The 57671-nt window shown below is 43.2% G+C and carries 42 protein-coding genes (2 of these 42 cut by a window edge); 28 read left to right on the top strand and 14 right to left on the bottom strand.

The features are described 5' to 3' along the window. The 3 genes in view from NSQ25_RS09525 to NSQ25_RS09515 are tightly spaced (each overlapping or abutting the next) and all read left to right on the top strand, a layout consistent with a single transcriptional unit that may run on beyond the window. Positions 1-651, top strand: partial view of an SRPBCC family protein gene (locus NSQ25_RS09525; RefSeq protein ID WP_061109242.1) — the 3' portion only. The gene continues 231 nt to the left of window position 1, outside the view; the window shows 651 of its 882 coding nt (coding positions 232-882); the start codon falls outside the window, past its left edge; its stop codon occupies positions 649-651. Beyond that, on the top strand, positions 614-1222 hold the full coding sequence (locus NSQ25_RS09520; protein ID WP_034280637.1) for a DUF4166 domain-containing protein: 609 nt from the start codon (positions 614-616) through the stop codon (positions 1220-1222). The genes NSQ25_RS09525 and NSQ25_RS09520 overlap by 38 nt, the downstream gene beginning before the upstream one ends. Then, positions 1215-2840, top strand: a complete 1626-nt coding sequence (locus NSQ25_RS09515; RefSeq protein WP_070326611.1) for a YndJ family protein — start codon at positions 1215-1217, stop codon at positions 2838-2840. Before NSQ25_RS09520 ends, NSQ25_RS09515 begins: the two co-directional genes overlap by 8 nt. Here NSQ25_RS09515 and NSQ25_RS09510 read toward each other — a convergent pair. Beyond that, entirely contained in the window at positions 2837-3316 is a 480-nt protein-coding gene (locus tag NSQ25_RS09510; protein WP_024422662.1) for a hypothetical protein, read from the bottom strand. The genes NSQ25_RS09515 and NSQ25_RS09510 overlap by 4 nt on opposite strands. 244 nt (positions 3317-3560) lie before the next feature. Between NSQ25_RS09510 and csaA the strand changes: the two genes are divergently transcribed. From csaA to NSQ25_RS09495, 3 genes are all read left to right on the top strand, one after another. Then, positions 3561-3893, top strand: coding sequence for a chaperone CsaA (gene csaA, locus NSQ25_RS09505; RefSeq protein WP_041109443.1), 333 nt, complete (start codon positions 3561-3563; stop codon positions 3891-3893). 513 nt (positions 3894-4406) lie between these two features. After that, positions 4407-5798: an MFS transporter gene (locus tag NSQ25_RS09500; protein WP_034280643.1), complete on the top strand. Its 1392-nt coding sequence runs from the start codon at positions 4407-4409 to the stop codon at positions 5796-5798. 24 nt (positions 5799-5822) lie between these two features. After that, on the top strand, positions 5823-7430 hold the full coding sequence (locus NSQ25_RS09495) for a glycoside hydrolase family 43 protein (RefSeq protein WP_070326578.1): 1608 nt from the start codon (positions 5823-5825) through the stop codon (positions 7428-7430). A 46-nt stretch (positions 7431-7476) separates the two neighbouring features. On the opposite strand, the gene NSQ25_RS09490 is transcribed toward NSQ25_RS09495, so the two are convergent. Next, positions 7477-8637 (bottom strand): ROK family transcriptional regulator, encoded by a 1161-nt coding sequence (locus NSQ25_RS09490; RefSeq protein WP_041117672.1) that lies wholly within the window; start codon positions 8635-8637, stop codon positions 7477-7479. A 210-nt stretch (positions 8638-8847) separates the two neighbouring features. On the opposite strand from NSQ25_RS09490, the gene xylA reads away from it, so the two are divergent. From xylA to NSQ25_RS09475, 3 genes are all read left to right on the top strand, one after another. Further along, positions 8848-10185 carry a xylose isomerase gene (xylA, locus tag NSQ25_RS09485; RefSeq protein ID WP_024428359.1) on the top strand — a complete coding sequence of 446 codons (1338 nt, stop codon included), beginning with the start codon at positions 8848-8850 and terminating at the stop codon, positions 10183-10185. A gap of 35 nt (positions 10186-10220) precedes the next feature. Then, on the top strand, positions 10221-11720 hold the full coding sequence (gene xylB / locus NSQ25_RS09480; RefSeq protein ID WP_326136291.1) for a xylulokinase: 1500 nt from the start codon (positions 10221-10223) through the stop codon (positions 11718-11720). Positions 11721-11807: 87 nt separating this feature from the next. After that, complete coding sequence (locus tag NSQ25_RS09475) at positions 11808-12491, top strand: glycoside hydrolase family 11 protein (RefSeq protein WP_034280656.1); 684 nt, start codon at positions 11808-11810, stop codon at positions 12489-12491. Positions 12492-12532: 41 nt separating this feature from the next. Here NSQ25_RS09475 and NSQ25_RS09470 read toward each other — a convergent pair whose 3' ends face one another. Together NSQ25_RS09470 and NSQ25_RS09465 are read right to left on the bottom strand one after the other, a co-directional pair. Then, positions 12533-14575, bottom strand: coding sequence for a molybdopterin oxidoreductase family protein (locus NSQ25_RS09470; protein ID WP_326136658.1), 2043 nt, complete (start codon positions 14573-14575; stop codon positions 12533-12535). 131 nt (positions 14576-14706) lie between these two features. Then, entirely contained in the window at positions 14707-15903 is a 1197-nt protein-coding gene (locus NSQ25_RS09465; RefSeq protein WP_326136292.1) for a cytochrome P450, read from the bottom strand. A gap of 422 nt (positions 15904-16325) precedes the next feature. Here NSQ25_RS09465 and proC point away from each other — a divergent pair, with 422 nt between their 5' ends. Genes proC through NSQ25_RS09450 form a run of 3 tightly spaced genes read left to right on the top strand, consistent with a single transcriptional unit; the run spans position 16326 to position 19604 of the window. Beyond that, positions 16326-17171, top strand: a complete 846-nt coding sequence (gene proC, locus NSQ25_RS09460; RefSeq protein ID WP_080943455.1) for a pyrroline-5-carboxylate reductase — start codon at positions 16326-16328, stop codon at positions 17169-17171. Positions 17172-17198: 27 nt separating this feature from the next. Then, positions 17199-18317: a glutamate 5-kinase gene (gene proB / locus NSQ25_RS09455; RefSeq protein WP_034280664.1), complete on the top strand. Its 1119-nt coding sequence runs from the start codon at positions 17199-17201 to the stop codon at positions 18315-18317. An 18-nt stretch (positions 18318-18335) separates the two neighbouring features. After that, positions 18336-19604 carry a glutamate-5-semialdehyde dehydrogenase gene (locus NSQ25_RS09450; protein WP_326136293.1) on the top strand — a complete coding sequence of 423 codons (1269 nt, stop codon included), beginning with the start codon at positions 18336-18338 and terminating at the stop codon, positions 19602-19604. 66 nt (positions 19605-19670) lie between these two features. On the opposite strand, the gene NSQ25_RS09445 is transcribed toward NSQ25_RS09450, so the two are convergent. Beyond that, positions 19671-20243, bottom strand: coding sequence for a GNAT family N-acetyltransferase (locus NSQ25_RS09445; RefSeq protein ID WP_326134786.1), 573 nt, complete (start codon positions 20241-20243; stop codon positions 19671-19673). Positions 20244-20330: 87 nt separating this feature from the next. Here NSQ25_RS09445 and NSQ25_RS09440 point away from each other — a divergent pair, with 87 nt between their 5' ends. Continuing rightward, positions 20331-21158: a MerR family transcriptional regulator gene (locus NSQ25_RS09440; protein WP_144496148.1), complete on the top strand. Its 828-nt coding sequence runs from the start codon at positions 20331-20333 to the stop codon at positions 21156-21158. A gap of 49 nt (positions 21159-21207) precedes the next feature. On the opposite strand, the gene NSQ25_RS09435 is transcribed toward NSQ25_RS09440, so the two are convergent. From NSQ25_RS09435 to NSQ25_RS09425, 3 genes are all read right to left on the bottom strand, one after another. Then, positions 21208-23037: an ABC transporter ATP-binding protein gene (locus NSQ25_RS09435; RefSeq protein WP_326134785.1), complete on the bottom strand. Its 1830-nt coding sequence runs from the start codon at positions 23035-23037 to the stop codon at positions 21208-21210. Beyond that, entirely contained in the window at positions 23030-24766 is a 1737-nt protein-coding gene (locus tag NSQ25_RS09430) for an ABC transporter ATP-binding protein (RefSeq protein ID WP_326136294.1), read from the bottom strand. Before NSQ25_RS09430 ends, NSQ25_RS09435 begins: the two co-directional genes overlap by 8 nt. A 94-nt stretch (positions 24767-24860) precedes the next feature. Then, positions 24861-25763, bottom strand: a complete 903-nt coding sequence (locus tag NSQ25_RS09425) for a LysR family transcriptional regulator (RefSeq protein ID WP_034280677.1) — start codon at positions 25761-25763, stop codon at positions 24861-24863. Between the two features lie 153 nt (positions 25764-25916). Here NSQ25_RS09425 and gltB point away from each other — a divergent pair, with 153 nt between their 5' ends. Beyond that, entirely contained in the window at positions 25917-30488 is a 4572-nt protein-coding gene (gene gltB, locus NSQ25_RS09420; RefSeq protein ID WP_326136295.1) for a glutamate synthase large subunit, read from the top strand. A 16-nt stretch (positions 30489-30504) separates the two neighbouring features. Further along, the gene (gene gltD / locus NSQ25_RS09415) at positions 30505-31989 is read left to right on the top strand and encodes a glutamate synthase small subunit (RefSeq protein WP_326136296.1); all 1485 of its coding nucleotides are present in this window, start codon (positions 30505-30507) and stop codon (positions 31987-31989) included. 60 nt (positions 31990-32049) lie between these two features. Here the strand turns inward: gltD and NSQ25_RS09410 are convergent, their stop codons facing one another. Then, on the bottom strand, positions 32050-33252 hold the full coding sequence (locus tag NSQ25_RS09410; protein ID WP_034280687.1) for a nitrate/nitrite transporter: 1203 nt from the start codon (positions 33250-33252) through the stop codon (positions 32050-32052). 168 nt (positions 33253-33420) lie between these two features. Here NSQ25_RS09410 and NSQ25_RS09405 point away from each other — a divergent pair, with 168 nt between their 5' ends. The 9 genes from NSQ25_RS09405 (at position 33421) to NSQ25_RS09365 (ending at position 46114) form a co-directional block, all read left to right on the top strand. Beyond that, a complete protein-coding gene (locus NSQ25_RS09405) occupies positions 33421-35670 on the top strand; it encodes an FAD-dependent oxidoreductase (protein ID WP_326136297.1) in 2250 nt (749 codons plus the stop codon). Beyond that, positions 35667-37826 (top strand): molybdopterin oxidoreductase family protein, encoded by a 2160-nt coding sequence (locus tag NSQ25_RS09400; protein WP_326136298.1) that lies wholly within the window; start codon positions 35667-35669, stop codon positions 37824-37826. The genes NSQ25_RS09405 and NSQ25_RS09400 overlap by 4 nt, the downstream gene beginning before the upstream one ends. A 69-nt stretch (positions 37827-37895) precedes the next feature. Continuing rightward, positions 37896-40307, top strand: a complete 2412-nt coding sequence (nirB, locus tag NSQ25_RS09395) for a nitrite reductase large subunit NirB (protein ID WP_326136299.1) — start codon at positions 37896-37898, stop codon at positions 40305-40307. Between the two features lie 23 nt (positions 40308-40330). After that, positions 40331-40654, top strand: a complete 324-nt coding sequence (gene nirD, locus NSQ25_RS09390) for a nitrite reductase small subunit NirD (RefSeq protein ID WP_024422642.1) — start codon at positions 40331-40333, stop codon at positions 40652-40654. 66 nt (positions 40655-40720) lie between these two features. Further along, positions 40721-41422 (top strand): DUF421 domain-containing protein, encoded by a 702-nt coding sequence (locus tag NSQ25_RS09385; RefSeq protein ID WP_326136300.1) that lies wholly within the window; start codon positions 40721-40723, stop codon positions 41420-41422. An 88-nt stretch (positions 41423-41510) separates the two neighbouring features. Then, positions 41511-42485 (top strand): pectinesterase family protein, encoded by a 975-nt coding sequence (locus NSQ25_RS09380; protein WP_326136301.1) that lies wholly within the window; start codon positions 41511-41513, stop codon positions 42483-42485. A gap of 126 nt (positions 42486-42611) precedes the next feature. Next, on the top strand, positions 42612-44096 hold the full coding sequence (gene dacB, locus NSQ25_RS09375; protein WP_081124486.1) for a D-alanyl-D-alanine carboxypeptidase/D-alanyl-D-alanine-endopeptidase: 1485 nt from the start codon (positions 42612-42614) through the stop codon (positions 44094-44096). Between the two features lie 25 nt (positions 44097-44121). Beyond that, positions 44122-45489, top strand: coding sequence for an MATE family efflux transporter (locus NSQ25_RS09370; protein ID WP_029708164.1), 1368 nt, complete (start codon positions 44122-44124; stop codon positions 45487-45489). Positions 45490-45553: 64 nt separating this feature from the next. After that, on the top strand, positions 45554-46114 hold the full coding sequence (locus NSQ25_RS09365) for a CatB-related O-acetyltransferase (RefSeq protein WP_326136302.1): 561 nt from the start codon (positions 45554-45556) through the stop codon (positions 46112-46114). Between the two features lie 21 nt (positions 46115-46135). Here the strand turns inward: NSQ25_RS09365 and NSQ25_RS09360 are convergent, their stop codons facing one another. Further along, positions 46136-50461: a hypothetical protein gene (locus NSQ25_RS09360; protein ID WP_342497909.1), complete on the bottom strand. Its 4326-nt coding sequence runs from the start codon at positions 50459-50461 to the stop codon at positions 46136-46138. A gap of 173 nt (positions 50462-50634) precedes the next feature. Here NSQ25_RS09360 and NSQ25_RS09355 point away from each other — a divergent pair, with 173 nt between their 5' ends. Then, on the top strand, positions 50635-51654 hold the full coding sequence (locus tag NSQ25_RS09355) for an LLM class flavin-dependent oxidoreductase (RefSeq protein ID WP_252049474.1): 1020 nt from the start codon (positions 50635-50637) through the stop codon (positions 51652-51654). 38 nt (positions 51655-51692) lie between these two features. Here NSQ25_RS09355 and NSQ25_RS09350 read toward each other — a convergent pair whose 3' ends face one another. Continuing rightward, the gene (locus tag NSQ25_RS09350) at positions 51693-52313 is read right to left on the bottom strand and encodes a GPR1/FUN34/YaaH family transporter (protein ID WP_024425703.1); all 621 of its coding nucleotides are present in this window, start codon (positions 52311-52313) and stop codon (positions 51693-51695) included. A 142-nt stretch (positions 52314-52455) separates the two neighbouring features. Between NSQ25_RS09350 and NSQ25_RS09345 the strand changes: the two genes are divergently transcribed. Then, the gene (locus tag NSQ25_RS09345) at positions 52456-53277 is read left to right on the top strand and encodes a uroporphyrinogen-III synthase (protein ID WP_046311372.1); all 822 of its coding nucleotides are present in this window, start codon (positions 52456-52458) and stop codon (positions 53275-53277) included. A gap of 38 nt (positions 53278-53315) precedes the next feature. Here the strand turns inward: NSQ25_RS09345 and NSQ25_RS09340 are convergent, their stop codons facing one another. Further along, entirely contained in the window at positions 53316-53918 is a 603-nt protein-coding gene (locus NSQ25_RS09340) for a DedA family protein (RefSeq protein ID WP_034284052.1), read from the bottom strand. Positions 53919-54241: 323 nt separating this feature from the next. Between NSQ25_RS09340 and NSQ25_RS09335 the strand changes: the two genes are divergently transcribed. Together NSQ25_RS09335 and NSQ25_RS09330 are read left to right on the top strand one after the other, a co-directional pair. Next, the gene (locus NSQ25_RS09335) at positions 54242-54472 is read left to right on the top strand and encodes an excisionase family DNA-binding protein (RefSeq protein WP_034284049.1); all 231 of its coding nucleotides are present in this window, start codon (positions 54242-54244) and stop codon (positions 54470-54472) included. Positions 54473-54596: 124 nt separating this feature from the next. Further along, a complete protein-coding gene (locus NSQ25_RS09330) occupies positions 54597-55451 on the top strand; it encodes a hypothetical protein (RefSeq protein WP_326136305.1) in 855 nt (284 codons plus the stop codon). Between the two features lie 78 nt (positions 55452-55529). Here the strand turns inward: NSQ25_RS09330 and NSQ25_RS09325 are convergent, their stop codons facing one another. Further along, positions 55530-56630 (bottom strand): Ger(x)C family spore germination protein, encoded by a 1101-nt coding sequence (locus NSQ25_RS09325; protein ID WP_326136307.1) that lies wholly within the window; start codon positions 56628-56630, stop codon positions 55530-55532. Beyond that, on the bottom strand, positions 56627-57671 hold the 3' portion of the coding sequence (locus tag NSQ25_RS09320; RefSeq protein ID WP_326136308.1) for a GerAB/ArcD/ProY family transporter. Its footprint extends 56 nt past the window's final position; 1045 of the gene's 1101 nt are visible here — the last part of the coding sequence; its start codon lies beyond the right edge, outside the window — the gene reads right to left on this strand; the stop codon is at positions 56627-56629. The genes NSQ25_RS09325 and NSQ25_RS09320 overlap by 4 nt, the downstream gene beginning before the upstream one ends.

Raw genomic sequence — 57671 nt, 5'->3', positions numbered from 1 at the left:
CGAAATGAAAGGTCATCCTCACTTAAATTCAAATCGTCACACCCGTTGTCTTTTATCAAAGAAGGCGGCGGCTATTGGAAATATGTGAAAACGAATGATCATATTGTGTTTCAAACGCAATTTGATTATGAACCGAAAGAAGGAAAAGGATGGGCGTGGGCAGATCGATTACTTTTTCGCCCGATGATGGGGCTTATGACGGCCTTTAGTTTTGGCGCACTAAAGACGTGGCTTGAAAAGGGTACGCACCCTCGGTTGTTACTGGAGAGAACACTTGCCCATTATGGAATTTGTTTGCTGTTTGCCATCGTCTGGCTATGCCAAGCGGTTATCCCTTTTTCACATTCTGCTTTTGATCATAGCACCGGATTTCGGTTGTTTTATGCCCTTATAGGCGTATCATGGCTGATACCTAAGCTATCAAAGAAATATTTGTTCATTCTTCAAAGTGTGTTTCTGCTGCTGATGCTTTGTATCGGGATCCTATCCCCCCAAACGACACTCCATGAGCCGCTTGTGATGAGTGCATTTTTGATCCTATCCATTGCAGGAATGATTAATTTAAAAGATTGTATAGACGTATTCTCGATCAAACGAAAAAGGGGAGGTAGACATGGTCGTTCATCGTCATCAAGTAAAGGATTACGATAAGCTTCATCCAAAATTAAAAGAGAGATACAACCGTGCGTTTACCGCTGAAGGCACTATGGAGGAAATAGGCGGCGGAACGAGGCTCATTCGATTTTTCTTCAAAATTGGTCCACTCTTTCGCTGTTTTTTCCCTGAGAGAGGAAAAAACATTCCCTTCCGAATTGTCAATAAACCCTTTATGACAAATAAGGGAGAGGAAGGCATGCACTGGTTCCGTACGTTTTATTTCCCAAAGAAGGAACGTCACTTTGATGCAGATATGATCATTGATCAGAAGAGTCATAAAGTACTAGACTATTTTGGAAAGCCTAGACTTCTTATGTCAGAGCTTCATTTTACAGTAACAAAGCATGGGTTCCTTCACATTCAATCCGGCCGGCAGAAGCTGTTGATGTTAGGACGTGAGTGGCCGCTGCCTTCATGGCTTTACGGTGTGTCAGATGTCACAGAAGGCTACGACGAGCACGCGGGTGAGTATACCATTGATGTGCATGTGAAAAATCGACTGTTTGGGACCCTTTTTACATATAAAGGCCGGTTTACTGAAAGGGTGATGTCTCATGATGAATAAATGGCATTTGATATCAAGCTTCCTCTTTATGTGCTGGTTTATCGCCACCCGTTTAATGACAGGTCCGTTAGCAGAGTTGTTTGTACTGATAGCGATTCTGTTTTTCCTTCCTGCAGTTTTAGCCTTTTTTGTGAAGGAAGAGAGGGAGAGTAAGCCGTGGATACTGCTCGGCTTTTTAATGAAAGCCTTTCCATTAGCTGCTCTTTGTGCAACGGCTGCATTCATCTATCATTCTGCCTTGTTTGCATCGGGATGGTTTTTGTATACGATTCTTTTGGCGTTATATGGCTGTACTCGTTTGCTGAAAAGGGGAATCTTTCCACTTCATGAATTGATGACGGGTGGTGCATGGATGTATCTCGCTTTAGGAGGGCTTTGGTTTTGGCTGTACACGGCAGATATACAGGTAATGACCTTTTCACCAATCATCGTGCTTTTGACCGCTATTCATTTTCATTACTCGGCTTTTTTTATCCCGCTTTTCTATGGATTATTAGGGAGAAATCGAGAAAAAGAGACAGCTTTATACAAAGCGGCAGGATGGGTGATTTTGCTGTCGCCTGTGATGATCGCTGTTGGGATTAGCTTCTCCCGTCTATTTGATACGTTCAACGTCACGCTATATGTCATTGCACTCTACTTGTACGGTATTCTTTGTATGAAAACAAGGTTTCGATCGACTGTGGCAAAAGTGCTGATTGTGTTTTCTAGCTGCGTCTTAATGGGAACAATCGTGCTATCTCTTCTTTATTCCGCTGGCATGCTCATGCGCGTGACCTACATCAGCATTGATCAGATGATTTGGTTTCATGGCAGTATTAATGCCTTTTTTGTGATTTTACCAGGTTTGATTGGATGGCTGATCGAAGGGCCAAAGGATCAATTGAAGCAGAAGGACTTTCCGATATCAAAAGTGCATGGCCGTTTTCATTTAATCTCTTTTCAAAAGGAAAGAATGGGTGATCGAGAGAACCTCGGTTTAGTCGATTCACTTGATGATTTAAATGGAACGACATTTTCAGCTGAAAGGGTGTCACCTGTGATTCGAAGGTTTTATGAGAATCCGATGGCCTTTACGTTAAAAGCAGCAGTCCGTTTTCATTGGTGGGTGAGGCCGTTTGTTTTTTTACTTCAGCCCATGTTTAAGAAACTAGGGCAGCTCTATTTGGGAACATCTCGTAAGCCGTATGAAATGAAGGGACGTCTGACTGCATTTCAACATCCTAAAGAAGAGCGAAAGGATGTCAGGGCGTGGATTCGTCACAACGAAAAAGGGGAGCAGGTCTTTTTTGCACTTTATGCTCATCATCACGATGCAGCTGCGGGCTATATGAATATTGCGCTGCCGCTTCCATATTCTCAGCTGACCGCCATTTTAAAACCTTTTAATGAAAAGGAAGACTTTCTATTAAAAAGTGCATGTCCAAAAGGCAGTACCGGTGACGAAGGGTTGTATTTGCATACACCTTTTATCACCATGAAACTGCCAATGGAAGAAAGCTTTCATATGAAGCCGGAGACAGATAAAAGTCTCACAGCGGTTCATCAAATGAAGCTATTCGGCATTCCCTTTTTAACGATTCATTATCAAATTAACAGCGGGAAGCCATCCTGTTAATCAATGATGTCACATGGTTCACCGTGCCGAATGATGTTCACAATTGCTTGCCCATCACTCGGATGATGATCTGCATACTGGACTGGCAGCAGTGCAAAAAATACATAGTAGACTGAGAAGTAAGCAAATTGATAGAAAAATTGATGTTCTGGCAGGATATCATTGGCGATCATTGTATTCAGTATGAGAACACTGAGCAGGTTGCATAATGATCCGCCTAGGTAGACAAGAATGTGCGAGAATCGGTTATTTTTCCTCATTTCTTCATAATGGCAAAATGCATCTAGAAAATAGATTCGTCTAATTTCAACAACGCCTATTTTCAATACTTTTTTGCCTCTGCCAAGAGCAAAAGAAACCTTTGCGCCAAACATCCATGCGACCATAATATGGCCAAGCTGATGCAAGATGGCAACGATAGGAAGTATGACGAAAAACGACCAGCAAAATGTCCACATATCTGATAATGTAAACAAGTGTTAACCCCTCCCCAATATAGTTGGGAGGAAGCAGTAGGATTATTTGCCATTTTACTGAATTCATTTTCAGGATGCAAACATTTAATACACGACGATAAAAACATTATGTAAACTAAAGGTTGGTTTTTGCCGTGAATCGGCTTTTTGACTCACTTTTTTACGAAATGAATGTGCTACAATGAAAAAACAATAGATGACTCTAGTTAATGAACTTACCCTTGAAAGAAGAGGAGAGAAACAGATGGCAGATATTGAACAGTTTTTGGCGTTAGATATTCGTGTTGGGACGATCATTGAAGCAGAATTCTTTGCAGAGGCAAGAGTACCTGCATTGAAACTCAAGATTGATTTTGGTGAAGAGATTGGTTTAAAGCAATCCAGTGCTCAGCTGACAAAACGTTATACGGCTGAGAGTCTCACTGGCAGACAAATCGTAGCAGTCGTCAATTTTCCGCCTAGAAGAATTGCAGGGTTCAAATCAGAAGTGCTTGTCTTAGGGGGCATGCCGTCAAAAGAAGATGTGGTTTTACTAGCCACAGATGAGCCTGTTGAAAATGGAACAAAAATAGGATAAGAAAAAAGACATCTTCCTGAGAAGATGTCTTTTGCGTATTGAGGCGGAATAACCACACGCCACATTCGTGTGTGTCTCAAGGAGACATGTTACCCGACTTACACAATTCAGCTCATCGCTTGATAAATATAGCATGGGATGAGCTGAATTGCAACCATTAAATGATTCACTTCAGTTTTTCACGACATTTCAGCCGGAAAAATGACAAGAAATCAATTATTTGGATTATTTTTTCAAAAAATATTGAAAAGTCAGATCAGATTTTATAAAATGAATTCATCTTAGTTTGTTTAGTCGATAAACTAAGATGGATTCCAAGTGATGATCCGACTATTAAAGGGGATGATTCCGTCATTCAAATCATTTGCTGCGTATGTGGGCTAAGCTGAAAGATCAGATGTTCAGCTTCATTTTTACAACAAATTGAAAGCGCTTTATATTCTTCGCATTGACTGCTGCTGCCCTCCATCATCTGTTCGTTAGAAGAGGCTAAGAGAAGAAGGGAGAAAGCTCATGGTAAGTGAGAATTTAAAAAAGATTCGTATGTCTGAAAAAGTGGGATATGCTTCAGGAGATTTCGCATGTAACTTAATTTATGCAACTGTCTCTACGTATCTATTATTTTTTTATACAGATGTGTATGGTTTATCAGCGGCGGCGGCAGGGACGATGTTTTTAGTTGTCCGCGCCATTGATGCGCTTGCAGATCCGTTTATTGGTGCATTGGTGGATCGAACGAACAGCCGTTTTGGCAGGTTCAGACCTTACTTGTTATTCGGTGCGTTTCCTTTTGTAGTACTTGCTATCCTTTGCTTTACAACACCTGATCTTTCTGAAATGGGTAAACTCGTTTATGCCTACATCACGTATGTTGGTTTATCGCTTACATACACATTCATCAATGTTCCTTATGGTGCTTTAACATCAGCAATGACAAGAAATAACCAAGAGGTTGTCAGTATTACGTCTGTTCGTATGCTTTTTGCTAATCTCGGAGGTCTAGTTGTTGCTTTTTTTGTTCCTTTTCTTGCGACTTTTTTGAGTGATAAAACAGGAAATACAGCCCTCGGCTGGCAGATGACGATGGCTTTTCTCGGCGTTCTTGGCGGTGCATTACTTATTTTCTGTTTTAAAAGCACGAATGAACGTGTCACGCTTCAAAAGCCGGAGGAAAAAATTAAGTTCAGTGATATCTTTGTTCAGTTACGTGTCAATCGTCCGCTTGTTGTATTAAGCATTTTCTTTATTATTATTTTTGGCGTGAATTCGATCAGTAATTCAGTTGGGATCTATTATGTGACGTATAACCTTGGCAGAGAAGATTTAGTGAAATGGTACGGACTCATTGGCAGTCTGCCAGCATTAATGGTGCTGCCGTTTATTCCAAAACTGCACAAGCTGTTAGGAAAGAAAAAGCTGCTGAATTATTCATTATTGCTGAATATTGTAGGTCTTCTTGCATTACTTGTGATACCGCCGAGTCAAATCACTTTAATACTGATTTTTAGGCTCGTTGCAGCTGCAGGAAGTATTACAGCCGGTGCTTACATGTGGGCGCTCATTCCTGAAACCGTTGAATATGGCGAATATAAAACAGGGAAAAGGATGGGCGGGCTCATCTATGCCATCATCGGATTTTTCTTTAAATTTGGGATGGCATTAGGCGGGATTGTGCCAGGGCTTGTACTCGATCGCTTTGGCTATGTTGCCAACCAAATGCAAACACCAGAAGCTTTACTGGGCATTTTAATCACGACAACGGTGATTCCTGTATGCTTACTGATTTTAGCGATGGTGGATATTAATTTTTATAACCTAGATGAAGAAAAACATAAAAAAGTCGTACGGGAACTTGAGAATAGAGACAAAGTGTATCTCGATCATATGGACGATTTTAAAATGTAGGTCTCTGAAAGAGGAGGAAATTCAATGAAGATTATCAATCCAGTGCTCAAAGGGTTTAACCCCGATCCAAGTATTTGCCGTGTTGGAGAAGATTATTATATGGCCGTCTCTACATTTGAATGGTTCCCAGGGGTACAAATTTATCATTCGAAGGATCTCGTCCATTGGCGCCTTGCTGCGCGTCCTTTGCAAAAAACGTCGCAGCTGGATATGAAAGGAAATCCTGATTCTGGCGGAGTATGGGCGCCGTGCTTAAGCTATGCCGATGGACAGTTTTGGCTTATTTATTCAGATATCAAAGTAGTGGATGGTCCATTTAAAGACGGTCATAATTATTTGGTCACGGCAAGCGAAGTGGACGGCGATTGGAGTGAACCGATCCGGCTCAACAGCTCCGGCTTTGATCCATCTTTATTCCATGATCAAAGCGGGAAGAAATACGTCTTAAATATGCTGTGGGATCATAGGGAAAAGCATCATTCCTTTGCAGGTATTGCCTTGCAGGAATATAGTGTGGCTGAAAAGAAGCTCATCGGTCAAAGGAAGGTCATTTTTAAAGGCACACCGATTAAAATGACAGAAGCGCCGCATCTGTATCACATAGGTGACTACTACTATTTATTAACGGCAGAAGGAGGTACCAGGTATGAGCATGCAGCAACGATCGCCCGTTCCTCGCATATTGAAGGGCCTTATGAGGTTCATCCTGATAACCCGATCTTAAGTGCCTTCCACGCGCCTGAACATCCGCTTCAAAAATGCGGGCATGCTTCAATCGTTCAAACGCATACAAATGAATGGTATCTCGCTCATCTCACTGGCCGTCCGATTCAATCAAACAAGGAATCTATTTTTCAACAGAGAGGTTGGTGTCCTTTAGGAAGAGAAACAGCGATACAAAAGCTTGAATGGAAGGATGGCTGGCCTTATGTTGTAGGCGGAAAGGAGGGGACGCTTGAGGTTGAAGCGCCAAAGATCGAAGAAAAGGTTTTTGCACCAACCTATCATACAGTCGATGAATTTAAAGAATCAACACTAAATAGACACTTCCAAACATTAAGAATTCCGTTTACCGATCAGATTGGTTCGTTAACGGAGAAACCTCAGCATTTAAGGTTATTCGGCCGCGAATCTTTAACGTCTAAGTTTACCCAAGCATTTGTTGCAAGACGCTGGCAAAGCTTTTATTTTGAAGCAGAGACAGCTGTTTCGTTCTTCCCAGAAAACTTTCAGCAATCAGCTGGTCTTGTGAATTATTATAATACGGAAAACTGGACAGCACTCCAGGTGACATATGATGAGGAACTTGGCCGCACGCTTGAACTATCTGTCTGTCAAAACCTTGCCTTTTCTCAGCCATTGACACATAAAATCATCATTCCTGACGAGGTCACTTATGTCTATTTAAAAGTGACCGTTCGGAAAGAGACATATAAATATTCTTATTCATTTGATCAGAAAGAGTGGAAGGAAATTGATGTACCGCTTGAATCCATCCATTTATCCGATGATTTTATTCGAGGCGGGGGGTTTTTTACAGGGGCATTTGTTGGTATGCAGTGCCAAGATACGAGCGGCGAGCGTCTTCCTGCTGATTTTCACTATTTTCGCTATGAGGAAACAGACGAATAAGAAAGACAACTCGCTACGAGCTGTCTCTTTTTGAAAAACAAATAGGTCATGTTGTGAGGGTGGCATCTTGCAGAAAAGCTTCTATGACAAGAGATGTCATCCCCAATACTGGCGCATTGTGTCCTAATGATGAAGGGAGCAGCTCTACATGTGAGCTGAATTGCGTATCCATTCGCGAGGATACCTCCTCCTCAATCACATGTAGAACCGCCTGATGTGATTCGATCACTTTGTTTCTTAAAATAATGGCTTGCGGGTTAAAGGTATGCAGGACGTTTGTGAGACCGACACCAAGGTAAAAGCCAAAGTTGCGCAGGGCATTGAGCGTTTTCATATCATTTAACTTGGCCAGCTGTTCCAGGTCTTGATGGGAGATGTGCTGATCATCTGTTTGAAGAGACTGAAACAAGGCTTTCTCAGAAGCATACAATTCCCAGCATCCACGGTTCCCGCAGCTGCATGTCGGTCCGTTAAAATCGATTGTCATATGTCCCATTTCACCAGAAAAGCCATACGCTCCTCTGTATAAATGATGATCGATGATGATTCCGATCCCGATGCCAGTGCCTATGCTTGCATAGATCAAATGGTCATAATGTTTAGCGGCACCAAAGATTTTTTCACCATATGCACCGGCATTTGCTTCATTTTCAATGAAGATCGGTACTTGGAATGTCTCTTGCAGCGTGGTTTTCAGATCAACATTTTTCCATTTGGAATGAGGCGTAAACACGATTTGTTCACCTGCATCCACTAAACCATGTATGCATAGGCCAATGCCAATGAGCCCGTATGGGGAAGAGGGCATTTGTGATATGAGCTGCTGTATTAATTCAATTAATTTACGTATTGTGACCTCAGGAGAGCTGGGTGGGAGCTTGATCTGCTCTTCGTAAAGAATGGACCCTTCAAGGTCAGTTAATATGCCATTGACATAATCAACGCCGACATCGATTCCGATGGAGCAGCCAGCACGTTTATTAAACATTAGTAAAACCGGTCTTCTCCCGCCGCTAGACTCACCTTGACCGATTTCATAGACAAGATGTTCTTTCATTAACGTACTTACTTGAGAAGAAACAGTCGATTTATTTAATCCAGTGCGTTCAGATAATTTTGCTCTCGAAATGGGCGCATGCTGGAGAATTTCTTTTAATAATAGTTTTTGATTTATTTTTTTTACAAAGTTCTGATCAGCGATATCCACGTTATCCACTCCATTTGTTTCGTCTTTAGATTAAGTTGAGAAGAGCTGCTTTTTTCAGCATGTATTTAGTAAGATAAATGATTTTAACTTTATTATAACGAAAATATTTTTAAAAAACTAAAAAATATGGAAAATTCAATGTGATTTTTTCATAGATTGATCATTAGTTTGTTGAATCAACTTACAAAGTGTACTCAGGAGGAATGAAGCATGACCAAATCAAATATGAAAACGTTATACAGCTTAGAAGGAATTGGCAAAATTCAATATGAAGGAAAACAATCAAAAAATCCACTCGCCTTTCAATACTATAATCCAAGCGAAGTGATTGGCGGAAAAACAATGAAAGACCACCTGCGTTTTTCAGTCGCTTATTGGCATACATTAACTGCTGATGGAACAGACATGTTTGGAACTGGCACGATGCAAAGAGCGTGGGACTCTTATAGCGGAATGGATTTAGCAAAAGCTAGATTGGAAGTCGCCTTTCAGCTTTTTGACCTATTGGATGTTCCGTATTTTTCATTCCATGATCGTGACATCGCGCCAGAGGGGGAGACGCTTCAAGAGACCAATCAACAATTAGACATCATTTTAGAAAGAATGAAAGAATACATGAAGCAAAGCGGAGTAAAGCTGCTGTGGAACACGGCCAATATGTTCAAGCATCCTAGATTTGTACACGGTGCTGCGACATCTTGTCATGCAGATGTCTTTGCCTATGCGGCCGCACAGGTCAAAAAAGGCATTGAAACCGCCAAAGAACTCGGTGCAGAAAATTATGTTTTCTGGGGTGGACGAGAAGGGTACGATACGCTGCTCAATACAGATATGAAAAGAGAGCTTGATCACATGGCGGCTTTCTTGCATATGGCTGTTGATTATGCAAAAGAAATTGGGTACACTGGCCAATTTTTAATCGAACCAAAACCAAAGGAACCAACCACTCATCAATACGACACAGATGCAGCGACATCCATCGCCTTTTTAAAACAATACGGATTAGATTCCCATTTCAAATTAAATATCGAGGCCAATCATGCGACACTGGCCGGCCATACGTTTGAGCATGAATTACGTGTCGCAAGAATTCATGGGCTGCTCGGTTCTGTTGATGCAAACCAAGGAAATTCGCTTCTTGGGTGGGATACAGATGAATTTCCAACCGATCTGTATGCCACAACTCTTGCCATGTATGAAATTCTGCAAAATGGCGGTCTAGGGTCTGGCGGCCTTAATTTTGATGCAAAAGTGAGAAGAGCTTCCTTTGAACTTGAAGATATTTTATATGCCCATATTGCCGGGATGGATGCATTCGCAAAAGGACTGCGGGTCGCTCATAGACTCATAGAAGACCGTGTGTTTGAAGATGTTATAAAGCACCGGTATCGCAGCTTTTCTGAAGGAATTGGACGTGATATTTCAGAAGGAAAGGCAAACTTTCATACATTAGAAGAATATGCGCTGAAACATCCTTTGATCAGAAACGAATCGGGAAGAGAGGAACAGCTGAAAGCCCGTTTAAATCAATACTTGTTAGAAGATTAATTGAAGGGGTTGACCTGTTTTGAAGGAGTGTAAACATGAAATATGTGATGGGAATTGATCTTGGAACAAGCGGGGTCAAGGCGATATTAGTGGATGAGAGCGGGAAGGTGTGCTGCGAAGCCTCTAAGCCGTACCGCCTCATTCAAGAGAAGCCTGGATATTGTGAGCAGCACCCCGAGGATTGGGTAAAGCAGACAATGGCTGCGATGAAAGAACTGATGGCAAAGCAGCCTGTTCATTCAAGACGAGTTGAAGGCATCAGCTTTTCCGGCCAGATGCATGGATTAGTTCTATTAAATGAATCTCGCGAAGTGCTCCGCCCTGCAATTTTATGGAATGATACACGGACGACAGCACAATGTACGCACATGACAAAAAAGCTGGGAGACCGGCTGCAAAAGATCACAAAAAACCAGGCGTTAGAAGGATTCACACTGCCAAAATTATTATGGGTAAAGGAACATGAACCACATATTGATCAGCAAATCGACATGTTTTTACTCCCAAAAGATTATGTCAGATTTCGTTTAACAGGCGCAGTCCATATGGATTATTCTGATGCGGCTGGCACCTTGCTGTTAAATATCGGTGAACAGACGTGGAGTGAGGAGATTTGTCAGGCGTTTGATATTTCTCCTCACATTTGCCCGCCGCTTGTCACATCAGAGGCAGAGGTTGGTACACTTTTGCCGCACATTGCACGTGAAGTTGGGATGAAAGAAGGCGCAAAGGTTTTTGCCGGCGGGGCAGATAATGCCTGCGGAGCAATTGGTGCTGGCATCTTGTCCTCTGACCGCACGTTATGCAGCATCGGCACATCTGGGGTGATTCTCTCCTATGAAGAGGATCATGAAAGGGAGCTTCAAGGGAATTTGCATTTGTTTCATCATGCAAAAAAAGACGCTTTTTACACAATGGGTGTCACCCTTTCAGCAGGATATAGCCTGAACTGGGCAAAACACTTACTGGCTCCTGAGGAATCGTTTCAGTCACTTTTAGAAGGTGCGGCTCATGTAGCGCCAGGAGCGAAAGGATTGCTCTTTACACCCTATTTAGTCGGGGAAAGAACACCTCATGCGGATTCGATCATTCGCGGCAGCTTGATTGGATTAGACAGCAGGCATGAAAGGGCACATGTTGTTAGAGCAGTGTTAGAGGGAATTACCTTTTCGCTAAATGAATCTATCGCATTATTCCGGCAGGCAGGAAAAAACATAGATTCTATTGTATCTATTGGCGGCGGTGCGAGAAGCCGGACATGGCTTCAAATGCAAGCAGACATTTTTCAGGCTGAAGTCATCCAGTTAGACAATGAACAAGGGCCCGCTTTAGGTGCAGCGATGCTTGCCGCAGTTGGCTGCGAATGGTATCCGTCACTTGAAGTATGTGCACATCAGTTGATCCATCAAGCTGCTGTTTATGAGCCAAATCAGCCGCACGCAGAAGTATATGCCGATCTATTTCATTTGTATCAAAGGATTTATACACAAACAAAAGACATCCATGCCGGGTTAAATCAGTATCGTTTCATCTAGCAGAAAGGGCTGCATGAAAGGAGGTGATGGGTTTTTCATCTTAGGGATGACAGAACAATACGGATGAAAAAAGGAGAGGGATGGAAAATGAAATTGAAAAGATTGAGGCTGTTGTTTGTGATGTGTATTGGATTTGTGCTGACACTGACGGCTGTGCCAGCTCATGCGGAAACGATTTATGATAATAGGATAGGGACACACAGCGGATACGATTTTGAATTATGGAAGGATTACGGAAATACCTCGATGACACTCAATAACGGCGGGGCATTTAGTGCAAGCTGGAACAATATTGGAAATGCCTTATTTCGAAAAGGAAAGAAGTTTGATTCCACTAAAACTCATCATCAACTTGGCAACATCTCCATCAACTACAACGCAGCCTTTAACCCGGGCGGGAATTCCTATTTATGTGTCTATGGCTGGACACAATCTCCATTAGCTGAATACTACATTGTTGAGTCATGGGGCACATATCGTCCAACAGGAACGTATAAAGGATCATTTTATGCCGATGGAGGCACATATGACATATATGAAACGCTCCGTGTCAATCAGCCTTCTATCATTGGAGACGCTACCTTCAAACAATATTGGAGTGTACGTCAAACAAAACGCACAAGCGGAACTGTCTCCGTCAGTGAGCATTTTAAAAAATGGGAAAGCTTAGGCATGCCAATGGGTAAAATGTATGAAACAGCATTAACTGTAGAAGGCTACCGAAGCAACGGAAGTGCGAATGTCATGACGAATCAGCTGATGATTCGATAAAAGCATATGAAAAAAGCCAGCAAAAAACGGCTGGCTTTTTTCTATGATAATTTTTCAACTTCCACTCTGCCAGAAAAGAACGTCGCGCCGCCGCCCATATCTGCCAATCGATCAGGTGTTAATCCATTCACTAAATGCTTTTTGCCTTTTTGATCTGCCCATAATCCTTGACTGACCACAACACCAGATAATACATTTTGACCGACTGACACGACAAGCTCACACTCTCCTCGATCGTTCAGCACACGGACCATGTCACCATCTTCAATCTTTCTTTCCTTTGCATCCTGTTCATTCATGTGAAGCTTCGGAAATTTCTCAAGCTTTTGATGCTTTTCATGAAGTGAGAAGGTGGAGTTCAGAAAATTATGGTTCGGTCCCGGTATAAAGGTAAGCGGATAATCGCTTTCCTGATAAAGGGGCACATAGGTTGGAAGTGCTGGATACCCGTCTTTTTTCATTTGTTCAGAATAAAGCTCAATTTTCCCGCTTGGGGTTTGAAGCTTTAATTCCTGGAAAGGTCCACGTTTTGCTTTGATCCATTTCTTTTCTTTTAATGCCTCGTATGAAATGTCCTCATAATGCGGATTTTCTGGATGATGAAGAGCTTGTTCCATCAGTTCAGCATCTGTCTCGCGGAAGGCTTCATCTTCAAAGCCCATCGCATGGGCTAACAGGCGGAATACTTCAGTATTGGATTTGCTTTCTCCGTAGCGTTCTATCACTGGCTCCTGAATTTGAATATAATGATGCCAGTATGATGTATAGAAATCCTCATTTTCAAAGGCTGATGTCGCCGGCAGGACAATGTCTGCATACGCCGCTGTTTCTGTCAGGAATAAATCATGAACCACTGTAAATAAATCCTCTCTCATCAAACCTTCTCTGACTTTATTCGCTTCAGGTGTCACAACCGCAGGGTTGCACGAGTAGATAAAGAGAGAATCAACGGAAGGCTCTGCGCTTGTCAGCACGCTGCCCAGCTGATTCATATTAAATGATCTAGGCGTGCGTTCTTTTAATAAATCCGGCCGCTGAAGAGCTGTTTCATTATAGCTGAGAAAAGAAGAGTTTGATTTCATCGCGCCGCCGCCCTTGTGAAGCCATTGGCCAGTCAGGGCAGGGAGGCAGGAAATGGTTCTAATACTCATCCCGCCATTATCATGGTGCTGCAAACCATTCCCAATGCGAATAAGAGAGGGTGATGTCTCAGCGTACATTCTTGCAAGTGTAATGATGTCGCCTTTAGGGACACCTGTGATGCGCTCAACTGTGTCTGGATCATACTGCTTTACATGCTCGCGCAGCTCTTTATGGCCGACCGTGTAAGTCTCTAAAAAGGCTTCATCTGTACGTTCCTCTTTAAAAAGAACATGCATGATGCCAAGGGCAAGTGCACTGTCAGTACCAGGACGAAGCGGAATGAACCAATCTGCCATCCGGCCGGTTTGGTTCTTGTGAACATCAATCACGACAATCTTAGCTCCTTGCTTTCGCGCTTTTTGTGCCAAGGTGATTTGGTGCATATTGGTCGACACAGCATTGATGCCCCAAAAGATAAATAGTTTCGTATGAATGGTGTCTTCAGGATCTGTCCCAATGCTTGCGCCCATTGTATATTTATAGCCAGTCGTTCCTGCTGACTGACAGATCGTCCGGTCTAACTGGCTTGAACCAAGACGATAAAAAAAGCGGCGGTCCATTCCTTCTGCGTTGAGATTGCCCATGTTCCCATAGAAGCTGTAAGGCAGAATGCTTTCTGGCCCTTTTTCTTCGATGAGCTTTGTCCATTTTTGACGAATGGTTTCAATGGCTTCTTCCCACGTAATCGGCACAAACTGTGCTTCGCCTTTTTGGCCAACACGTTTTAACGGAGTGGTCAGTCTTTTTTCATCATATAAACGTGCTGTGACATTACGCACTTTGTTGCATATGTTTCCTTGTGTGACAGGGTGGTCCGGATCTCCCTGCACTTTCACGATCTTTCCATTTTCTTTATGTATTAAAAGACCGCACTGATCCGGGCAGTCTAACGAACAAACTGATTTGAATATTCCGTCTTTCATCGCTGTATAATCGGTCATGAGTTTTTGGCTTCCTTTCTTCATTCCGTTATCACTTTGTATGGACTTTATTTTAGCATGTTCGGAGGTGGAAGGTAAGAAAGAGATGATGAATTGAAGAAAATGAAAAAAAGCCCCTAAAAAAGGGACTTTTAAAAACGGGTGACATGTACAGGAAATTCTTTTACCCCAAAAACAAACGTGCTTTGAATAGGTTTTAGCTGATCTGTAGCGCAGGTGATGTCTTGAAACGTTTGGAGTAAAACGTCAAGCGCAATGTTGCTTTCAAGCCGGGCAAGCGGTGCACCGAGACAAAAATGAATGCCAAATCCAAAGCTCATATGCGGATTTGATTTTCGGTCAAGCCGGAACGTATCTGGATCTTCAAACTTCTGTTCATCCCGATTTGCTGAAGCAACCCAGCTGATGAGGTAGTCTCCTTTTTGAATGTGCGCGCCTGCAATTTCAACATCCTCTGCGGCGATTCGGCCAATGGCTTGAACAGGCGGATAATACCGCAGCGTTTCCTCAGTTAATTGAGGAATAAGAGAGGGGTCCTGCCGAACTGATTCAGCAATATGCGGCTGCTCTGTCAGCAGTCGTACGGCATTGGTTATTAAATTGGTCGTTGTCTCATTGCCTGCAACGAGTAATAGAATACAAAAGCCAAGCAGTTCATTCTCGGTTAAACGCTCTCCATCGATTTCCGCTTGAATGAGAAGCGAGATCAAGTCATCTGCAGGCGTTTCTTTTCTTTTTTTGATCAAATGAGCAAAATAAATGGACAGCTCCTCTTCAGCGCGTTTCTGCATATCTACAACAGCCTGAATGGCTTCCTTTGATTCATCCTTAGCACCTGCCACGAGGGCATCAGAATGTTTTTTAATCAGCTCTCTGTCCTGCACCTCTGCACCGAGAAGCTCAGCGATGATCATCACTGGCAGGGGAGCTGCTAAATCTTGCACGATATCAAACGTACGTTGATCCTTGACTTGATTTAATAGATCATGTGTCAGGTCTTTGATCTTATCTTCTAATTGCTTGATCGCTTTTGGGGTGAATGCTTTATTCACAAGCGCTCTCATCTTTGTATGTTTTGGAGGATCCATCGTTAAAATACTTGTTTTAGACGTGCTTCTTCCTCGCTGTGAAGAAAACACTTTAGGCTGCTTTAGAACAGACTGAATATCCGCATATCGAAAGAGATCCCAGCACTTTCTTGTCTCATCATATCTAATATCACTCTCTGCACGCAGCTCATTGTAAATAGGGAATGGGAAAAGAAGGTCATCGGTAGAACGGATTTCTTTCATTGGAATCACATTGACATAGTTTTCTTTCACTTTCATTATGAACGCTCCTTTTTCACATGATTTCTCTTTCACGGTATCACCAGTAAAATATCATTTCAACGGACATGTTTTCTAAAATATGTCAATAGTCTAATCGAAAGATTCAAGCACATTCACCATATAGGAAAATAGAAAGTCATTAAAATGAGAGCGCTCTCTAAAAAATAGAATTGAAGTCACCGAAACCAAAAATAAAATGGTGAATTCAGTCGAACGAAAGGGTCCTATGATTCAAATGATAATAGTTCTTTTGATCTAAAATGCTGTATTTGAAAAACACGGCTAACATACTTGCAGCAAGCTGCCGGCCATGCATTCGGGACTTTTGAAAAACGCTGGCTCTTTCTTGACACGATTTCTCATCATGTTACGATTACTAACGTGCGAAAAACACGAACAAAAAGCGAACAAGGGAGTGGATCAATATCATTGATCAAAAGAAAGTTGCTTTCATTGGAGCAGGTTCTATGGCGGAAGGAATGATCGCAGGGATTGTGCGATCAGGACAGATGCCGCTAGGCCAAATTTACGCAACAAACAGACAAAATCAACTTCGATTGAATGAACTAACGAAACGATACGGCATCCAAACAGCCGCAATGGATTCATTTCCTTTTGAAGAAATGGATATGTTGATCTTGGCCATGAAGCCAAAGGATGCTGAAGCAGCCCTTGAATCATTAAAACCTCGTATTCAGCCAGATCAGCTCATCATGTCTGTCCTTGCAGGTGTTAAGCTATCGTATATTGAAGACATGCTGCATGAAGGCCAGCCTGTTATGAGGGTCATGCCAAATACATCAAGTACGATCGGGGCGTCAGCGACTGCTTTATCTGCTGGACGTTACGTGAAAAACGACCATATGAGCATAAGCCAGGCTCTTTTGTCTGAAATGGGCGAAGTCTATACCATTCGGGAAGAGCAAATGGATATTTTCACTGGAATTGCTGGAAGCGGGCCCGCCTACTTTTATTTCTTAATGGAAAGAATCGAAGAAGCAGGAGAAGAGGCAGGTTTATCAAAGGAATTGTCTCGCCAAATTGGCGCGCAGACACTCCTCGGTGCGGCAAAAATGCTGCAAGAAACAGAGGAAAATCCTTCTGTCCTAAGAGAGAAAATTACGTCACCAAATGGAACAACTGCTGCAGGACTGAATGCATTAGATGATTTTGGCGGGGGAGAAGCGATCAAGCAGGCTGTCAAACATGCGGCTAATCGTTCAAAAGAGATAAGCAATCAGCAAAAACAAAAAGTATCTATATAAATAGAGCTCAGGTACAGGAGTGATTAGGTGTACGCAGATAAAGAGAGAAAACGAATTGTTGTGAAAATCGGAAGCAGCTCTCTTACTAGCTTTCAAGGTGAGATTAGTTTGAAAAAACTAGAAAACCTCGTCAATCAAATTGTGAAACTTAAAGATGAAGGACACGAAGTCATTTTGGTTTCATCTGGTGCGGTTGCAGCTGGTTACCGAAAACTAGGATTTATCGATAGACCCAAAACACTGCCGGAAAAGCAGGCATCTGCCTCAATTGGGCAAGGGCTATTAATGGAATCATATTCTACTTTATTTTTATCACATGGTTATATTGCTTCACAGCTCTTAATCACAAGAAGTGATTTTTCTGATGAAACGCGCTATCAAAATGTGCGTAACACAATGAACGTGTTATTGGATCGAGGCATCATCCCAATTATTAATGAGAATGATACAGTGACGATCAATCGGTTGAAGTTTGGAGACAACGATACATTGTCTGCAAAAGTAGCTGGACTCATTGATGCGGATTTCCTTGCTATTTTATCTGATATTGATGGCTTGTATGAAGATAATCCTCATACAAATCCAAATGCGAAGAGAATTCTTGAAGTGACAGACATCACAGAAGACATCGAAGCAGCTGCTGGAGACGCAGGAAGCAGCGTAGGTACAGGCGGAATGAAATCAAAGCTCGATGCCTTTAAAATATCAATGGCCGCAGGGATCAACGGCTTTTTAGGAAAAGCAGATACGCCTCACATTTTAGACAAAGCGATCAATGGGACAGAGGACGGCACTTATTTTACCGCTGACGAAAATGTAGCGCCGCTCAATTATAAGAAGCAGTGGATTGCCTTTCATTCTGGACCAAAGGGTGAGATCGTGGTTCAAGAGAAAACACAGGAATTTCTCATGCACCGAGAGGGAAGTCTTGATTCTGATGGGATTGTCAATGTGAAAGGTTCATTTAAAAAAGGCGATGTTGTCCGTATTTTAGATCAAGATGGAAGAGAAATAGGGCTTGGCGTTGTGAATTATGCATCAGATGAACTCGCACGTAAGAGTGACTTGTTACAAGATGAAATCGTGCATGTCGTTGATCTTGAAGCATTTGTTTGTCATTTAGATTTATCGATTCCAGTTTGTTAACCAAAAGGGAGGAATTCCATGACACTGACAGCTGAAGTTGTCACATCGGTCAAAGAAAAAGCGAAGAAAGCAAAGCATGTTTCAAAAAAACTCGGTTTACTTCAGACAGAGGAAAAAAATGACGCGCTGCTTAAAATGGCAGAAGCGTTAGAGCAAAACAGCCGTTTCATTTTACAGGAGAATCAAAAGGATTTAGATACTGGGAAAGAAAAGGGCTTCTCAGAGGCACTCATGGATCGATTAATGTTAAATGAAGAAAGAATTCACGAGTTTGCTGAAAGTTTGCGGCTTGTGACGAGATTAACAGATCCTGTTGGAAAAATATTGGATGAATGGACTCTTGATAACGGCTTACACGTGAAAAGCCGAAGAGTACCGCTCGGCGTGATCGGGATGATCTATGAAGCGAGACCGAACGTCACTGTCGATGCAGCAGGCCTTGCCCTTAAGGCAGGCAACTCAGTGATTTTAAAAGGCGGTTCCTCCGCTATTTCTTCCAACAAAGCCATCGTCAGTGTGATCCATGAAGCATTGGATCAAACAAAGATTCCTCGTGATGCGGTGCAATTAATTGAACAAACAGACCGTTCATCGGTTCAGGCGATGTTTCAACTAAAAGAATGGATTGATGTTTTAATTCCGCGAGGCGGAGCATCTTTAATCAAAACAGTGGTAGAAGAATCCACTATCCCAGTGCTTGAAACAGGGACAGGAAACTGTCATGTCTATGTTGATCAAACCGCGAATGTGAAAAAAGCCATTGAGATTGTAATCAATGCGAAAACGAATCGTCCGGCCGTATGTAATGCACTTGAGACGCTGATTATTCATCGCGATTGGCTGAAAGAGAATGCAGCCTCATTAAATGAAGCTTTGCAGGAGCACCGTGTCACTGTACATGGCGACCAGGCAGCAGAGTCTTACTTCTCAAACGCGGTTCCTGCTTTGGAAGTGGATTGGACAGATGAGTATTTAAGTCTGGATCTTGCAGTAAAGGTAGTCGATTCAATTGAGGAAGCAATCAGCCATATCAATCAGTACGGCACAAAGCATTCAGAAGCCATCGTGACAGAAGATGAAAAAAATGCACTCACGTTTCTAAACGAAGTCGATGCGGCAGCCGTTTACCATAACGCATCGACTCGCTTTACAGACGGCGGCGCACTTGGCTATGGAGCTGAAATCGGCATCTCTACTCAAAAACTGCACGCAAGAGGGCCAATGGGACTCCCTGCACTTACGACAACTAAGCTGCTTCTGTGTGGTGACGGTCAGATTAGAAGCTAGAAAGATTCAAGAAACACTACCTTTTTATGAGGTAGTGTTTTTAACTTTATTTAAAAGAAATACACGTTATCCTACGTTTGCACAATTTTTCTTCATGACCTTCTCAAATTTAAAAAATTCAAATTCCTCAGGTGCTAAAGGTCCATTGCCGTGATGTGCTTCATGAGGTGCGTTTGGATCTGGATGGTGTAAGTGATAAAATTCAACTATTTGAAAACCGCATTTATTGACATAAAAATGAATGTTGCGTTTTTCAAAGTATGGAGTCACAACCTCCCATACAATCGTTTCTGGATATTGCGCCTCGATGGCTTTCCATGCTGCCTGACCAATGCCCCGGCCGTGAAAGGATGATGAAATGTATAGCAAATCAACCGAGTTGTGATGTGTCTCTTGGTTGATTTTGATCACAACGCCGCCTGCCTTTTCACCATTTAGCATAATATGATAAACAATGTGGTCATTGGAATGAAAAGATTCATCAATCACTTCATCTGGAGGAATCGGTCCATCCTGCGCATCGCCAAATGCGTCGATCACGCCAGCTGTAAAAGCTTTCTGAAGCTCTTTTTTCATAGAAGGGAAGTCCTCTTTATTTGCTTGTGCTAATGTTACTTCATGTTGAGTTATTTTGTTCATTTTTTTATCCTTTCCATGCGTAGTGGTGTTTCTGCATGTTATGATAAAGGGTGGAGTTACTCCATAGTCAAGAAAGGAGCCTTCATCATGATCAATGATGTGCAAAAAACGTTTTTCACTGGAGAATTTGCCAAGCTATTTGATGTAAAAAAGGATACGCTTCTGTATTATGATAAAATCGATTTATTTAAGCCGGCTGGTGTGCATAAAAATGGGTACCGTTACTATACACTTGAGCAATTTGACCATTTTATTGCGATTCAATCCTTGCGGGCTGTTCAATTTCCGATCAAAGAGTTAAAACAATATTTCACAGAACCTTCCCGCGAAAGACTGCAAAGCCTAGCGGCCGACCAAATAAAAAAGGTCAAACAAGAGATTGAAAAACTTCAAGACATCCAGGCTTTTCTTATGCGGGTGATGGAGACGACGCATGAATTAGCAAATGTGAAAATAGGGGAGGTCCTGTTTCAAGAGCTGCCAGAAGAACCCGTTGTACTAAGTGCATCAAACCCGATCGACTTCAATACACCTGTAGAAGAAATATCACGTATTGTAGGAGAATTTTTAAAGGGGGTTGGCATAAAAGGCGCTGCGGCAAATGGTTCTGTCTTAAAAAAGGAGCAGTTCCGTAAGCGGCACTATCATGAGTCAGATCAGCTGTTCTGCCGAATGGATGGCCCGGGGGCAGTCAAAAAACCTGGCGGGCTCTATGCGGTGATGTATGATCAAGGAACATATGAAGAGATTGAGTCTGCTTATTCGCATTTGTTAGATGAAATCGAGAAAGAGGGCATGATGCTGGATGGAGATGTATTTGAGGAGTATTTACTTCATTCGCTCATGTCTAAAGATGAAGCAGAGTATATAACGAAGCTCAGTGTAAAAGTGAAGAAGCGAGCAGATGACAATTGAAAAGAGGATAGACAGCATGTGACATGCGTGTCTATCCTCTTTTTTGATGTTATCCCACTTGATTTTCGGCAAATTGACTCATATATAAGTCTGCATAGAAGCCTTTTTGTTTTAAAAGTTCGCTGTGCGATCCTTTTTCAATGATGCTTCCATCCTTCATGACTAAAATAAGGTCTGCATCCTTAATCGTTGAAAGTCTGTGTGCAATCACGAAGCTCGTTCTGCCTTTCATCAATTCATTCATTGCTTTTTGAATATGCATCTCTGTCCGTGTATCCACACTGCTTGTTGCTTCATCTAATATCAAGATCTTTGGATCAGATAAAATGGCACGGGCGATGGTTAACAGCTGGCGCTGACCTTGAGACAGGTTGCCTGCATCTTCTGTTAACAGTGTGTCATATCCATCTGGAAGCGTGCGGATGAAATCATCTGCATAGGCATGTTTGGCGGCTTTAATGACATCCTCTTTGGAAACGTGCTGCCTGCCATAGGCAATGTTGTCGTAAATCGTTCCTTCAAAGAGCCATGTATCTTGAAGAACCATCGCAAATAAGTCTCGTACTTGCTGACGGCTGAGGTCAGTTGTTTTGACACCGCCAATGCGTATGGAGCCTTGATCTAATTCGTAAAAACGCATTAAAAGATTAATGATGGTTGTTTTTCCTGCACCTGTTGGCCCAACAATGGCAACCGTCTGACCTTCTTGCACATCTAAATCCAAATCTTTAATAATCGGATGATCTTTTTCATATCCGAATTGAACTTGTTCAAAGCTCACATCGCCTGAGAGTGATGCAAGATCAATTGCCGCATCTTCTTCGGTACTTTCTTCTTCCTCATCAAGGATTTCAAAGACCCTTTCAGCAGAAGCGATCGCTGATTGAACTAAGTTTGCGACGCTTGATGCTTGCACAAGCGGCTGAGACATTTGCTGTGTGTATTGGATAAACGCCTGCACATCCCCGACACGAATATTCCCGTTAATGACTAGAATCCCGCCGGCTACACTGACTGCCACATAGCCAAGGTTCCCGATAAAGGTCATCATTGGCATCATTAAACCAGAAATGAACTGTGCTTTTCTTGATGATTCATACAGCTTTTCATTTAATTGATCAAATGTATCGATTGCTTTCTTTTCGTAGCCATACGCACGAACAGTCTGATGTCCTGTGAACATCTCATTAATATGTCCATTGATCGTGCCAAGCTCTTTTTGCTGCGCTTTAAAATGCTTTTGAGAAAATGACGTAATGCCGCGAATCGCAAACAGGCTGAGTGGCAGCGTCAAACAAACAAGCAACGTAAGCAGCGGACTGATGAAGAGCATCATGACGACAATCCCAATGACTGTAATCACAGATGTAATCACTTGGGTGAGCGCCTGCTGAAGCGATGTATTAATATTATCGATATCATTCATCACACGGCTCAGTGTGTCCCCGTGGGTTGTTTTATCAAAATAACGAAGGGGGAGACGTGTGAGCTTGTCATTTGCTTCCTGCCGTAATTCAGCAATGGTCTGTTGAGAGACACCAGCCATGACATATTGCTGAACGAATGAAAAGAGGGAAGCAACGACGTACAGCACGACAAGCAGCAAAAGAATTCGTGAAATGACATCAAATTGAACGCCTGTTCCATTCGTAAAGCTGTCAAATAAGGAAGAGGTGGCATCCCCAAGCAGCTTTGGACTAATGACGTTAAAGACAGTTGAACCAATCGCTGCAATAAGGACGATGATCAGCTGAAATTTCCTTGGTTTTAAATAGCCTGTCAAACGAAGCAGTGTTTTCTTAAATTCCTTTGGTTTTGCGGCTGGCCCTTTAGGGTGGCCGCCTTTATGGCCCATGCCAGAAGACATTTTCTTACTCATCCTCGCTCACCTCCTGACCTTCCTGAGATGCGACAATCTCTTGATATACAAGATTATCCTTTATTAATTGTTCATGTGTTCCGATACCTGCGATTTTCCCTTCATCAAGTACAATGATTTTATCACTATGCTTCACTGTACTGATTCGTTGAGCCACAATGATGAGGGCTGCATGAGCTTTTTCTACTTCTAATGATGCCCGCAGCTTTGCATCTGTTTTGTAATCAAGTGCTGAAAAGCTATCGTCAAACAGATAGAATGATGGTTTTCTCACTAGCGCCCTTGCAATGGAAAGCCGCTGCTTTTGGCCGCCGGATAGATTGGAACCACCTTGATCAATTTCTGCATCAATTCCGCCATCTTTTTGCAAAACAAATTCTTCGGCCTGCGCAGTTCGCAGCGCCTGCCAGATGTCTTCATCGCTTGCATCCTGCTTGCCAAAGCGTACATTCTCGGCAATGGTTCCACTGAATAGAACAGCTTTTTGAGAGACATAGCCCATCTGGTTTCTCAGTTTCTCTTGAGGCAGCTCTCTAATATCTACACCATCTAGTGTAATCCGGCCTTCTGTCACTTCATAAAAGCGCGTCATCAGCTGGAGAAGTGTTGTTTTCCCAGAACCCGTACTTCCGATAATGGCTGTTGTTTCACCAGTTTTAGCTTCAAACGTGATACCTTGAACGGCCGGTTTCTCAGCATTTGAGTAATAAAATGACACATCCTCAAAGCGAATGGATTGGGCGGGCTCGTGAAGGTCAGTGATAGACTCTTCTTTGTCTTTAATCTTTGGTTCCATGTTTAACACTTCATTCATGCGTTTAGCTGACGCTTGTGCTCTTGGGACCATAATAAAGCTCATCGACAGCATAATAAGCGCCATTAAAATCATCATCGCATATTGAATGAAGGCAATGAGATTTCCAACTTCCATTTCTCCGGCATCAATTCGGTTTGCGCCAAGCCAGACAATGCCGATATTCGTGAAGTTCATGATAATCAGCATAAATGGAAACAAGTAAGCCATTAATCGGTTGACTCTAAGACCAGTATCCTTATAGGACGTGTTGGCTTCTTGGAATCGCTCCTTTTCATCATCCACACGGTTAAAGGCGCGAATGACGCGGATGCCTGAAAGAGATTCTCGCATAATTAAATTCAGCCGGTCTGTTTTTTTCTGAAGCTGGCCAAATAGCGGGATGGCTTTTCTTGACACCAAATAGATAAATCCGCCAAGAAGGGGGAGGGCCGCTAAAAAGATAAGAGACAGGACAGCATCCCTGGAAACAGCCAAAATAATTCCGCCTACAAGCATGAGCGGGGCCCGCGTCATCATTTGTAAAATCATAATCGTCACATCTTGGACTTGTTTCACATCATTTGTTGATCTTGTAATAAAGGAAGACGTGCCGATCTTTTGAAATTCTTCTAATGAAAATTTTTCGACATGTACAAACAGCTGTCTTCTCATATCACGCCCGAAGCCAAGTGCTGTTTTTGATGACAAGTAAGACTTCCAAATGGTGAGCAAAATGGCGAGTAAAGAACAAGCCACCATCCAGCCGCCAACCTTCCATATGTAAGCAATATCTCCCTGGACGATACCGACATCAACGATATCTGCTGTTAACGTCGGTAAATACAGCTGGAGCATACTGCTTAAAAAGGTGAGAATGACAATGGACACAACGGACAGCCGATACGGCTTTAAAAACGATAAAATTGATTTCATATGAATACCTTTCTTCCATATAGTCTTTTGTTCTGTAACCCATCATATACAAAGTGGGATTATTTCTACAAATGAAATGTCTTGTTTTAGTGAATTATTTATATTGTTCAATTTTAGAAAAGAAATCCTTCACAAACACATAAAAATCATGGGCAGAAGGAGACATTTCGCGCGTTTTAGATGCAATAATTCCAACCGTTCTTCTCACTTGAGGGAAATCGATCGGAATTTTCACTGTAAATCGCGGTGTTGTTTCATAAAAGGCGCTTTCGGGTAATAAGGTAACGCCCATACCTGCCGATACGAGACCTTTAATGGCATCCAAATCTTCTCCTTCAGATGAAATGGTAGGCTCATAGCCTGCCTGCTTGCAAGCATCAACCGCAATTTGTCTCAGCACATACCCTTCAGGAAATAACACGAAATGATCCTTTCTTAAATCACTTAAATGAATACTTCTTTGTCCACTAAAGGGGTGGCTAACCGGTAAAAGGGCATAAATGCTTTCGGAAAACAAAATATTTCCTTCTATTTGAGAATCGTTTGTCGGTACGGGTCCTAAAAAGGCGAGATCGATATCTCGGTTTTTGACCGCTTCAATGAGAAATTTATAGGACCCTTGACGAAGTAAAAAATCGACCTCTGGATATTCCTGCTTAAAGGCGGAGATGACAGAAGGGAGTACTTGGCTTGCTAGACTTGTAGGAAAGCCAATATTCACCGTTCCTTTGTGCGGATCTAAGTATTCATCAATTTGCTCTTTCGCATAATCAATGGCTTTGAGTGCAGTTCTGACATGATCTAAAAATTGTCTGCCGATCTTCGTTAATTTGATATTTCGTCCTTCTCGTTCGAATAAGGCCACTCCAAGTTCTTCTTCTAAATTCGCAATCTGCCGGCTGATGGCAGATTGGGCAACATGTAAGTTTTCAGCCGCTTCTGACACGTGTTCACGGTCTGCGACTTCTACAAAATAACGTAACTGACGAAGCTCCATTTTTGCACTTCACACCCATCTATCTCAAAAAGAGATTGTTTTGATCTAAATTATATATTGTTTATATCAATTTGAAAACTTAAAATAAGTTACAGAGTTTGTGAGATTTTATTACTGTGAAAAAACGGATCTTTTAAACGGGGGAGAGAAACGATGACTTATAATCAACTACCACAACCACAAGGTCTCTACCGTCCTGAATTTGAACATGATGCATGTGGAATCGGACTGTACGCCCATTTAAAAGGGGAGGCGACACATAGCATCGTCAAAAAGGGATTACAAATGCTGTGCCAGCTTGATCATCGCGGCGGGCAAGGCAGTGATCCGTATACAGGTGATGGTGCCGGTTTAATGGTACAGCTGCCAGACGCTTTCTTTAGAAAGAACTGCAAAGAATTTGCACTTCCTGAAAAAGGCCGTTACGGGGTAGGAATGGTCTTCTTTTCAAAAGATGATGACGAAAAAACGCGTCAAGCCATCGAACAGAAAATCAACGGGTTCATTAAACAAGAAGGCCAAACATTAATTGGCTGGAGAACGGTTCCTGTCGATCCAGGAAAAATTGGTACTGTCGCAGCGAAGAGCTGTCCGGTTGTGAGACAGGTCTTTATCGGAGCAAACGACAAGATCACAGATCGTTTATCATTTGAACGAAAATTATATGTCATCCGTAAACAGGCTGAGAACTGGGGAACAAGAGAAGAAAAACAATTTTACTTTGTCAGCCTGTCGAGTCAAACCATCGTATACAAGGGGCTTTTAACATCAGATCAAGTCGATGCTTTTTATCTTGATCTACAGGATGAAACATTTGTTTCTGCATTTTCACTTGTTCATTCAAGATTTAGTACAAATACATTTCCTACATGGGAAAGAGCCCATCCAAACCGTTACTTAATTCACAACGGGGAAATCAACACATTAAGAGGAAACATCAATTGGATGAGAGCAAGAGAACAACAATTCGTATCTGAAGCCTTCGGAGACGATTTAGACAAAATTTTGCCAGTGCTGAATGCAGACGGAAGTGATTCATCCATTTTAGACAATGCCTTTGAATTCTTTGTGCTTGCAGGCCGTACACCTGCTCATACAGCAATGATGCTGATTCCTGAGCCTTGGACGGAAAACACGCACATGTCGAAAGAGAAACGGGCATTTTATGAATACCATAGTTCTCTCATGGAGCCGTGGGATGGACCAACAGCGATTTCCTTTACTGACGGCAAACAAATCGGGGCCATCTTAGACCGAAATGGATTAAGACCGGCAAGATATTATGTCACGAATGATGATCATATCATTTTCTCTTCTGAGGTTGGCGTAATCGACACAAATGAAGAAGATGTTAAGTATAAAGATCGACTTGAGCCTGGTAAAATGCTGCTCATTGATCTAGAAGAAGGACGAATTATTTCTGACGAAGAAGTGAAATCGACCATTGCGAATGAACTGCCTTATCAAAAATGGCTCGATGAAGAAATGGTCCACGTCAATCGCTCGGAAGAAAATTCAGAAAATTCTAGTATAATGGATGATTTGTTGACACGTCAGCGTGCGTTCCATTATACGTATGAAGACATTCAAAAGTATTTAATTCCTTTACTAGAGGAAGGCAAGGATCCAATCGGTTCAATGGGAAGTGACACACCGCTTGCTGTGTTATCAGATCGTGCGCAGTCTCTTTTTCATTATTTTAAGCAGCTGTTTGCACAAGTCACGAACCCGCCGATTGATGCCATTCGTGAGCAGCTCGTGACATCAACCATGACTTGGTTAGGTGCCGAAGGCGATATTTTACATCCGAATGAATATTCATGCCGAAGAATTAAACTTTATACACCGGTCTTAACGAGCGGGCAATTTAACGGCTTGAAAACGATTGTTCATAATGCCTTTAAAAGCAAAACAATCCATACACTTTTCACCGATGATTTAAAACGCGGACTGGATGCGATGTTTGAAGAGGCGGAAAAAGCGATCAGAGAAGGTGTCTCTTTATTAATCCTTTCAGATCGTGAAATGACAGAACAAAAAGTACCGATTCCACCACTTCTTGCGCTAAGTGCACTTCATCAGCATCTTGTGCGTCAAGGCCTGCGGACAAAGGTCAGTCTGATCGTTGAATCTGGAGAGGTGAGAGAGGTCCATCATTTTGCCGCACTAATTGGCTACGGCGCAGATGCGATTCACCCTTACCTTGTCTATGAAACGTACAAACAGCTGATTGCAGACGAAGCGATTTCGATCAGCTTTGATGAAGCTGTTACAAAGTTTGGTAAAAGCGTGACAGAAGGTGTCGTCAAAGTCATGTCCAAAGTGGGGATTTCCACTGTGCAAAGCTATAGAGGCGCGCAAATCTTTGAAGCAGTCGGGATTAGTGAAGACGTCATTCAAGCGTATTTCACAGGAACAGCTTCTCAGCTTGGCGGAATTGATCTTGACACCATTGCTCATGAGGCAAAACTTCGCCATAATGCAGGGTATCAAGCAGCAACTGACCAGACACTTGAATCAGGCAGTGAATTCCAGTGGAGAAAAAATGGAGAGCATCATGCCTTTAATCCAAAAACGATCCATACGCTCCAGTGGGCATGCCGTAATGAAGATTACGATCTATTTAAACAATATACAAAAGCAGCGGATGAAGAAAGAATCGGCTTCCTCAGAAACTTGTTTGCATTTCAGCCAAAACAAAAGCCGGTTCGTCTGGAAGAGGTTGAATCTGCTGAATCCATCGTGCGCCGCTTTAAGACAGGTGCCATGTCATTTGGATCTTTAAGTAAAGAAGCGCATGAGGCACTTGCGATTGCGATGAACCGAATTGGCGGTAAAAGTAACAGCGGAGAAGGCGGAGAAGATCCTGCCCGCTTTACAGTAGATGAACATGGTGATGACCGCAGAAGTGCAATTAAACAAATCGCTTCTGGCCGATTTGGTGTGAAAAGTCATTACTTAGTCAATGCAGATGAACTGCAAATTAAAATGGCGCAAGGAGCAAAACCTGGAGAAGGCGGACAGCTGCCAGGAAATAAAGTGTATCCTTGGGTTGCCGATGTACGTGGTTCTACGCCAGGTGTCGGATTGATTTCACCACCGCCGCATCATGATATTTATTCCATTGAGGATTTGGCACAGCTGATTCATGATTTGAAAAACGCGAACCGTGATGCCCGCATCAGTGTCAAGCTTGTATCTAAAGCCGGCGTTGGCACGATTGCAGCAGGTGTAGCAAAAGGAACTGCGGACGTCATTGTCATCAGTGGTTATGACGGCGGTACCGGAGCTTCACCGAAAACGAGTATTAAACACACAGGGCTTCCTTGGGAGCTTGGATTGGCAGAAGCGCATCAAACCCTTGTGTTAAACGGTCTTCGCGAAAGAGTCGTTCTTGAAACAGACGGAAAGTTAATGACTGGCCGCGACGTTGTGATGGCTGCGATTTTAGGAGCAGAAGAGTATGGCTTTGCGACAGCTCCACTTGTCGTGCTGGGCTGCGTGATGATGAGAGCATGTCATTTAGATACTTGCCCAGTCGGAGTAGCCACACAAAATCCAGAGCTTCGCAAAAAATTCATGGGTAACCCCGATCACATTGTGAACTTCATGATGTTTATTGCAGAGGAAGTAAGAGAAATCTTAGCGGAACTCGGCTTTACATCAATGGATGAATTAATCGGACGCACGGACGTCCTAGCGGTCAGTGAACGAGCAAAAGCACACTGGAAAGCAGGCCAGCTAAACCTTGAAACATTGCTTTATCAGCCAGAAGGAGCGCGGACATTCAGAACACCGCAAAATCATAAAATTGATGAATCGCTGGATATGAATGAAATCCTTCCTTATGTGCAAGAAGCGCTGAATCATCAAACACCGGTTGATCTATCATTGAACATTCGCAATATCAACCGTGTGGCCGGAACCATTACTGGCAGTGAAGTGTCTAAGCGCTACGGGGAAGAGGGCTTGCCAGAGGATACCATCACACTAAGATTCACTGGTTCAGCTGGACAAAGCTTCGGCGCATTTGTGCCAAAGGGCATGTCTCTCTATTTAACAGGTGATTCAAATGACTATATCGGCAAAGGACTCTCAGGAGGCAAAATTGCTGTTAAAACGTCTGATCATTTTGTACAAAATGGACATGAAAACGTCATTGTAGGGAACGTTGCATTTTACGGCGCAACTAGCGGAAAAGCTTATATTAACGGGCGTGCTGGTGAACGATTTGCTGTTCGTAATTCAGGTGTACATGTGGTTGTTGAAGGAATCGGAGATCACGGCTGTGAATACATGACTGGCGGACGTGTCGTTATTTTAGGAGACGTTGGGAAAAACTTTGGTGCAGGTATGTCTGGCGGTGTGGCTTACATCCATACATCGGATGCAAAACAGTTCAAAAGAATGTGCAATATGGAAATGATCATGTTTGAAAAGCTCACAGATCATGAAGAAGAACAAGAAGTGAAACAAATGATCAAGGAACACCTTGATTATACAAACAGCTCAAAAGCAGCAGCACTTCTTGAAAACTGGGAGCAAGAAAAGGATCAATTCATCAAAGTCATTCCGAGAAATTACAAAATGATGCTTCAAAGCATTGAAGAACAAAAACAAGCGGGCCTCAGTCATGAAGAAGCGGTGATGTATGCCTTTGAAGCAAACACAAAACCGAAAAATCAAGAAACGGCAAACGGGCAAAAAGCAGCCCTCGCTCATTAAGAAAGGGGAGAGGACAATGGGCAAAGCAACAGGTTTTATGGATTATAAAAGAGAAAAGCCAAATGAACGTGACCCTCTCACTCGTCAAAATGACTGGAAAGAATATTCAGCTCCTTATACAGATGACGTATTGAAGAAGCAGGGCGCTAGATGTATGGATTGCGGAACACCGTTTTGTCAAATTGGGATGGAGATCAGGGGCGGCGTGTCTGGCTGCCCGATCTACAATTTAATTCCAGAGTGGAATGATCTTGTCTATCGCGGAAGATGGAAAGAAGCTCTCGAAAGACTTCAAAAAACAAATAATTTCCCAGAGTTTACTGGGAGAGTATGTCCGGCACCTTGTGAAGGGTCATGTACAGTCGCTATCAATGATCCAGCTGTTTCGATTAAAAATATCGAACGTACGATCATTGATAAAGGCTTTGAAAATGGATGGATCACACCAAGAATCCCTTCAAGCCGTACAGGGAAGAAAATTGCCATTGTCGGCTCAGGACCAGCAGGACTTGCAAGTGCTGATCAATTAAACCAAGCAGGGCACGCTGTAACAGTGTTCGAGCGTTCTGACCGTCTTGGCGGACTGCTGACATACGGGATTCCGAATATGAAGCTCGATAAAGAAGTGGTCGAGCGAAGAGTCAAACTTCTAAGACAAGAAGGCATTGACTTTGTGACGAACACAGAAATCGGTGTGGATATTACTGCTGATGAACTGAAAGAGCAGTTTGATGCCGTTATCCTTTGTACAGGTGCACAAAAGCAGCGTGATCTATTGATTGAAGGCCGGGAAGCAAAAGGGATTCACCTTGCGATGGATTATTTAACCCTTGCAACGAAAAGCATGCTTGATTCAGGATTTAAAGACAAAAACTTCATTGATGCTAAAGGAAAAGACGTAATTGTGATTGGCGGAGGAGACACAGGTGCAGACTGCGTTGCAACTGCACTTCGCCAAAAAGCAAAAAGTGTTGTTCAATTCGGGAAGCATCCAAAGCTTCCGGATACACGTGTAGGGGATAACTTGTGGCCAGAACAGCCTTATGTCTTCTCGCTGGATTATGCTTATGAAGAAGCACAAGCCAAATTCGGAGAAGATCCGCGTCAATATTCAATTCAAACCACAAAAATTGTGGCAGATAAAAATGGGAAATTAAAAGAGCTTCATACCATTCAAATGGAAAAGGTGAAAAACGAACAAGGGAAGTTTGAATTTCATGAGATTCCAGGGACAGAGAAGGTATGGCCTGCTCAGCTCGTCTTTATTGCAATTGGTTTTGAGGGAACTGAACAGCCGCTTGTGAAACACTTTGGCGTGGACAGCAAAAACAATCGCATTGACGCAAAATATGGGGAATATACAACAAATGTAGAAGGCGTATTTGCAGCGGGAGATGCAAGACGCGGGCAAAGCTTGATTGTCTGGGCAATTAATGAAGGCAGACAAGTGGCGCACGAGGTAGACCGTTATTTAATGGGGAGTTCGGTTCTGCCAAAATAGGTCAAACAAAGGGTGTTACAATATAAAGAAAAGCCATGACCAACGTGTGGTCATGGCTTTTTATGATTCAGAAATGGTATGATTGATCAACACTTTTTTACGTTTAAGCTGCGATACGACTAAACAGAGGAAGACAATCAGAACAAAAAGAGAAATGGTCAAAAAGCCAAACGTATATGAGCCAGTCAATTCTTTTAAACTGCCAAGAATATTAGGTAAAAAGAATCCGCCAATGCCTCCAGCAGCCCCAACAATTCCGGTCACAATCCCAATTTCTTTATGAAATACTTGAGGCACCAGCTGAAAAACAGCGCCATTCCCCATCCCAAGACACATCATCCCGGCAAATAAAAGCGCAATGACCACAGGTAAAGCTGGAAGACTGCTCACTCCCCCTAAGCAGATGCCGATGATTCCGAATAATCCAAGCAGTACCTTCATTCCGCCTATTTTATCGGCAATGAGACCGCCCACAGGACGAAAGAAGCTGCCTGCCGCCACACAAAGGGTCACAAAATCACCAGCATGAATCTTCGAAACCCCATATTGATCCACAAAGAAAATACTGAGGAAACTAGAAAGCCCGACAAACCCTCCGAATGTGATCGCATAAAGCAGACAGAAAAACCATGTCGATTTCACTTGAAATACTGAAAAGTACGACCGAATCGGCTGAGGAGCGGGCTGATTTGGTGCATCTTTTGCAGTGAAAATAAAGAACAAAAAGACAAGACTTAACGGAATCAGAGCGAGCCCCATTACGGCATGCCACCCGTAAATCTCCGCAAGCCTTGGACCAAATAATGTGGAGATTAGTGTTCCACTATTCCCCGCGCCTGCAATCCCCATAGCTACTCCTTGTAAGTGAGGAGGATACCAGCGGCTTGCCATTGGCAAAGCAACAGCAAAACTTGCTCCTGCTACTCCAAGCAAAATCCCAATCAGTACGAGCTCTGAAAGGGTTGTACCAGCGATAAACCCCCAAATGAGCGGAATGGTCGTTAAGAGCATTCCCATCACTGCAGTCTTTTTAGGTCCTATTCGATCGGTGAATAAACCGAGCACAATCCGAAAAAAAGAACCAGATAGAATTGGAATGGCCACAATCATGCCCTTCTCTACGGTTGATAAAGCAAAATCTTGCGCAATAAAAGCACCCAGCGCTCCTAACAAAACCCAGATCATAAAGCTCACATCGAAATATAAAAAGGAACCAAACAATGTCTTAGGATGACCACTTGATTTTAATTCTGAGAGTTTCATAAAACGCCTCCTCTATTGAATTTTCTGACTTAAAGATAGCGAGTTCACTTATGTAATGAAAGTATTATGTGAGAAAAATTGACATGAATAAACACTTTTTTACAAGTGTGTGCCATAATCAATCCATACAATGTGCTCGAGCAAGAGGCTTAGAAAGGTTGATTTCAGATGGCAAAACGCAAACTTGTGTTTATCGGAAACGGCATGGCGAGTATGAAATGTATCGAAGAGATCATTCAAAAGCAGCCAGAACATTACGCCATAACAGTCATTGGAAAAGAGAAGCACTCTGCCTACAATCGAATAAAACTTTCGCCCATTTTACAAAAAAGCGAATCATTAGCTCAAATTGAACTAAAGGATAAAGAATGGTACACAGCGCATGACATCACATTGTACAAAGGAGAATCAGTTATACATATCGATACAAATCGAAAATGTGTCATGACAGATGCGCGCCGGGAAATTTCCTATGACAAGCTCGTCATTGCAACGGGTTCATCGCCGAATTTTCTTCCTATTCAGGGTGTGTCCAAAAAAGGGATATACGCTTTTCGGACAATTGATGATTATGAGGCCATTTGTGCGGATGCGGTGCATTATCAACAAGCAGCAGTGATCGGAGGCGGCGTGCTTGGTGTGGAGGTGGCAGCTGGTCTGCAGATTGCGGGGCTGGAAACCACCATCATTCATCATACGGAGCGGCTCATGCAGCGACAATTAGATGAAACAGCCGCCGGATTATTACAGCGACAATTTATACGAAAAGGGATTCAGGTGAAAACAAATGCCCATACCATTGCATGCTTAGGCGGTGAGAGGGTAGAAGGCGTTCTATTGAAAAATGGCGACATCGTGGAGGCTGATCTTGTTGTTTTTACAACAGGTATCCGTCCGAATATACAGCTTGCAGAGAATCATGGCATACACACGAGAAAAGCCATTGTTGTCAATGACGTGATGGAGACAAATATCCCAAATATTTATGCGATTGGAGAATGTGCAGAGCACAAAGGGATGGTGCACGGTCTTGTTCAGCCCATTTATGAACAAGCAAGCGTGCTCGCTAAGCATCTTTTAGGGGAAAAAATCACACATACACCCAAGCCCATTTACTCAACAAAATTAAAAGTACCTGATTTGCCGATTTATTCTGCTGGATGTATTGAACATCATTCTCCGTTTATGTCAGCTGTGACTTATTTAGATGAAGAGCAAGAGGTATATAAAAAATTCGTCTTTGAACGTGAGGCGCTGGCAGGCATTTTATTCGTCGGAGAGCTGGAGCATGCCGATCAGCTTTTGCAAGATGTGAAAGTGGGACGTGATAAAAGTGTGGTCATGAAATCCCTTTATGAAAAGCAAGCATCCCCACTAGATTCATTAAAAATGGAAGATCTCGTCTGCCAATGTCAAACCGTTACAAAAGGGACGATTTTAAAAAGCATTTCGGTTCATCAGCTGACAAACTTAGAAGAGGTGAAAAAACAGACAGGGGCAGCAACCGGGTGCGGCGGGTGTCAAGAGCTCGTCCGTGCTTGCTGCCAGTTATCATCACATGAACAAACGGAATCGCAGGCCTTTTATTGTCCATGTACAGAAGCAGATGAGCAGACCATTTTTTCGTTTATTAAAAAGCAGCAGCCGGTGAATGCTGAAGAAATAAGAAGACATTTTCAGTGGAAAACGAATCACGGCTGCGGCATCTGCCGGCCGGCCATTCAATACTATCTCGAGCAATTTCAAGGATCGGTGGAAAAAATCGGCGCTGCTGAGCAGGAGGACATGTTGATTCCTCAATTATATGGAGGCCGGCTTGATTTGGATTTTTTGAAAATCATTACGTCTTTGTTAGAGAACAGGCTGATTGAGCAGGCAGAGCTGACAAAGCATAAACGAATACGGCTTATCGGTGTGTCAAAACAGGCGGCACAAATCGTCAAAAATCATTGGCCAATTATGCCCAATGAGAAAAGAAGACTATCTCATATCCTTTCATGCGACTGCAGTGATCCAGCAGTCACGTCACTTGTGATAGAGCTGGAAAGACAAGTGGAAGATACACTTTTACCAGCTGTCACCTCCATTCATATCACCGGTGCTTCCTGCACGTGTAAACTTGCTCCAATTGATGACATCTGTCTGAAAAAGCAGCTGGGTGAATGGAACATTTATATAGGAGGCCAGCTTTTTTACACCTTGGCTCATTCAAGTGAGCTTATTGCTTTTTTAAAAGCGCTGCTTGAAGAGTATAGAAAAAATGCTTACTTTCAAGAATCCATTGGTGATTGGCTTTCCCGGCAAGGGAACATTTCTATTCGAGAAAAGTTACTTGATGAGGAAATAAGAGAAGAGCTCTGTGCGCAATTTGACCAAAGCAGACAAGAAAATGTAAGACATAAGGATGTGAAGGTATGAGTCAATCTTTTTTACAATATGCCCAGCAAAAATCAAAGCAGGAAGAACAAAAGCGAGTGTTTCCAGCCCAATGTCCTTTTTGCAGTATGCAGTGCAAAATGCAATTAATCGAGCAGCATGTGGAAGGGCGAACACGCTACCAAACGATTGGTGTACACAATCCAACTACGCACGGAAGACTTTGTATGAAAGGACAGCATGCCCACCAGCACGCGCTCCATAAAGATCGCCTGAATCACCCGCTGATCAAAAGAAACGGACAATTTGTAAAAGCAACATGGCAAGAGGCTCTCGAGGAAATCAAAACAAACATAGAATCCCTTCAGCTGTCACATGGCCATGATGTGATCAGTGTGTACGGAAGCGCATCAATTACAAATGAGGAAGCGTACTTACTCGGGAAATTTGCAAGAGTGGCGCTGAAAACAAAATACATCGATTATAACGGGAGACTATGTATGTCTTCGGCAGCAACTGCCGCAAATCAAACATTCGGACTTGACCGTGGCCTGACCTTTCCTCTCAGCGACATCAAGCATGCACGAGTGTTGATATTGGTTGGAACGAATATAGCGGAATGTCAGCCAACCTTCCTGCCCTACATCGAAGAGGCGAAAAACAATGGCGCATTTCTCATCGTCATTGATCCGCGCAGAACTCCGACGGCCCAATTAGCCGATTTACATGTCAGCCTAAAACCAGGGTCAGATGCCGCACTGGCAAACGGCATATTGCACATCATGGTGCATGAGCATTTAATCGATGAATCATTTATTCATCAACGAACGTCAGGTTTCCAAGAACTAAAGGAGCATATCTCACGCATCTCCCTGCCAGACATTGCTGAGCAAACCGGCGTGACGATTGATGTGATGCAGAAAATAGCAAGGAAATTCGCACAAGAAAAGACAGGCATGATTTTTACAGCAAGAGGCATTGAGCAGCAAATAGACGGTACAGCCTCTGTGCGTAATTTCCTGAATATTCTGCTTGTTACCGGGAAGATCGGCCGCTTTGGATGCGGCTATGGCGCAATAACCGGCCAGGGAAATGGCCAGGGAGCAAGAGAGCATGGGCAAAAAGCAGATCAGCTTCCAGGATATCGAGATATCTCAAATCCTGCTCACAGAAAAGAAATGGCTGAACGATGGAACATTGATGAAAAAGAACTCCCAGGAAAGGGCGTGTCTGCTTTTGAGATGTTTGAAAAAATGGATGCAGGTGAGATCAAAGCGCTCTTTTTAATGTGCTCAAATCCTGTCCAATCAGGGCCGAACGCGCACTTGATTCAGCAAGCCATCAAGAACTTGTCCTTTTTTGTTGCCGTTGATTTATTTATGTCTGAGACAGCTGCGCTGGCAGATGTAATTTTACCGACTTCGTCATATTTAGAGGATGAAGGTACCGTGACAAACATAGAGGGGCGCGTTACGCTTAGAGAAGCAACATATCCACTTAAACACCAAAGAAAGCACGATTGGCAAATCATTTGTGAAATAGCAGCTGTATTAGGCAAAGGCAGCCATTTTTCCTTTTCATCCGCAGAAGAGATCTTTGAGGAATTAAGAGCCGTAACGAAAGGTGCAAAGGCTGATTATTCAGGCATAACCTATGAAAGGCTGAGGAAGGAACAAGGCATAAGGTGGCCTTGTACTCATTTAGAAGACCCGGGAACTGAAAGATTATTTGAACATGCATTCTCACATTCTGACAGTTTAGCGAAGTTTGCCGTCGTCACACATGGAAAAAAGGCTGCAAAGGAACCCGTCAGTCAAGAATACCCTCTTTATTTAACGACCGGCAGGGTGATGGCTCATTACCAAACAGGCGTTCAAACAAGAAGGAGCACCTCTCTTGTTGCCAGACAGTTTGAAGCATATGCAGAGCTTCATCCTGACACAGCGAAAACGTATGGACTTCAGCACGGGGAGCTCGTGACCATCAAGTCAAAAAGAGGAAGTGTCATCATCAGATGCCGCATATCAGACACCATTCGAAAAGATACCGTATTTGTTCCATTTCACTGGAGCAAACATCAATCAATTAATCAATTAATTGATGATCAACTAGATCCGCAAAGTAAAATGCCAGGCTTTAAATATTGTCCTGTACAGCTGTCAGCCGGCGTGAATGAAAAACTATGTGAGAAATTTTAACATGTATTTTCCATCTATGTTTAGATTATGGTACTTTCTAAAAAATGATCACATGAGGGGTGTTTTATCATGAAAGAAAAACTCGTATTAGTGGGGAACGGTATGGCCGGCATTCGAAGCCTTGAAAACATTTTAAAAACAGACGGCGAACGTTTCGACATGACGGTATTTGGGACTGAACCGCATCCTAACTATAACCGAATTCTTTTATCGAAAGTGCTTCAAGGGGATACGAAGGTCGAAGATATTACGTTAAACGATTGGAACTGGTATCAAAAGCATGATATTCAGCTGTTTACAAACGAGACCATAGTGAAGATTGATACAGCGAACCAAACAGTCACCAGTGATCAAGGACGGACCGTGCATTATGACCGATTGATTTTAGCAACAGGGTCACTTCCATTCATCCTTCCAATTCCAGGGAGTGATAAAAAAGGCGTGACGGCTTTTCGTACATTGCAAGACACTGAGGAAATGGTCAATGCCTCTACTATGTACAAAAAAGCAGCAGTCATCGGGGGAGGACTCCTTGGGCTTGAAGCAGCACGCGGTCTATTAAACTTAGGCATGGAAGTGAATGTCATCCACCTCAGCTCTCATTTAATGGAACGCCAGCTAGACCCTATTGCAGGCCAGCTTCTTCAAAAAGCATTAGAGGAACAGGGGATGAAATTCCTGTTAGGAAAACAGACAAATGAGATTTTAGGAGATACAAGAGTAGAAGGATTATCATTTTCAGACGGCACTACACTTGAGACAGACCTAGTCGTCATGGCTGCGGGAATTAAACCAAGTAAAATGCTTGCAGAAATAAGCGGGCTTGAAGTGAACCGTGGGATTATCGTCAATGATTTTATGGAAACAAGTGTCCCGGGCATTTATGCCGTCGGAGAATGTGTGGAACACAGGGGACAAACGTACGGATTAGTTGCTCCTTTATACGATCAAGCGACTGTACTTGCCAAGCATGTATGCGGCTTGAACCCTGCTCCATATGAAGGCTCTGTTCTGTCAACACAGCTGAAAGTATCAGGAGTTGATGTATTTTCAGCTGGTGATTTTATTGAAAACGATGAGAAAAAAGCGATTAAGATTTTTGACGAACAAAAAGGCATCTATCAAAAACTCGTCTTCCAGCAAAACCGATTAGTAGGCGCCGTCATGTTTGGAGAAACAAGCGACGGACCTCGTTTATTCTCGTACATTAAAGAAGGAATAGATATGTCGGATATGGAGAAGGTATCTGTCTTAACCTCCAATGATCCGGCGCAAGAAAGCACGATTGACAGCATGGCAAACGACCATATCGTTTGCGGCTGTAATGGCGTGTCAAAAGGGCAGATTGTGGAAGCCATTCAGAAAGAAGGCTTAACAACGTTTCAGGAAGTCAAGCAATGTACAAGTGCCTCACGATCTTGCGGAGGCTGTCAGCCTGTTGTCGAAGAGATTCTTTGGCATACGCTAGGTGAGGATGCAAGCCGGACAGCCCAAAAAGAAACCATCTGCGCCTGCACTACCCTTTCACGAGATGAAGTCATTCATGAAATCAAAGAGAAAGGGCTGCAGCATGTCAAAGAAGTGATGAATGTACTTGACTGGAATACAGAAGAGGGCTGTTCAAAATGCCGCCCTGCACTGAATTATTATTTAGGCATGCTTCATCCACTTGAATACAAAGATGAAAAGAGCTCACGCTTTGTAAATGAACGCATGCACGCCAATATTCAAAACGATGGCACCTATTCAGTTGTTCCGCGAATGTACGGCGGCGTCACCAATGCAAATGACTTGAGAAAAATAGCCGATGTCGTCGACAAATATGAAATACCGCTTGTGAAAATGACTGGCGGTCAGCGTATTGATCTTCTAGGTGTCAAAAAAGAAGATTTACCTAAAGTGTGGGCGGATCTAGATATGCCATCGGGTTATGCATATGGAAAATCTTTAAGAACAGTTAAAACATGTGTTGGAGAACAATTTTGCAGGTTCGGCACGCAGGACTCCATGGCTCTTGGAATTGCACTTGAAAAGAAATTTGAAGGTCTTGCGACACCGCATAAAGTAAAAATGGCCGTCTCTGCTTGTCCGAGAAACTGTGCAGAGTCCGGAATTAAAGACCTCGGTATTGTGGGGATAGATGGAGGGTTTGAATTGTACGCCGGCGGAAATGGCGGCACACACCTGCGGGCTGGAGATTTATTAATGAAGGTCAGTACAGCAGAAGAAGTAGAGCAAATGGCCGCAGCATACCTGCAATATTACAGAGAAACGGCAAATTATTTAGAAAGAACCTCTGCTTGGGTTGAGCGACTTGGGTTAGATCATATTCAATCAGTACTCCTGGATGATGAAAAACGAGCAGCCTTAATCGAAAGAATGGACATTGCGCTTTCAACATATGAAGAGCCTTGGCAGGAGCTTCGCGAGAGTCAAAAAGACACGAGACAATTATTTCAAAAAGCGACGGCTTCCGTATAAATCAATTGAAGGGATGAGATCATATGACAGTTTCAGTTGTTAAAGTTCACATTGGCACCCTATCAGATTTTCCGCTCCAGCTAGGTAAAACAGTTGAAGCCGGTACACTTGAATTAGCTGTTTTTCAAACTTCTAATAAGCAGTTCAAAGCCATTGAAAACCGCTGTCCTCATAAAGGCGGCGTTCTGGCTGAAGGCATGGTCAGCGGGAATCACGTTTTCTGCCCAATGCATGATTGGAAAATTGATCTTTCATCAGGAAACGTGCAAGCACCAGATCACGGATGCGTTAAAACATATGAAACATTCGTTGAAGGGGACAATGTCTTTATTTTATTGCCTTCATAAATGGTTTAGATCCTTCCTTTCATGTATATGCTGTATATAAATGCAGCAAGAAAGGAAGGAATTTTTGTGCCGTTCGTTAATATTTTGATTGAACTCTTAATCGGATTTTTCGCTTTATTTTTTATTACAAAATTATTAGGGAAAACACAATTTGCACAAATCACACCGTTTGATTTTATTTCTGCACTAATTTTAGGCGAAATGGTCGGAAACGCCATTTTTGACCCAGAAGTCAGGGTTCAGCACATTTTATTTGCTGTTGCGGTATGGGGCGTACTTATTTATACAGTTGAATGGCTTTCACAGCGCTTTAAATCCATTCGCGCTTTTTTAGAAGGAAGACCTACTCTTGTGATTGATAAGGGGAAGATTCACTACAATCGGTTGAAGAAGAATATGCTTGATATCAATCAGCTGCAGACACTGGTTCGCGCAAAAGGCCATTTTGCACTGAATGAAATTGAATATGCCGTTTTGGAAACGGACGGTTCTGTCAGTGTTCTTCCGAAAATGAAATACGCGCCAGCCACAGCAGAAGATGTGAACGTGAAGGGAAAAGAAGTGAAATTGCCTAGAACATTTATTATTGACGGCGAAATCTTAAAAGATGATTTACAAGAAGCCGGCTTTGATGAATCCTGGCTGAATAAGCAATTAAAAAAGCAGCATATTTCCTCTTATCGAGACGTTCTATTTTGTGAATGGATTGAAAATGAAGGGATTTATGCGATGCAATATGAAAAGTCTAAAAAAACATCCACAACATAAAAACGTGGGTGTTTTTTTGTGCGTGTATGGAATAGGATCAAAAAGAATGTTTGATGAAAACGTTCACAAAATGAGGAGGAGATATGTGATGAAATATAGAAACGTATGGATTGTTATGGTCTTGTCTTTCTTTCTTTTTGACTTCGCTTCACTTCAAGCAGCAGAAGCCGGGCATAACCGCGTCCTTGTCGTTGATCAAAAGGGAAGCGGGACATACCGCACCGTTCAGTCTGCCATTGATGCGATTCCAGCAAACAATCAACAACCGGCAACGATCTATATTAAAAATGGCGTATATAAAGAAAAAATTTTGCTTCCGCAAAATAAACCACACGTATCCTTTATTGGCGAAAACCAGCACAAGACGATCTTTACGTATGATGATACAAACGCAAGCACTGGGAGTACAACAAACAGCTCAAGCACAATGATTCGTGCAAACGATTTTTATGCAGAAAATATCACCTTTCAAAATACAGCTGGCAGACATGCTGGTCAGGCAGTTGCACTGTATGTGTCTGGCGACCGGGCTGTGTTCAAGCAAATACGCGTGTTAGGCTATCAAGATACACTTTATGCAACAGGCACAGGGCGGCAATATTATGAAAACTGCTATATTGAGGGCACGGTCGATTTTATTTTTGGATCAGCCACAGCTGTGTTTAAAAGAGCTGAAATAAAAAGCCTTGGAAATGGGTATATTACTGCAGCATCCACAACAGAAGCGCAAAGGTACGGCTATGTATTCATGGACTCTACGCTGAAAAAGGGGACGGCAGCTGCGCAATCGGTTTATTTAGGACGTCCGTGGAGACCTCATTCGGCTGTAACATTCCTTCATACAAAAATGGATGATCATGTGAAAGCAGAGGGATGGCATAACTGGGATAACCGTGACAATGAAAGAACGGCCAGATATAAAGAATTTGGATCGACAGGAGCGGGAAGCAGTCCAGCAAACCGCGTAAAATGGTCAACCATTTTAACTCAAAATGAAGCAAGTCAAATCACGGTTCAGGCTGTTCTTCGCGGAACCGATGGCTGGAATCCAGAAAAGAGGTAAGGGGCTTGTCAGTTTTCGTCAAAGAAAGCTGACTTTTCTGTTTAAAAAACCTTTGAGAACAAACGTTCTTTTGTGTATAATGAACATATTCTTCTAAAATTGGCTGCAACAAAAAGGAGGGATTGCGTGAAGCGTTTTTCACAGCTCATGTTTTTACAAATATGTATCCTGTCGATTTTATTTCTCCCTTTTTCAGCGAAAGATGAACAACTCAAAGCTCGTGACGATTCACTTCAATGGATGACAGCTTTAGACGAATTCATACGAACAGCACCTGATTTAGAGGGCGCGATCTCTGGCATCAGCGTCCGCGATACTTCTGACACCTCTCTTCTTTATGAACATCAAGCCGATATTCGTCTTACTCCTGCTTCTAATATGAAACTGCTCACATCAGCCATCGCACTTGATATACTTGGAGAAACACACACATTCCCTACAGACATCTGGATGGATGGTTCCATTCAAAAGAAAACGCTACATGGCAGCCTTTATCTTCGTGGCACCGGCGATCCGACTTTATTAGAGGAGGATTTTGCAGCACTTGCCAAACAAGTCAAAAAGGCCGGAATACATACCATTCGCGGGCAGCTTGCGGCAGATGACACTTGGTTTGATGACACGAGATACTCCATTGACCTGCCTTGGAGTGATGAGGATCAATATTACGGGGCACAAATTTCTGCTCTCACGGCTTCACCGAATCAAGATTATGATGCAGGGACCGTGATTCTCGAAGTAAAACCAGGAAAAAGAGCAGGACAGAAAGCCGCATATGATATGATCCCAAAGACGGATGTCGCTCAAGTCATCAATCAAGTGAAAACAGTTCCAGAAGGTGAAAAAAAGAAAATCTCTTTTAAGCGCTCTCACGGAACCAACAAGATTACGTTGACTGGGACTATTCCTGTTAAAGCGAGCTCATCTAAACAATGGGTAGCTTTATGGGATCCGTCCGTCTATGCTTTAGACTTAATGAAACGAGCGTTAAAGGCGGAAGGGATTCAAGTAAAGGGACCGCTGAAATCAAAACAAGTTCCTAAAAAAGCCAAAAAAATTGCCTCCCATACATCGATGCCATTATCAGAGCTGCTTGTTCCTATGATGAAATTAAGCAACAATACCCATGCAGAAATTTTGCTAAAGGAACTAGGGAAAAAAGTGAAGAACAAAGGGAGCTTTGAAGCTGGGCTGGACGTCATGAATGAACGGCTTCCTGCGTTTGGCATCGATCCTTCGCTTGCAGTGCTGCGTGACGGATCGGGCATATCACCTATTAACCTTGTCTCTGCTAACCAGTTCACTTTATTTTTGACAAACATTCAAAAGGAAAAATGGTTTAAAACCTATGAACATGCGCTCCCTTTAGCAGGGGCAAGTGAACGAATGGTAGGGGGAACGTTAAGGAACAGATTGAAGGAACCAGCTACACTAGAAAAAGTACGTGCAAAAACAGGGTCGTTAACAACGGTCAGCACACTTTCTGGATATATTGACACGCAGGGCGGGAAAACGCTCGCTTTTTCCATCTTATTAAATCACCTTGTTGATGACGAAAAAGGGAAAGAGATAGAAGACCGTATTGTCAGCATACTAGCTGAGAATCTTTAGATTTAGAGAGAGAAGGAGAACCATCATGACGTTAGATAATAATCAATCTTTAGTAAAAACCATGTCCATTTTTCTCATCCCGCTTTTGCTAAGTAATATTTTGCAATCGATCGGACAATTAGTGTCTATTGTTCTTGTCGGAAGATGGATTGGAGAGGATGCAGTAGCTGCCATTTCTGCATTCTTTCCGCTTTTCTTTTTACTCGTTTCTTTTTCCATTGGAATTGGATCGGGAAGCTCGATCCTTATTGGACAAGCGTATGGAGCAAAAAATGAACAGAAATTAAAAGAAATTATTGGCACAACGCTTTCATTCACTTTTTTGATCGGAGTATCTTTAGCGATCATTGGAGGTTTTTTCGCAACAGACATCTTAAACCTTATGGGAACACCCGCTAATATCGTGGAGGAAAGTGCGGGCTATGCTAGAATTCTATTCATCTCAATGCCGATCTTATTTCTTTATTTTGTTTATACGACCTTCTTGCGAGGGACAGGGGATTCGAAAACGCCATTTTATTTCTTAATGATTAGTACGGCAACGAATATTTTGATGCTGCCCATTTTATTATTTGGATGGCTGGGACTGCCAGCGTTCGGCTTATACGGCGCTGCGTATGCTTCTGTGATTTCAACAATTGTGACATTTATCATTCTACACATCTACTTATATAAGACAAAGCACCCGCTTCGCATTGATGCATCGGTGAGAAAGCATTTATTGATGAAAGGAGATCTATTAAAAACGTTATTAAAGCTCAGTATCCCATCAAGCATTAATATGATCCTCATTTCTTTATCAGAAATTGCCGTTATTTCTTTCGTCAACGATTATGGATCACAGGCAACAGCTGCCTATGGAGTTGTCAATCAAGTCGTGAGTTATGTGCAGATGCCGGCAGTGAGCCTTGGCATTGCGGTCTCGATCTTTGCAGCTCAATTCATTGGCGCAGGAAATATGAATCGACTGAAAGATGTCATTAAAATTGGGTTAGGGCTTAACTTCGCCATAGGCGGATGCATCATCATTTTCGTTTATATTTTTGCGCCTCAGATTTTATCGATCTTTTTAACAGATCCTGGGACGATAGACATCGCCTATAGTTTGGTCGTCATTACACTATGGAGCTATCTCATTTTTGGAACGGCCCAAATTGTTGCAGCCACAATGAGAGCAAGCGGGACGGTTCTTTGGCCGACGATCTTTAGTATTTGTTCCATTTGGCTTGTAGAAGTACCAGTCGCTTATGTGCTATCACACTATACATCCCTTGGCATTAAAGGAATATGGATTGGCTACCCTGCAGCTTTCTTTGTAAACTTACTCCTCCAATACAGCTACTATCAGCTCGTATGGAAGAAAAAACAAATTGTAGCGCTTGTTCAATCATAATGTAAAGGTGTAAGACAGCATATACATACGAAGATCTCTCACTTTTAAGGAGGCCGAATCTTCTATGTTTTTGAATCAAAGAAATGAACTGAGCTCGCACAATATCGGTGACTTTTCTTATGCCGGACCAGATTTCCAAGTGCTGACGTGGGGGGAAGGAACGACATTACATATTGGAAAGTTTTGTTCTATCGCAAACGAAGTGAAAATTTTTCTAGGCGGGGAACACCGTACTGATTGGGTCACAACGTATCCGTTTAATCAAATTTTTAAAGAAGCTGCCCATATTAAAGGACATCCCAAATCGAAGGGAGATGTTCATATTGGACATGACGTATGGATTGGATATGGTGCGACGATTATGTCAGGAGTATGTATAGGAAACGGGGCCGTGATCGGGGCAAATAGTGTGATCACAAAAGATGTGCCGCCATATGCAATTGCCGCAGGAAATCCCCAGCAGCTCATGAAATATCGATTTTCATCCGAAATAATCGAAAAACTGCAGTTATTAGAATGGTGGAATTTAGAGTTTTCAATCATCCAATCTATTTTTCATCTTTTGCAATCGTATGATATTGAACAGTGTATAAATGTAATAGAAGACAGAAAAAAGAAAGGCTGAAAAAGCCTTTCTTTTTTTAGTTTAGCTAAGACGTATGATGGTCAAGGCTGCTCCAGCAGCACCACCTCCGCCAACTAAAATAGCTGTGACAACCGCCCCAAAAAACTGCAGTGAGATGGTATTACCAGCTGTTAAATTAACAATAACAGTGTTGTTGATTAATGAAGTTGAGATAACAGGTGATTGAACAGAACCAGAAATAGTAGTTGTTCCATTTAAAAGCAAACGTGTATTAATCAAAAGAGCTGTAGTGGTGTTGATTTGATACGTAATATAATATTTACCAGTTTGCAGAACGGTAAAAACAGTACTTGTGCCGTTTGCTGTAAAACCAGTAATGTTTTGAAAGTTTGGCAAAGGAATATTCGTTCCTCCTGCTACAGTAACGATGGTAGGGCCAGAACTATTAGCAGCATAAAGTGCTGTATCTGTAAAACCACCTGTTCCAGTAGCCCCAGTGACACCTGTCACGCCAGTAGGACCTGTTGGTCCAGTAATACCAGTGACACCAGTAGGACCGGTAGCTCCGGTTGAACCGGTGATACCGGTGGCACCAGTAGAACCAGTAGCTCCAGTAATACCGGTGGCACCAGTAGAACCAGTAGCTCCAGTAATCCCCGTGGCCCCGGTAGCTCCGGTAGCTCCAGTGATACCAGTAGGACCGGTAGGACCAGTTGATCCAGTGATACCCGTGGCGCCAGTAGGTCCGGTAGCTCCAGTGATACCCGTCACACCAGTAGGACCTGTTGGTCCAGTGATACCGGTGGCCCCGGTAGGTCCAGTTGAACCGGTAATCCCCGTGGCCCCGGTAGGTCCGGTAGCTCCAGTGATACCGGTGGCCCCGGTAGGTCCAGTTGAACCGGTAATCCCCGTGGCCCCGGTAGGTCCGGTAGGACCAGTTGAACCAGTGATGCCCGTGGCACCAGTAGGACCGGTAGCTCCAGTGATCCCCGTCACACCAGTAGGACCTGTTGGTCCAGTAATACCAGTGACACCCGTAGGACCGGTAGATCCGGTAATACCGGTGGCACCAGTAGGACCAGTTGAACCAGTGATGCCCGTGGCACCAGTAGGACCGGTAGCTCCAGTGATCCCCGTCACACCAGTAGGACCTGTTGGTCCAGTAATACCAGTGACACCCGTAGGACCGGTAGATCCGGTAATACCGGTGGCACCAGTAGGTCCAGTTGATCCAGTGATGCCCGTGGCACCAGTAGGACCGGTAGCTCCAGTGATCCCCGTCACACCAGTAGGACCTGTTGGTCCAGTAATACCAGTGACACCCGTAGGACCGGTAGATCCGGTAATACCGGTGGCACCAGTAGGACCAGTTGATCCAGTGATGCCCGTCGCCCCTGTATCACCAGTAGCTCCAGTGATGCCCGTGGCACCCGTAGGACCAGTTGATCCAGTGATGCCCGTGGCGCCAGTAGGACCGGTAGAACCAGTGATGCCCGTGGCCCCGGTAGAGCCAGTTGATCCAGTAATCCCTGTCGCACCAGTAGGACCGGTAGATCCAGTGATCCCCGTAGCGCCGGTAGGTCCAGTAGCTCCAGTAATCCCCGTGGCACCAGTAGGACCGGTAGCTCCAGTGATCCCCGTAGCGCCGGTAGGTCCAGTAGCTCCAGTGATGCCCGTCGCCCCTGTATCACCAGTAGCTCCAGTGATGCCCGTGGCACCAGTAGGTCCAGTTGAACCAGTGATGCCCGTGGCACCAGTAGGTCCAGTTGAACCAGTGATGCCCGTGGCGCCAGTAGGTCCAGTAGCTCCAGTGATCCCCGTCACACCAGTAGGTCCAGTAGCTCCAGTGATGCCCGTGGCACCCGTAGGACCGGTAGCTCCAGTGATCCCCGTCACACCAGTAGGACCTGTTGGTCCAGTAATACCAGTGACACCCGTAGGACCGGTAGATCCGGTAATACCGGTGGCACCAGTAGGTCCAGTAGCTCCAGTGATGCCCGTGGCACCCGTAGGACCGGTAGCTCCAGTGATCCCCGTCACACCAGTAGGACCTGTTGGTCCAGTAATACCAGTGACACCCGTAGGACCGGTAGATCCGGTAATACCGGTGGCACCAGTAGGTCCAGTAGCTCCAGTGATGCCCGTGGCACCCGTAGGACCGGTAGCTCCAGTGATCCCCGTCACACCAGTAGGACCTGTTGGTCCAGTAATACCAGTGACACCCGTAGGACCGGTAGATCCGGTAATACCGGTGGCACCAGTAGGTCCAGTTGATCCAGTGATGCCCGTGGCACCAGTAGGACCGGTAGCTCCAGTGATCCCCGTCACACCAGTAGGACCTGTTGGTCCAGTAATACCAGTGACACCCGTAGGACCGGTAGATCCGGTAATACCGGTGGCACCAGTAGGTCCAGTAGCTCCAGTGATGCCCGTGGCACCCGTAGGACCGGTAGCTCCAGTGATCCCCGTCACACCAGTAGGACCTGTTGGTCCAGTAATACCAGTGACACCCGTAGGACCGGTAGATCCGGTAATACCGGTGGCACCAGTAGGTCCAGTTGATCCAGTGATGCCCGTGGCACCAGTAGGACCGGTAGCTCCAGTGATCCCCGTCACACCAGTAGGACCTGTTGGTCCAGTAATACCAGTGACACCCGTAGGACCGGTAGATCCGGTAATCCCCGTGGCGCCAGTAGGACCGGTAGATCCGGTAATACCGGTGGCACCAGTAGGTCCAGTTGATCCAGTGATCCCCGTGGCGCCAGTAGGCCCGGTAGAACCAGTGATGCCCGTGGCCCCGGTAGAGCCAGTTGATCCAGTAATCCCTGTTGGTCCAGTGATGCCCGTGGCTCCTGTATCACCAGTAGCTCCGGTAATCCCTGTCGCACCAGTAGGACCAGTAGCTCCAGTGATGCCCGTGGCACCCGTAGGACCGGTAGATCCAGTGATACCCGTCACACCAGTAGGACCTGTTGGTCCAGTAATACCAGTGACACCCGTAGGACCGGTAGATCCGGTAATACCGGTGGCACCAGTAGGTCCAGTTGATCCAGTAATCCCCGTGGCGCCAGTAGGACCGGTAGCTCCAGTAATCCCCGTGGCACCAGTAGGACCGGTAGCTCCAGTGATCCCCGTCACACCAGTAGGACCAGTTGGTCCAGTGATGCCCGTGGCCCCTGTATCACCAGTAGCTCCGGTAATCCCTGTCGCACCAGTAGGACCGGTAGATCCAGTAATACCAGTGACACCAGTAGGACCGGTAGATCCGGTTGAACCGGTGATCCCCGTGGCCCCCGTAGGTCCAGTAGAACCAGTGATGCCCGTGGCGCCAGTAGGTCCAGTAGGTCCAGTAGCTCCAGTGATCCCCGTCACACCAGTAGGACCAGTTGGTCCAGTGATGCCCGTGGCCCCGGTAGGTCCGGTAGCTCCAGTGATCCCCGTAGCGCCGGTAGAGCCAGTTGATCCAGTAATACCAGTAACACCAGTAGGACCGGTAGATCCGGTTGAACCGGTGATCCCCGTGGCACCAGTAGGACCAGTAGCTCCAGTGATGCCCGTGGCACCCGTAGGACCGGTAGATCCGGTAATACCGGTGGCACCAGTAGGTCCAGTTGATCCAGTAATCCCTGTCGCACCAGTAGGACCGGTAGATCCAGTAATCCCCGTGGCCCCGGTAGATCCGGTAGCTCCAGTGATACCGGTGGCACCAGTAGGACCGGTAGATCCAGTAATACCCGTAGCGCCTGCAGGCCCAGTTTCACCTGGTGCTGCTAAAAGTGTGTAATCTGACGACGTATCTGGCGTACCTGAAGGTGGTGCAGAATCTACTATATACGTACCACCACCATAAGTGACCACTTGCCCTACTGAATATGTTGTTGCCATAACAGGATCATAGGCTTCAACACCACTTAATCCGATCCCAGTAGGCCCCGTAGGCCCAGTTTCTCCAGAAGCAGCCAAAAGGGTATAGTCGGGGGAGAGTCCAGGTATTCCTGATGGATCGTCAACATTGGCAATGTAAGTACTGCCATTAAACGTGACCACTTGCCCTGCATCATAATCTTGTGATTGTGAGGGATCAAAAGGAAGAGCGCCGGTTAACCCGCCAGCAGGTCCAGTAGGTCCGGTTGGTCCAGGGGGACCTGCTGGGCCTGCCGGGCCTCTTGGTCCAGCTCTTTGATTTGGTTTTGATTGTTTTATTCCTTTTGCAATCTGGCAAGGTTGATTCCCTTGAGATATCTTTTGTTTTGGATATTCTTGTTTAATGAATGGACAGTCTCTTTTTCGAGGACGGTCATGACGTGATCTTTTGTAATGAGGCTGTTCATGGTATTTACCGCAAAAGGGACATTTGTGTTCGAATTGATTGTACAAATTGCCCATCTCCTAGAATTGATATTTCATTCTATGTGCAAATTTTCAAATTGGAAGTAAAACCTAGGAAATCATCATTTCGAAAATCATCGAATCAAATCATTTAAATCTTTCATGAATTTGTGTTATGGTGTTGAAAGTATAAAATAGTATGATTTTTGACAGAAATGGGGACATCATTTATGAGTCAATCAGTTTTACAAGGCAAAGCCTATTCCGTTTTAAATTTATCCTCAGTGACAGAAGGAGGTACCATTAAAGAATCTTTTGATCGTAGTATGCATTTAGCAAAGAAGGCGGAGAAGTGGGGCTATCATAGATACTGGCTGGCAGAACACCATAACATGGAAGGGGTAGCGAGCTCTGCAACGTCTGTTTTAATTGGATATATTGCGGGAGGAACCGAAAAAATTCGAGTAGGATCTGGCGGGATTATGCTGCCAAACCACTCTTCACTTGTCATTGCCGAACAATTTGGCACACTTGAGACATTGTATCCAGGGAGAATTGATTTAGGTCTTGGCAGAGCACCAGGGACGGATCAGTTAACAGCAAGAGCGCTTAGACGTAATCTTCATAACGGAGAAGATTTCCCAGAGCAGCTTGAAGAACTTCGTCAATATTTCAAGCCGACCGGTCAGGTTAAAAAACATGTAAGAGCTGTTCCAGGAGAAGGTCTGGACATTCCGATTTGGCTCCTTGGTTCAAGTGGTTTTAGCGCCAGACTTGCAGGAGAACTTGGATTACCATTTGCCTTTGCAGCACATTTCTCACCTAAAAATACAATTCCTGCGTTAGAGTTGTACAGACAGTCATTTAGACCTTCTGATGTATTAAAAGAGCCTTATGCCATGGTCGGTGTGACGGTTTTTGCTGCAGATCAAACAGAACGGGCTGAATACTTGGCAACCTCTCATTATCAGCGGTTTTTAAGTCTCATTCGCAACACACCAGGAAAACTGAAGGCGCCTGTCGACAGCATGGACGGTCTTTGGAGTCCATATGAAAAGGCGATGGTGGATGAACAATTAAGCTCGACTATCATTGGGGATAAAGAAAAAGTAAAAATAGAATTAGAAGCCTTTATTGAAGCTACACAAGCAGATGAAGTGATGATTAATTCTGATATGTTCGATCATCAAGAAAGAATGCGTTCGTATGAAATCATCGGAGAGATCTTTCAAGAGGCACAAGAAAAATAAACATAAAAAAAGAACTGCACAGAGCAGTTCTTTTTTATTTAAGCTTTTGTAAAAATGCGAAATGGTTGTCCGATTGGCAGAACAATACGGCCAAAATGTGTATTAAGGACAACAGCTGCAGAACCATAAAATGAAAGCAGGGAAATAATCAATTCCGCAATACCAGCCATGGTATGAGTCACATCGTACATCACACCAAAAGTGCTAAGGGAAAGACCAATGAATAAGAAATCAATAAAGACGAAAATCAAAAATAATACTTTATGTGTTTCCATTGCACCAATCGTCATAAACAAGCTGAAAATCAAATAACCAATAAACGCAAAACCTAACTGTTTTGGATCTGCTGCTCCCGCAAGCGTTTTCCCAAAAACGCCGGCTTGAATGAGCCAAGTTGTTCCAACGCCCATCCAGAAAAGACCGAATGCGCCAAAAGCAGTGGCTCCAAAAATATTATGATGCTTTGAATCTTGTATGGACGCGATCAGCTGCGCGATTCCTCCAAGGAAGATAGCCCAAGGTAAAATAAGGGAAGTGCCATCTGTGATTCCTAGTTTTTGTGAGGACGCAACGAGCGTCACCATTGCTAAACCAAACAAACCAAGTGGTGTTGGGTCTGCAATTGATAATCGAATTGCTTGAACATTCTGTTTTTCCATAATGACCTCCTACAATTTGCACTTACAAAAGATACTCGAATTCGATAGAAACGTCAAGCTCTTTTTTAGTAGACACTTGCATCGTCTTCCAAATAAATCTATATTTAATACATATCAAATGTGATAGAAAAAGAGGGATAAAATGAGGAAGGGCTTATCTGGAAAAACGATTGCCATTTGTGGAACGAGAAAAACAGAAGAAATGCGTACACTTGTCGAAAAGCAAGGGGGACAAGCCGTTATTCGCTCTCTTCAAGGAACCGTATTTTTAGCCAAAGAGGAATTAAAGCCAGGCATAGAAACCTTTGTGAAACAAGGGGCCGACTGGGTGATCTTGACAACAGGCATCGGTACAGATACATTGATTGAGAGTGCAGAAGAGCTGCAGCTTGGTAAAGAATTTATGAACATTCTATCAAATGCCCATATTGCTTCAAGAGGGTACAAAACCTTTGCTGCTTTGAAAAAACGCGGAATTCAGCCTGAGCTCTCTGATGAAGACGGTACAGTTCGTGACTTGATTTCAAAGCTTGAAGACAAGGAATTTCAAGGCAAACGTGTGATGGTGCAGCTTCATGGTGAAAATGCACCAGCTCTCATTCAGTTTTTACATGAAAAAGGGGCAGATGTTTTGCCGCTTTTACCATATCAGCACACACCTCCTGAACCAGAGGCAGCTGAAACGCTGCTGAAAGAAATGAAAGATGGACAAGTACATGCCGTTTGTTTTACAACCGCTGTCCAAGTTCACGCCTTTTTCAAACTAGCTGCAGAATGGGGAAGAAAAGAAGAATTGCAAGCATTATTCGAGCAGCACGTGCTTGCAGTAGCAGTCGGGAAAGTCACTGCTGAAGCTTTAAAAGAAGAGGGAATAGACCGAATTCTTGCCCCGTCACTTGAGAGAATGGGTGCAATGATAATAGAGCTATCCCGATATATGGAAAAACAATCAGCACACTCATAAAAAAACGCCTTTCACCAGATCAGTGAAAGGCGTTTTGGTTAGATTGTCCGTTTTCGATTCGTCCGAATTTTTTTGAGTACAAAGTAGAGAACAATCAGGACAATGGCAATGACCATAATAGGGGTTGTATAAGCATGAGCAACACTTTGAATATGATCCCATTTTGTCCCAAGCTGCATGCCAAGATAGATAAATAAGATAGACCAAGGGATGGCAGCTAATCCTGTCAAGAAAACGAATTTCAAAAAAGGCATCTTGGCAATACCCGCTGGAATCGAGATGGCATGACGGACAACAGGGATAAAGCGGGCGGTAAAAACTACACCGGTTCCATACCGGTCAAACCAGCGCTCTGCAGTCGCGATATGATGTTCATGGATGAACAAATACTTTCCATACTTTGTTAAAAAAGGTCTTCCGCCGTACAGACCGATCCAGTAAATAAAACACTGGGCGAGCGTACCACCGATGACGCCGGCAATCACAGCTCCTACAAAACCAATTGTGCCTGTTGACACCATATATCCGCCATAGGCAAGTACAATTTCACTCGGAATGATTTCAATCATCAGCCCTAGTGCTACACCTACATAACCAAGGCTTGTCAGCCAGGTTAAAATTTCATTAAAAAAGGTTCCCATTCATTTCACTCTGCCTTTAAATACGATTTTTCTTCAAGCATCCTTATAAGAGCCTATGCTTGTTTTGCTTTTCTCATGAGTATGCTTTCTATATATGCCAGGATGGCTTGCGGCTCATACAGACACCACTGAACCTGCCTTTTTCATCAAGTCTATGTTAAAAAGCTCTCGTCTAGCAGATTTTTATCATACCATATTTGCCGGCATTTAGACGATCTACTTGCTATGTGAAAAATAGTCACCATAAAAGAATAGGCTGCATCCGTTTTTTCAGCAGAACATGATATAATTTGCTAGATGAAACGAACGGGTGGTGCACAAACATGTATTTAACAATTGCAGAAACAGCTGAATACTTGGAAGTATCAGAAGCGTATATTAAAAAATTAATCCAGCAAAAAAAGATCCGTTACGTATTTGACGGGGAATCTTATCTTATTTATCAAGGGCAGTTTCAAACGCATTTAAAGCAGCTCGAACAATATAAAGAGCTCGTCCAAGAGATCTTAAATGAACCGATTCCGGAAGACCCTGATGTAAAGGATGAAGATTAGAATATTGTCATTTTTTCAATTGATTCAACATGGATCAATGTAGAAAGAATAATCTTTATATTAACTTATGCTCAAATGGTTCCCGCTCTTTCTCGAATGACAATCATTAGCAGTAAAAGTGAAAATGGTGGGGACAACTACTTTATGTGAAGCCTGTCAAAAAAACGAAATGAATGTTGTAGAAGCGTCTGATGAACCGAAACAGCCTTATCACTTAGCCGTTCTCCATTCTCCTAACCAATTTTTACTGCACGATTATTTTTATGGAGAGGACGGACAGGCTTTCCAATCAGAGAAGGACGTCATCGTCACCAAAAGTGAGAAAGCAACAACATTACACGTCGTTAGGCATGATTTGGCGTCTTTAATAGACTTTTCAATTACTAGATGGTTTCTTGAGGATGATGTCATCGATGCGCTGAAACAGCACGACCGGCAAAAAATCTTGGATTCTGTTCATAGTAGGTTTTATGAAACGGAGCATGCCGAAGTGAAATCACGAATGTTAGAAATCGCAGCTGATGTTCTAGGTACAGTTGCCGCTGAATGGGTAAGGGAACTTTTGGATCAGGCGGACGAAGAATTCCTTTATCCGCTTTCGTGGGCAGCAGCCAGCTGTTTGCCAGAAGATGAGGGATTACACCATATATTGAAAAAAATGAAATCGATCAGTGAAAAAGAATTGCCGTTAGAGGCTTTTATTTGCCTGCACCGTTTCCGTTCTCACAAAATATTGGATTGGATGGAGTCAAATTGCACCCATTTTCACGATCAGTGGGGAAGGCTGGCAGCCGTCAGCTGTCCAACCTGGGAAAGAATGAAATCTTGGCTAAACAAAGGAAGGCCTTTCAGCTTAATTGCACTAGATACAATGGCAAACTGTGCAGGAAATAGACCGGCCCTAGTGGAACAATTTTCACCTAAAATCCTTAAAACTGATAAAAATGAAGTAGAGAAGATTTTACATGATGTTAATTAAAAAGATCAGGTTCCACGAGTGAAAATGAAAGTGTCCGATATCTTGGAGAACAAACAAGACATATTTGAATAAGCCTTTTTATTGGCTGACTCCCGTTTGAACAATTTTCATGCGGCATTTCACTTTTACATCCGCATCAGGATAAATGTCTTGCCATTTTTCTGGTGTCATTGCCTTGTCTTTTGATCTATATCTAAGGCCCAGTCCAATCGGGTCTATGTTTTGCTTTTTAAAGGACTGTACAAGATCTTCTCCTTGCTGAGTGATACGTTTTTCAACTTCTTTTTCGACTTGGTCCAATATATTCGGTTTATCGATTTTTTTGGACTTCATGAATTCTTTTAATTCGCCTTTTAGTTTGATATCAATCGTGATATGAGGCTTCTTTGTTAGGTTTTTCGTCGGTTTGATCTGGTAAGACACATGAGATTTGATATTTTCAATGACAACATGAGTCTTCGCTCGATCATGCAATTGAAACTCATAGATGCCATTTTTATGATTTTCAATCATCGCTTTAAATGTGAACGTGTCTTCTCCTGGAATATGACCCACCATTTTTTCTTGATCAAATAGAGCAACGCCTGAGACCTTGATGGCATTGCTTGTTCTTTCAATGTAAGGAAGATAAGCATCGACCCCTTTTGCCATCATCTGATTCATAAAAATATGCTGATTTGTGACTGGCTCATTGCCATTTCGCATATTTTGCGTTAACAAATCAGAGAGATATACACCTATATTTAAGTTCGTTTGATTCATTTTTGTGTATAATAATTCTTCGACTTCTCCGCCAACAATCGCAAACACTTGGCGTGAACCAATAATAGGATCACGATAAATGTAATTCATTAAATCGATCATGCCGACTTCTTTTGCTAACTTTTCACTGACTAAAATAACGAGCACCTGGCCCATAACCACCGGAAAAGGCGATTTTTCTGACACGAGAAATTGGATATTACTAATCGTGTTTGACTTTGCACTTAATATTTGATAGCTGCCTTGCTCTTCACTTTTAAAGACGGGAAAGACAAAAAAGCCCTTCATTTCGCCATCTTCCATTAAATCAAATCCTGCCGCCTGAGAGATATTTAATTCATCTAATAGCCGGGGCTGTGCACAGCTAGTTAACAAAAGACTAAACAACATAAGACCTATGAGTACATACTGTTTCATGTTCGTTTTTTCACCCACCTTTTTTTCAGCATCAGTCCAATGACCATACAGACAATCAATCCATAGATCAGAATGAATCCGCTATATTCCACCCATTGATTAAAGGTTTCAAAAGAAGTTGCACCGGCAAAAAACGAAAACATGATCAGAATGAGAATGCTGAGACTGATTAAATTGACGCGCTGGCTTGTATGAAATACTTGTTTCGCCATTCGGCTCGCAGCCCATAATGGAATCGCGATATTTGGAATAATAAGAAGCAGCCAAAGAGACACTTCAATAAATTCAAAGCGCTGAATGAAGGGAAGTTTCACAATGCTTGTTAACGTCAATGTTGGCCATTTTGTTAATTTAAGCTGAGCACTCGAATAATACGCAATGGATACGAGAAAGACAAGTAAATTTAAGCATGTCGTGAATAATGCTCCCATGTGGGCAAATTTTTGTGACGTTTGTGCTTTTTTAATAAAGGGATAATAGACAAGCAGCGTTCCAAAACCAAACATGGGTAAGGAGGCATCTTTGAGACCCATTACCAGCTGCGAGAATGTATGATCAAACATTGGAAACATAAAGCGAATGTGACTATATTTCATGACGTAAAAGCAAATAAACGTCATCCAATATGTGAGTATAATGCTAAAAAACGCCCATCCTGCAATGGTTCTAAAGCCGCCGGTATGAATGTAATACACTAGCACAAGCAGTACAGCAGCAAACAAAAAACCCGGAATTTCTTTAAACAGCCACACATGGATTACATCCATATAATGGACGAGGACAGTAAGCGACAAACATGAAAAGTATAAGATGTAGAGAATATTGAATAATTGCCCAATCCATTTACCAAATACGAATTTTGTAATATGAACAAATTCATCCGAAGGAGCCTTTTTAAACATCAAGTAAATCAGAAAGATCATCACATTGACACTGATGCCAGAAATTAGAATGGCGATCCATCCGTCATTATTCATGGAACGGACAAGGTTCGTTTGAAAGTTTAAAATGCCGACACCTACTTGATTGGCATTAATGAGA

Origin of the sequence: Bacillus sp. FSL R5-0512, assembly GCF_038593295.1 — a bacterium.
Classification (GTDB): Bacteria; Bacillota; Bacilli; order Bacillales; family Bacillaceae; genus Bacillus; species Bacillus safensis.
This window is presented reverse-complemented; position numbering and strand designations above follow the sequence as displayed.

Coding starts and splice junctions, on each gene's coding strand:
- NSQ25_RS09520 (WP_034280637.1), top strand. CDS start 614: ATGGTCGTTCATCGTCATCAAGTAAAGGATTACGATAAGCTTCATCCA.
- NSQ25_RS09515 (WP_070326611.1), top strand. CDS start 1,215: ATGAATAAATGGCATTTGATATCAAGCTTCCTCTTTATGTGCTGGTTT.
- csaA (WP_041109443.1), top strand. CDS start 3,561: ATGGCAGATATTGAACAGTTTTTGGCGTTAGATATTCGTGTTGGGACG.
- NSQ25_RS09500 (WP_034280643.1), top strand. CDS start 4,407: ATGGTAAGTGAGAATTTAAAAAAGATTCGTATGTCTGAAAAAGTGGGA.
- NSQ25_RS09495 (WP_070326578.1), top strand. CDS start 5,823: ATGAAGATTATCAATCCAGTGCTCAAAGGGTTTAACCCCGATCCAAGT.
- xylA (WP_024428359.1), top strand. CDS start 8,848: ATGACCAAATCAAATATGAAAACGTTATACAGCTTAGAAGGAATTGGC.
- xylB (WP_326136291.1), top strand. CDS start 10,221: ATGAAATATGTGATGGGAATTGATCTTGGAACAAGCGGGGTCAAGGCG.
- NSQ25_RS09475 (WP_034280656.1), top strand. CDS start 11,808: ATGAAATTGAAAAGATTGAGGCTGTTGTTTGTGATGTGTATTGGATTT.
- NSQ25_RS09470 (WP_326136658.1), bottom strand. CDS start 14,575: ATGACCGATTATACAGCGATGAAAGACGGAATATTCAAATCAGTTTGT.
- NSQ25_RS09465 (WP_326136292.1), bottom strand. CDS start 15,903: ATGAAAGTGAAAGAAAACTATGTCAATGTGATTCCAATGAAAGAAATC.
- NSQ25_RS09450 (WP_326136293.1), top strand. CDS start 18,336: ATGACACTGACAGCTGAAGTTGTCACATCGGTCAAAGAAAAAGCGAAG.
- NSQ25_RS09445 (WP_326134786.1), bottom strand. CDS start 20,243: ATGAACAAAATAACTCAACATGAAGTAACATTAGCACAAGCAAATAAA.
- NSQ25_RS09440 (WP_144496148.1), top strand. CDS start 20,331: ATGATCAATGATGTGCAAAAAACGTTTTTCACTGGAGAATTTGCCAAG.
- NSQ25_RS09435 (WP_326134785.1), bottom strand. CDS start 23,037: ATGAGTAAGAAAATGTCTTCTGGCATGGGCCATAAAGGCGGCCACCCT.
- NSQ25_RS09430 (WP_326136294.1), bottom strand. CDS start 24,766: ATGAAATCAATTTTATCGTTTTTAAAGCCGTATCGGCTGTCCGTTGTG.
- NSQ25_RS09425 (WP_034280677.1), bottom strand. CDS start 25,763: ATGGAGCTTCGTCAGTTACGTTATTTTGTAGAAGTCGCAGACCGTGAA.
- gltB (WP_326136295.1), top strand. CDS start 25,917: ATGACTTATAATCAACTACCACAACCACAAGGTCTCTACCGTCCTGAA.
- gltD (WP_326136296.1), top strand. CDS start 30,505: ATGGGCAAAGCAACAGGTTTTATGGATTATAAAAGAGAAAAGCCAAAT.
- NSQ25_RS09410 (WP_034280687.1), bottom strand. CDS start 33,252: ATGAAACTCTCAGAATTAAAATCAAGTGGTCATCCTAAGACATTGTTT.
- NSQ25_RS09405 (WP_326136297.1), top strand. CDS start 33,421: ATGGCAAAACGCAAACTTGTGTTTATCGGAAACGGCATGGCGAGTATG.
- NSQ25_RS09400 (WP_326136298.1), top strand. CDS start 35,667: ATGAGTCAATCTTTTTTACAATATGCCCAGCAAAAATCAAAGCAGGAA.
- nirB (WP_326136299.1), top strand. CDS start 37,896: ATGAAAGAAAAACTCGTATTAGTGGGGAACGGTATGGCCGGCATTCGA.
- nirD (WP_024422642.1), top strand. CDS start 40,331: ATGACAGTTTCAGTTGTTAAAGTTCACATTGGCACCCTATCAGATTTT.
- NSQ25_RS09380 (WP_326136301.1), top strand. CDS start 41,511: ATGAAATATAGAAACGTATGGATTGTTATGGTCTTGTCTTTCTTTCTT.
- NSQ25_RS09370 (WP_029708164.1), top strand. CDS start 44,122: ATGACGTTAGATAATAATCAATCTTTAGTAAAAACCATGTCCATTTTT.
- NSQ25_RS09365 (WP_326136302.1), top strand. CDS start 45,554: ATGTTTTTGAATCAAAGAAATGAACTGAGCTCGCACAATATCGGTGAC.
- NSQ25_RS09360 (WP_342497909.1), bottom strand. CDS start 50,461: ATGGGCAATTTGTACAATCAATTCGAACACAAATGTCCCTTTTGCGGT.
- NSQ25_RS09355 (WP_252049474.1), top strand. CDS start 50,635: ATGAGTCAATCAGTTTTACAAGGCAAAGCCTATTCCGTTTTAAATTTA.
- NSQ25_RS09350 (WP_024425703.1), bottom strand. CDS start 52,313: ATGGAAAAACAGAATGTTCAAGCAATTCGATTATCAATTGCAGACCCA.
- NSQ25_RS09345 (WP_046311372.1), top strand. CDS start 52,456: ATGAGGAAGGGCTTATCTGGAAAAACGATTGCCATTTGTGGAACGAGA.
- NSQ25_RS09340 (WP_034284052.1), bottom strand. CDS start 53,918: ATGGGAACCTTTTTTAATGAAATTTTAACCTGGCTGACAAGCCTTGGT.
- NSQ25_RS09335 (WP_034284049.1), top strand. CDS start 54,242: ATGTATTTAACAATTGCAGAAACAGCTGAATACTTGGAAGTATCAGAA.
- NSQ25_RS09330 (WP_326136305.1), top strand. CDS start 54,597: ATGGTGGGGACAACTACTTTATGTGAAGCCTGTCAAAAAAACGAAATG.
- NSQ25_RS09325 (WP_326136307.1), bottom strand. CDS start 56,630: ATGAAACAGTATGTACTCATAGGTCTTATGTTGTTTAGTCTTTTGTTA.